This window comes from Streptomyces sp. NPDC002055, from assembly GCF_040296705.1.
In the GTDB taxonomy this organism is placed as follows: domain Bacteria; phylum Actinomycetota; class Actinomycetes; order Streptomycetales; family Streptomycetaceae; genus Streptomyces.
In genome coordinates, this window is the sequence record NZ_JBEOXS010000042.1 from 1 (window position 1) to 57,301 (window position 57,301).

Sequence of the window (57,301 nt, forward strand, 5' to 3'; positions counted from 1 at the left end):
ATTTACGGCCCTGGGGGCCACAAATACACGGAAGCTTCCGGAACCCCCACCCCTCCGGCCCCGGCCCCCTCACGTCTCGTCGGCGGCTCTCTCTCTCCCCCCCCCGGAGGCGGGTTGGTGGTGGCCGGAATCCCGGCAGAGCACCGCGCCGACCGCCCCCGGACAGCCCGCGGCGCCTGCCTACGGTCGGGGAGACAGGCGCCGCGGATTGTTCCGTACGACGTTGTACGGGACACCTCGGGACGGAACCGGGCTCGTGCGGTGAGCGCCGGCTCCGTGGCCGGAGGCGGTCGGACGGACGGGGCTCAGACGGTGAGCGACCGGTCCGTCGGTCGGATGGGGGCGGGCAGGGCGCTGTGGCCCGTCAGGAAGCGGTCGACGCCCTTGGCCGCCGAGCGGCCCTCGGCGATCGCCCACACGATGAGCGACTGACCGCGGCCCGCGTCACCGGCGACGTAGACGCCGGGCACGTTGGTCGCGAAGTCGGCGTCGCGCGCGACGTTGCCCCGGGCGTCCAGCTCCAGGCCGAACTGCTGGACGAGGCCGTTCTCCTGGTCGGTGCCGGTGAAGCCCATGGCCAGCGTGACGAGCTGGGCCGGGATCTTCCGCTCGGTGCCCGGCTTCGGCTCCGGCTTGCCGTCCTTGAACTCGACCTCGACCAGGTGCAGGAACTGCACGTTCCCGTCCTCGTCGCCCTCGAAGTGGGTGGTGGAGACGGAGTAGACCCGCTCGCCGCCCTCCTCGTGCGCGGAGGTGACCTTGTAGAGCATCGGGAAGGTCGGCCACGGCTGGTTGGCGTTCCGCTCCGTGCCCGGCTTGGCCATGATCTCCAGCTGGGTGACGGAGGCCGCGCCCTGGCGGTGGGCGGTGCCGACGCAGTCGGCGCCGGTGTCACCGCCGCCGATGACGACGACGTGCTTGCCCTCGGCGGTGATCGGCGGGGCGACGAAGTCGCCCTCCTGCACCTTGTTGGAGAGCGGCAGGTACTCCATCGCCTGGTGGATGCCGTTCAGCTCGCGCCCGGGCACCGGCAGGTCGCGCGCCGTGGTGGAGCCGGCCGCGATGACCACCGCGTCGTACCGCTTGCGGAGCTTCGCCGCGTCGATGTCGCGGCCGATCTCCACCTCGGTGCGGAACTTGGTGCCCTCCGCGCGCATCTGCTCGATGCGGCGGTTGATGTGGCGCTTCTCCATCTTGAACTCGGGGATGCCGTAGCGCAGCAGACCGCCGATGCGGTCGGCGCGCTCGTACACCGCGACCGTGTGGCCGGCCCGGGTCAGCTGCTGGGCGGCGGCCAGACCCGCCGGGCCCGAGCCGATGACCGCGACGGTCTTGCCCGACAGCCGCTCGGGCGGCTGCGGGGTGACGTCACCGGAGTCCCACGCCTTGTCGATGATGGTGACCTCGACGTTCTTGATGGTCACCGGGGGCTGGTTGATGCCCAGCACGCACGCCGACTCGCACGGAGCCGGGCACAGCCGCCCGGTGAACTCCGGGAAGTTGTTGGTCGCGTGCAGCCGCTCGCTCGCCTCGGCCCAGTCCTCGCGGTAGGCGTAGTCGTTCCACTCGGGGATGAGGTTCCCCAGCGGACAGCCGTTGTGGCAGAACGGGATGCCGCAGTCCATGCAGCGGCTGGCCTGCTTGCTGATGATGGGCAGCAGCGAGCCCGGCTTGTAGACCTCGTTCCAGTCCTTGACGCGCTCCTCGACGGGACGCGTCTCGGCGACCTCGCGGCCGGTGGTGAGAAAGCCCTTCGGGTCAGCCATGGGTCGCCGCCTCCATCATCTTCTCGTGGGTCTCGGACTCGGAGAGTCCGGCACGCTCGGCGGCGTCCTTGGCGGCGAGCACGGCCTTGTAGGTGGCCGGGGTGACCTTGCTGAACCGGGTGACCGCGGACTCCCAGTCGGCGAGCAGCTTCTCGGCGACCGTGGAACCGGTCTCCTCCTGGTGGCGCTGCACGGCACCGTGCAGCCACTGCTGGTCGTCGGCGTTCAGCGGGCCGACGGCCGAGGCGAGTTCCTTGTTGACGTTGGCCGGGTCGAGGTCGATCACGTAGGCGAAGCCGCCCGACATGCCGGCCGCGAAGTTCCGTCCGGTGTCCCCGAGCACGACGGCGTTGCCGCCGGTCATGTACTCGCAGCCGTGGTCGCCCACGCCCTCGGACACCACGGTGGCGCCGGAGTTGCGGACGCAGAAGCGCTCGCCGACCCGGCCGCGGAGGTAGATCTCGCCGCCGGTCGCACCGTAGGCGATGGTGTTGCCCGCGATGGTCGAGTACTCGGCGAGGTGGTCGGCGCCGCGGTCCGGGCGGACCACCAGCCGGCCGCCGGAGAGGCCCTTGCCGACGTAGTCGTTGGCGTCGCCCTCCAGCCGCAGGGTGACACCGCGCGGCACGAAGGCGCCGAACGACTGGCCCGCGGAGCCGGTGAAGGTGATGTCGATGGTGTCGTCCGGCAGGCCCGCGCCGCCGAACTTCTTCGTCACCTCGTGGCCCAGCATGGTGCCGACGGTCCGGTTGATGTTACGGACGGCGAGCTGGGCGCGGACGGGCTGGGCCGACTCGGCCGAGTCCGCGGTCAGCGCGTCGGCCGACAGCTTGATCAGCTGGTTGTCGAGCGCCTTCTCCAGCCCGTGGTCCTGCTCGATGACCTGGTGGCGGACGGCTCCGGCGGGGAGGTCCGGCACGTGGAGCAGCGGCTCCAGGTCCAGGCCCTGGGCCTTCCAGTGGTTCACCGCCCGCTGGGTGTCCAGGAGTTCGGCGTGACCGACGGCCTCCTCCAGGGTGCGGAAGCCCAGCTCGGCGAGGAGCTCACGGACCTCCTCGGCGATGAACTGGAAGAAGTTCACCACGAACTCGGCCTTGCCGTTGAAGCGCTCGCGCAGCACCGGGTTCTGGGTGGCGATGCCGACCGGGCAGGTGTCCAGGTGGCAGACGCGCATCATGACGCAGCCGGAGACCACCAGCGGGGCGGTCGCGAAGCCGAACTCCTCGGCGCCGAGCAGCGCGGCGATGACCACGTCGCGGCCGGTCTTCAGCTGGCCGTCGGTCTGCACCACGATGCGGTCGCGCAGGCCGTTGAGCAGCAGCGTCTGCTGGGTCTCGGCGAGGCCGAGCTCCCAGGGGCCGCCCGCGTGCTTCAGCGAGGTGAGCGGCGAGGCGCCGGTGCCGCCGTCGTGGCCGGAGATGAGGACGACGTCCGCGTGCGCCTTGGACACACCCGCGGCGACGGTGCCGACACCGACCTCGGAGACCAGCTTGACGTGAATGCGCGCCTGGGGGTTGGCGTTCTTCAGGTCGTGGATCAGCTGGGCCAGGTCCTCGATGGAGTAGATGTCGTGGTGCGGCGGCGGGGAGATGAGCCCCACGCCCGGCGTCGAGTGCCGGGTCTTCGCGACCCACGGGTACACCTTGTGGCCGGGCAGCTGGCCGCCCTCGCCGGGCTTGGCGCCCTGCGCCATCTTGATCTGGATGTCGTCGGAGTTGACCAGGTATTCGCTGGTCACGCCGAAGCGGCCGGAGGCGACCTGCTTGATGGAGGAGCGGCGCGCCGGGTCGTACAGGCGCTCCGGGTCCTCGCCGCCCTCACCGGTGTTGGACTTGCCGCCCAGCTGGTTCATGGCGATGGCGAGCGTCTCGTGCGCCTCCTGCGAGATGGAGCCGTACGACATGGCGCCGGTGGAGAAGCGCTTGACGATCTCGCTGACGGGCTCGACCTCGTCGACGGGGATCGGCTCGCGGTCGCTCTTGAAGCCGAACAGGCCGCGGAGCGTCATCAGGCGCTCGGCCTGCTCGTCGATCCGCTGCGTGTACTGCTTGAAGATGTCGTAGCGGCGGGCGCGGGTGGCGTGCTGGAGCCGGAAGACGGTGTCCGGGTCGAACAGGTGCGGCTCGCCCTCGCGGCGCCACTGGTACTCGCCGCCGATGTCCAGCGTGCGGTGCGCCGGGGCGATGCCGGAGGCCGGGTAGGCCTTGGCGTGCCGCTCGGCGACCTCGCGGGCGACGACCTCCAGGCCCGCGCCACCGATCTTGGTGGTGGTGCCGTGGAAGTAGGTGTCGACGAACGCCTCGTCCAGGCCGACGGCCTCGAAGACCTGCGCGCCGCGGTAGGAGGCGACGGTGGAGATGCCCATCTTGGACATCACCTTGAGCACACCCTTGCCGAGCGCCTTGATGAGGTTGCGGATGGCGGCCTCGGGGTCGGCGTCCGGGAGGAACGTCCCGGCGCGGACCAGGTCCTCGACCGACTCCATCGCGAGGTACGGGTTGACGGCGGCGGCGCCGTACCCGATGAGCAGCGCGATGTGGTGCACCTCGCGGACGTCGCCGGCCTCGACGAGCAGCCCCACCCGGGTGCGCTGCTTGGTGCGGATGAGGTGGTGGTGCACCGCCGAGGTGAGCAGCAGCGACGGGATCGGCGCGTGCTCGGCGTCGGAGTGCCGGTCGGAGAGCACGATGAGGTGGGCGCCGCCGGCGATCGCGGAGTCGGCCTCGGCGCAGATCTCCTCGATCCGGGCGGCCAGCGACTCGCCGCCGCCGCTGACCCGGTAGAGACCGGAGAGCGTGGTGGCCTTGAAGCCGGGCAGGTCGCCGTCGGCGTTGATGTGGATGAGCTTGGCCAGCTCATCGTTGTCGATCACCGGGAACGGCAGGGTCACGCTGCGACAGGACGCGGCGGTCGGGTCCAGCAGGTTGCCCTGCGGGCCGAGCGAGGAGATCAGCGAGGTGACGAGCTCCTCGCGGATGGCGTCCAGCGGCGGGTTGGTGACCTGCGCGAACAGCTGGGTGAAGTAGTCGAACAGCAGCCGCGGCCGCTCGGAGAGGGCGGCGATCGGCGAGTCGGTGCCCATGGAGCCGATCGGCTCGGCGCCGGTGCGGGCCATGGGCGCGAGCAGGACGCGCAGCTCCTCCTCGGTGTAGCCGAAGGTCTGCTGGCGGCGGGTGACCGAGGCGTGGGTGTGCACGATGTGCTCGCGCTCGGGCAGGTCCTCGAGGTCGATCAGACCGCTCTCCAGCCATTCGCCGTACGGCTGCTCGGCGGCGAGCTGGGCCTTGATCTCGTCGTCCTCGATGATGCGGCCCTCGGCGGTGTCCACGAGGAACATCCGGCCCGGCTGGAGGCGGCCCTTGCGGACGACCTTGGCCGGGTCGATGTCCAGGACGCCGACCTCGGAGGAGAGCACGACCAGGCCGTCGTCGGTGACCCAGTAGCGGCCGGGGCGCAGCCCGTTGCGGTCGAGGACCGCGCCGACCTGGACGCCGTCGGTGAAGGTGACGCAGGCCGGGCCGTCCCAGGGCTCCATCATCGTGGAGTGGTACTGGTAGAAGGCGCGGCGGGCCGGGTCCATGGTGGGGCTGTTCTCCCACGCCTCGGGGACCATCATCAGCACCGAGTGCGGCAGCGACCGGCCGCCGAGGTGGAGCAGCTCCAGGACCTCGTCGAAGGAGGCGGAGTCGGAGGCGTCGGGGGTGCAGACCGGGAAGGTCTCCGCCAGGCCGCCGAACAGGTCGCTGTCGAGCTGGGACTCGCGGGCCCGCATCCAGTTGCGGTTGCCCTGGACGGTGTTGATCTCACCGTTGTGGGCGACGAACCGGTACGGGTGGGCGAGCGGCCAGCTCGGGAAGGTGTTGGTGGAGAACCGCGAGTGGACCAGCGCGACGGCGGTCGCGAAGCGGCGGTCGGACAGGTCCGGGAAGAACGGCTCCAGCTGCCCGGTGGTGAGCATGCCCTTGTAGACCAGGGTCCGGGCGGAGAGCGACGGGAAGTACACGCCGGCCTCGCGCTCGGCGCGCTTGCGCAGCAGGAACGCCTTGCGGTCCAGCGCGATGCCGGTGGCCGCGCCGTCCCGGTCCGCGACGAACAGCTGGGAGAAGGCGGGCATGGTGGCGCGGGCGCCGCTGCCGAGGAGCTCGGGGGCGACGGGGACCTCGCGCCAGCCGAGGACGGTCAGGCCCTGCTCACCGGCGATGGTCTCGATCCGGGCCGCCGCGGCGGCGCCCTCGGCCTCGTCGGCGGGCAGGAAGGCGATGCCGACGGCGTAGGCGCCGGCGTCGGGGAGCTCGAAGGAGACGTTCTCGCGCAGAAACGCGTCCGGGACCTGGAGCAGGATGCCCGCGCCGTCGCCGGAGTCCGGCTCGGAGCCGGTGGCGCCGCGGTGCTCCAGGTTGCGCAGCACGGTGAGCGCCTGCTCCACGAGCTCGTGGCCGGCCTCACCGGTGAGGTTCGCCACGAAACCGACGCCGCAGGCGTCGTGCTCATTGCGAGGGTCGTAAAGGCCCTGCGGAGCGGGGCGCTCGTCCAGGGGCGACCAGGCAGTGGTGTCACCGGTCGCGGAGTGCGTGGACGCGGAACGCATCGGCTCTCCCGTCGTCGTCGTGGCAGTGTCAGTGCCGAGGGACGACGTTGGCCCTCTGCGCAAATTTTCGTGCAGGTTACATGATGGCCCCGCTTCCCAAGAAGCGGATACCTCATTTCACAATGCGGACACCACGGATACTGGTGGATGAGGGGCCGTGTACGGACGGGTCGCCATCCCTGGGCCCCGGGGCGCGACAGGCGACTCTGCCCGCAGCGCTTTCGGCTCTTTCCCGCTCGTTGCCGGACTGAAACCGTTCAGAAACACTCAACTGCCGAAACGACCTGGTCCTGCGCGTCCGCCGGCGCGGATCCCTATCCGACCGCGGTGCCGAACAGCGCACCGAGCCCGAAGGTGACCGCGGCAGCGGTTCCGCCCAGTATCAGCTGTCGGAGCCCGCTGTACCACCAGGAGCGGGCCGTGACCCTGGCCACGACGGCGCCACAGGCGAAGAGGCCCAGCAGCGCCAGCAGCACCGCGGGCCACAGGGCGACGGCGCCGAGCAGGTAGGGCAGGACCGGCAGCAGCGCGCCCAGCGCGAACGATCCGAAGGACGAGACGGCGGCGACCGCGGGCGAGGGCAGGTCTCCCGGGTCGATGCCCAGCTCCTCCCGCGCGTGGATCTCCAGGGCCTGCTCGGGGTCGGTGGACAGCTGCCGGGCGACCTCGGCGGCGAGGCCCGGCTCGACCCCGCGCGAGACGTAGAGCTCGGCCAGCTCCTGCTGCTCGTCCTTGGGGTGCTTGCGCAGCTCGCGCCGCTCCACCTCCAGCTCGGCCAGGACCAGCTCGCGCTGGGAGGCGACCGAGGTGTACTCGCCCGCCGCCATCGAGAACGCCCCGGCGGCCAGACCGGCCAGACCGGTGATGACCAGCGTCTTCGACGCGACGTCGCCACCCGCCACGCCGGTGATCAGGGCGAGGTTGGAGACCAGTCCGTCCATCGCGCCGAAGACCGCGGGCCGCAGCCAGCCACCGTTGACGTCCCGGTGGGTGTGGTTGTCGCGGTGGGACTCGTGCAGTGCGGCGGCATTGTCGATGACGGACATGAGCGGTGGGTCTCCCTTCCCCGGGAAGGGCCTGCCGCCCTCCCCCACGGCTTCGAAACTACGCAGGAGGAACCGTGATCCGCCAGCAAGGAAGGCCGAACTTACCGCTGTGACCTGCGGTTTCGTCGCGGGGCGGGGAAAAGTCGAGGGCGCGGCCCGCAAGGAGGGCCACACACGACGACCGCCGGCCCGCTGTGTGCGGACCGGCGGTCGTGAGGTGGTACGGAGCGTCGTGCGGCGGTCAGGACTTCTTGGAGGTCTCGGACTCGGACGTCGACACCGCTGACCCGGTGCCCTTGCCCTTCTCCTCGGCGGCAGCGTCCTTCTCCGCGAGGGCCCCGGACTTCGCGCCCTGCCCGCCGGCCGCGCCTTCCGAGGTCTTCGCGTCCTTCACGTCCTTCGTGGCCTTCGTAGCCGTCGCGCCCTTTGTGGCGGCCTTCGCCGCGGGCGAGCCCTCGGCATCCCCCTCGCCGGCGCCGTCCTCCGCGCGGGCCGCTTCCGCCGCGGGCTCGACCACGGCCTCGCGCCCCGGGAACTTCCGGGCGGCGACGATCATGTAGCCGACGGCGGCCAGGAACACCAGGATCGAGGTCCACACATTGAGACGGACACCCAGGATGTGGTGGGCCTCGTCGATCCGCATGTACTCGATCCAGCCGCGGCCCACGGTGTAGGCGGCGACGTAGAGCGCGAACGCCCGGCCGTGGCCGAGCTTGAAGCGGCGGTCCGCCCAGATGACCAGCAGGGCCACGCCCACGCACCACAGCGACTCGTACAGGAACGTCGGGTGGTAGGTGCCCGCGATCTTGCCCACGGCGGGGTTGGCGTCGATCTTCAGGGCCCAGGGCACGTCGGTCGGCTTGCCGTAGAGCTCCTGGTTGAACCAGTTGCCCCAGCGGCCGAGCGCCTGGGCGAGCGCGATACCGGGCGCGACCGCGTCCGCGTACGCGGGGAGCGGGATGCCCCGGCGCCGGCAGCCGATCCAGGCGCCGACCGCGCCGAGGGCGATGGCGCCCCAGATACCGAGGCCGCCCTCCCAGATCTTGAGGGCGTCGACCGGGTTCCCGTTCTTGCCGAAGTACGGCTCGTACGTGGTGATCACGTGGTAGAGGCGGCCGCCGACCAGGCCGAACGGCACCGCCCAGACGGCGATGTCGGCGACGGTCCCGGCCAGGCCGCCGCGCGCGACCCACCGGCGGTTGCCGAGCCAGACGGCGGCGAATACGCCGAGGATGATGCAGAACGCGTAGCCGCGCAGCGGGATCGGTCCGAGGTGGATCACGCCGGTCGACGGGCTGGGAATGTATGCGAGGTCCATGGCGACACCGACGCTACCGTGCCGGACGGGAAGTGCGGCAATCCGCCCGGCAACGGCTGCGTAACGTCAGCCCCTTGCGCCCCTACTGTCCCGTGGGCGACGCGGACTTCGCGGCGTCCTCGACGGCCTTCCTCAGCTTCTGCGGGGTCAGCGGATCCTGCTGGTTGCTGTAGACGTCCTTGCCATTGAGCAGCACGGTCGGGGTGCCCTGGCGGTTGGAGCTGGTGAAGGCCTCGTTGGCCTTCTGCACCCAGGCGTCGTGGGAGCCGTCCTCGACGCAGGTGCGGAAGGTGTCGGTGACCAGGCCGGGCACCTTGCCCGCCAGCTCGATCAGATAGTCCTTGTTGGCGAAGGCGTCGTTCTGCTCCGGCGGCTGATTGTCGTAGAGCACGTCGTGGTACGGCTGGAACTTGCCGGCGTCCTGGGCGCAGGCCGCCGCGTTGGCCGCGTTCAGCGAGCCCCGGCCGCCCAGATTGCCGTCGATGATGGTGACCAGGTGGTACTGGGCCCGGAGCCGGCCCGCGCGCTCCAGCTCGTGGACGGTGCTGCGGAAGCCGCGCTCGAACTGGGCACAGGCCGGGCAGCGGAAGTCCTCGTAGACCGTGAGCACCGACGGCGCGGCGGGCTTCCCCACCGGGATCGCCAGGCTGTCCTCGCCGTTCGCCCCGGTCGGCGCGACCACGGGCCCCTCGGCCTCGTCGTCGCTCCCGGTGCTGCTGACCGCGACGCCGATGGCCGCGGCGATGCCGAGCACCGCCACTCCGGCGGCGCCGACGATCAGCGCCCGCTTGCGCTTGTCCCGGGACCTCTCCCGATCGCGCTCTTCCTGCAGCCGCTCGCGGGCGCTGCGCTTTCCCTCTCGGTTCTTGTCGCTCACACCCTGAAGGAACGAACCGGGGAGGCCTTAAGCGGCCTCCCCGGTCGCAGATCCACCCTTATGGGCGAGTCAGCCGCGGCGGCGGACGCCCTCCGCCAGCTCGCCCGCGAGCGTCCGGACCCCGGTGAGACCGGTCTCCAGGTCCGGGGCGTCGAGCAGCCGCTTGACGAAGGCGGATCCGACGATCACCCCGTCCGCGAACTGAGCCACCTGAGCGGCCTGGTCCGCGTCGGACACCCCGAGCCCGACGCAGACCGGCAGCGCGGTGGTCGCCTTGGTGCGCCGCACCAGGTCCTGGGCCTGCTCCCCGACCGACTCCCGGGTGCCGGTGACGCCCATGAGCGAGGCCGCGTAGACGAAGCCGCTGCCCACCGCGGTGATCTTGGCGAGCCGTTCGTCACGGCTGCTGGGCGCGACCACGAAGACCGTCGCCAGACCGTGCTGCTCGGCGGCCTTCCGCCACACCTCGGACTCCTCGACCGGCAGGTCGGGCAGGATGCAGCCCGCTCCCCCGGCCTCGGCCAGCTCGGCGGCGAACCGCTCGGCGCCGTAGCGGTCGACGGGGTTCCAGTACGTCATGCACAGCACCGGCGCCCCGGTCGCGGCGTGCGCCTCGCGGACCGTCCGCACGACGTCGGCGATCCGCACCCCGCCCCGGAGGGCGATGTCGTCGGCGGTCTGGATGACCGGGCCGTCCAGGACCGGGTCGCTGTGCGGCAGGCCCACCTCGACGATGTCGCAGCCGCCCTCGACCATCGCGGTCACGGCCCGGACACCGGCGTCGACGGTCGGGAATCCGGCCGGCAGATATCCGACGAGCGCGGACCGGCCCTCCTCCTTCGCCCGGGCCAGCACGGAACCCAGCAGCTCCACGTTTCCCGCCATCACTCGGTCCCCTCGGTCTCGTCGGCCTCGACGGCGTCCGTCGGGTCGTACAGCCCGAAGTACCGGGCAGCGGTGTCCATGTCCTTGTCGCCGCGGCCGGAGAGATTGACGAGCACCAGCCCGTCCGGCCCCAGCTCCCGGCCCAGCTCCAGCGCCCCGTGCAGGGCGTGGGCGCTCTCGATCGCCGGGATGATGCCCTCGGTCTCCGAGAGCAGCCGCAGCGCCTGCATCGCCTGGTCGTCCGTGACCGGCCGGTACTCGGCACGGCCGGCGTCCTTCAGATACGAGTGCTCGGGGCCGATGCCCGGGTAGTCCAGACCGGCCGAGATCGAGTACGGCTCGGTGATCTGCCCCTCGTCGTCCTGGAGCACGTAGCTGCGGGAGCCGTGCAGGATGCCCGGCTCGCCGACGCTCAGGGTGGCGGCGTGCTCACCGGACTCGACGCCGTGGCCCGCGGCCTCCAGACCGACCAGCCGCACGCTCTCGTCGGGGATGAAGGCGTGGAACAGGCCGATGGCGTTCGAGCCGCCGCCGACGCACGCGGCCACGGCGTCCGGCAGGCGCCCGGTGCGCTCCAGGAGCTGCCGCCGCGCCTCGACGCCGATCACCCGGTGGAAGTCCCGCACCATGGCCGGGAACGGGTGCGGCCCCGCGACCGTCCCGAACAGGTAGTGCGTCCGGTCGACGTTGGCGACCCAGTCGCGGAACGCCTCGTTGATCGCGTCCTTCAGGGTCCGGCTGCCCGACTTCACGGCGACGACCTCCGCCCCGAGCATCCGCATCCGGGCCACGTTGAGGGCCTGCCGCTCGGTGTCGATCTCGCCCATGTAGATCACGCACTCGAGACCGAACAGCGCACAGGCCGTCGCGGTGGCGACGCCGTGCTGGCCGGCACCGGTCTCGGCGATGACCCGGGTCTTGCCCATGCGCTTGGTCAGCAGGGCCTGCCCCAGCACATTGTTGATCTTGTGGGACCCGGTGTGGTTGAGGTCCTCCCGCTTGAGGAAGATCCGCGCTCCCCCGGCGTGCTCGGCGAACCGGGTCACCTCGGTGAGGGCGCTCGGCCGGCCCGTGTAGTTGACGAGCAGGTCCTCCAGCTCGGCCGCGAAGGCCGGATCGGCCTTCGCCTTCTCGTACTCGGCGGCCACCTCGTCCACCGCGGCGACCAGCGCCTCGGGAATGAACTTGCCACCGAAGGCACCGAAGTACCCCTCGGCACTGGGAATGCGGCCCTCGGGGTCCGGAATGAAGAAGTCAGACGACATCCGACGTACTCCTCAAAAGGGGCAGTGCCCCATATATCTCGGCATAGGAACAACGCTACGCGAAGGCAACTGCGCTATCGCCCGTCCGGGCACGGCCAGGAAAGCCACGTCGCGACCCACCGGGAGCCGCGAGACGAACGCGAGGCGGGCCACCGACGGAAGCTACCTCCGGGGCCGGGGAGATCGGGCCACCGACGGGAGGTGACGGGGCCGGAGGGCTGGGGGTTCCGGGAAGCTGCCGTGTATTTGTGGGCCCCCAGGGCCCGTAAATATACGTTCCCGGAACCCCCAGCCCGGAGGCCCCGGCACCGTCACTCACGCAACGACCGGCAGCAAAGACACCTCACGCCACCAGCGACCCGCACAGCCCACCGGCCCCGCAGACGCGAGCCCGAGGACACAACCCCGTGCAGACGCGACCCCGGGAACACGACCCCGCAGGCAGAAAACCCGCAGCCCGAGCCGGACGGCTAAAGCGCAGTCGCCCGACGCCATCGCATCCCGTTGACCTGCCCCGGCTCACAGCCGATCACATACCGCACCCGACGCCCCCGCACCCGACGCGCAGGCGCGCGACAGCCCCGCGGCCTGCAGCCGCGAGCCAACCGGGCGTAGGCGTGCACGACGGTCTCAGCCCCGCCCGTGCCGCAGCGCCGGGTGCGCACCGGCGGCCACCAGGTCGGCCACGGCCGCCTTCGGGTCCCGCCCGGTGACGAGCGACTCGCCCACCAGCACGGCGTCGGCGCCCTCGTTCGCGTAGGCGATCAGGTCGTGCGGCCCGCGCACACCCGATTCCGCGATCTTCACGACGTGGTCCGGGATCTCCGGCGCGATGCGCGCGAAGTTGCCGCGGTCCACCTCGAGGGTCTTGAGGTTGCGGGCGTTGATCCCGATGATCCGCGCTCCGGCGGCCACCGCCCGCTCGGCCTCCTCCTCGTCGTGCGCCTCGACGAGCGGGGTGAGCCCGATGGACTCGGCCCGCTCGATCAGCGACACCAGGGCTTCCTGGTCGAGGGCGGCCACGATCAGCAGGGCGAGGTCCGCGCCGTACGCCCGGGCCTCCCACAGCTGGTAGGCGGTGACGATGAAGTCCTTGCGCAGCACCGGGATGTCGACCTTGGCCCGGACGGCCTCGAGGTCGGCCAGCGAGCCGCCGAACTTGCGCTGCTCGGTGAGGACGCTGATGACGGACGCGCCGCCCGCTTCGTAGTCGGCGGCGAGCCCGGCCGGGTCGGCGATCGCGGCGAGCGCGCCCTTGGACGGGCTGGAGCGCTTGACCTCGCAGATCACCTTGACGCTGTCACCGCGGAGCGCGGCGGCGCCGTCCTTGGCCTGGGGAGCCTTCGCGGCCCGCTCCTTGAGCTCGTCGAGGCTGACGCGCGCCTGCCGCTCGGCGAGGTCGGCGCGGACTCCGTCGATGATCTCGTCGAGCACACTCACGCGAGAGGCCCCCTTCCGGTCCTGAGCAATCGGTCTGCGCCCTGAAGGCGCTGCCCCATCCGGTGCTTCCTGGGGCACTGCGATGGTATCCGGCCGAAGGCGGAGGTCCCGCATCCGGTGGACCGCAGTCCCACGACCTGGACATTCCGCTGGACCAGCGGAACTTCCGCAGCGCTCGGCAGGGTCGGCCTCATGGCACCAGCCCCCTTCCGAGGGGCGTATTCCGGACAGCGGTGAAGATCAGTGCCAGCGCCGCGAGCGACCACCCGTGGACGGGGCGCGGCCGCAGCTCCAAGGGGCGCCCGGTCGCCGCCCGGACGAGCCAGACGGCGAGGAAGACGGCGAACCCGGCGTACGCCAGGACCGCCAGGGCGTTGGCGTGGAGCGCGGTGGCCAGCTCGCCGTGGGCGACGGCGTGGGCGCTGCGCAGGCCCCCGCAGCCGGGGCAGTGGATCCCGGTCCAGCGGAGCAGCGGGCAGGCGGGGTAGTGGCCGGGCTCGTTCGGATCCACCGCGGCGACCCAGCCGAAGGCCGCGACCACTCCGGCGAGGACGGCGAGCGGGGGCACCACGGCGGCTCCCCGGCCGGTGCTCCCGGTCCGCGCCGGGCCGGGAGTACCGGCCGGCGGGCCGCCCGGGGGCACTGCGGTGCGGGGGGCTGCGGTGCCGGGCCCTGCGCTGCCGGACACTGCGGTGCCGGACACTGCGCCGGCGGGCTGCTCCACGGATTCGTCGCTCACACCGCCGAGTGTCCTCGCAGACGGCGGACGGCGCAGCTCAGCACGGCCCGCGAGCGGCACGGGCCGCGGCCGGCACGGGCTCGCTCACCGGCGGAGCGGGGCCGGGTCCGTGGCCTGCCGAACGCACCACCGCGTCACACCGGTCCTACGGACCACGACCCTGGGTTCCGGCCCCGGCCCGCGCAGGGCACCCGAACCGGGCCCCTCCGCATTCGCAGGCCGGAACCCGCACCGGGCCCTGGCCCCGGGCCCGCCCTCGCCCGGAACCGCCGCGTCCCGGCCGGGGCGGCGACTCCGGCCGGGACGTGGCGGTTCAGGTCCTCGCCAGCGGTCAGCTCTGCGGCTGGGCGGCCTGCGGGCGCTGGACGGCGGTGGACTTGGGCTGCCCCATGCCCGCGGCACGCATCGCCAGGCCCACGAGACCACCGATGGCGACGACGACAAGGCCCGCCACGAAGCCGACGGGCTCGGCCGCGACCGTGTAGGCACCGGAGATGGCGAAGCCGATGAAGGCGATGGTGACGCCGGTCCAGGCGGCCGGGGTGTGTCCGTGGGCGTTGCCCGCCATGAGTACTCCTCGTTGCAGTGTCGCTCCCCGGGGCTGAAGTCCACGGGGAACGGCCCCCGGGTCGGGGTGCGGTGAAAGCTCAGGCTCATTCTCCCCGACGCATGGGGCGGGTGTGAGCGGGGGTCGGCCCAACCGGATCAGTGGTGGATCGGCCGGCGACCCGCTGCCGGCGGGCCGTGTCCCCACCGCCGGTCTGCTGTCGAGTCCCCCGGTCCCCGGGGACCGGTCGTGCGCCCTGCCGCGAAGGGGCCGGGGTGCCTGCCGGTCGGGGAACCGGCGGGCGGGCCGGCCGGGAACCACCCGAGGGGGTCAGTCCCCCGCGCGTCGGATCCGCGCCGACCGCATGCCGACCGCCCTGATCCAGGCCGGATCCAGGCCGGATCCAGGCCGGATCCAGGGCGGGCACGCAGACGGCGGTCAGCCCCCACGGGCATCCAGACGGGCATCCAGACGGCAGTCAGTCAGTCCCCGCGAGCTCCAGGCGCGCCGTCAGTCCCCGCGGGTCGGGTCCTCGCCGCGGTCGAGGGCCTTCCACAGCTCCTCGGGCCGGTCGGGGTCGGCGGCGGCCAGCGTACGGCCCCGGGCGGGGCGCTCCGCCCGCTCGTACCGGCCCGACATGGCGGGCCACCCACGGCCGTACCGGAGCGCGAGCAGCCCCGCGAGCAGCAGCAGGACCCCGCCGGCGGCGGAGAGCCAGGGCCAGGCGGTGTGGCTGACGTGTGCGACCCCGGCGTCGGCGAGTCCGGTGGCCTTCGCAGCCTCGGCGCGCAGCGCGTCGGTGTCGGTCGCCCCGAGGACGGAGGTGAGGACGATCGCGGCGCCGCAGAGCGTGAGCAGGGCGGCGACGGCGATCCGGCCGAGGCGGCGCACGGCGAGGACCGCGACGAGGGCGGCGAGGCCGACCACGGCGAGCGCGGCGGGCAGGCCGGTGACGTCGCGGCCGTCGGCGGAGACCGGGAGTGCGCCCTGCCCGGCGCCGGTCCGGCCCTCTCCCCAGGTCTGGGCCCCGGTGAGGAGCACCAGCGCGGCGCCCAGGGCGCCGATCAGCAGGGCGACGGCGAGACTGCGCCGCCCGCCGCCGGCGCGGGCTGCGGGCTCGGCGGGCGGGTTCTCGGCGGCTTCGGTGCGGGGCTGGGGTACGGCGCTCACCCCACCACTATCCCGCGTCCGCACGGCTCCCCGTCACGCGCCCCCCGGCGGGCGCCGGGCCGCCCCTACGCAGTCGTCGGCCGGGCACCGCCCGGGGAGGACCGCACGTGGTGCTTTCAGGGACCGCTACCGCGCCTCCAGGCCGCTCGCCATCGCGATGGCGCGGAGCACGGCCGCGGCCTTGTTGCGGCACTCGGTGTCCTCCGCGACGGGGTCGGAGTCCGCGACCACACCCGCTCCCGCCTGGACGTACGCCGTACCCTCGCGCAGCACTGCGGTACGGATGGCGATCGCGGTGTCGGAGTCCCCGGCGAAGTCGAGGTAGCCGACGCAGCCGCCGTACAGCCCGCGGCGGGTCGGCTCCAGCTCCTCGATGATCTGCATCGCCCGGGGCTTGGGCGCGCCGGAGAGCGTTCCGGCCGGGAAGCAGGCGGTGAGCACGTCGAAGGCGGTCCGCCCCTCTCCCACCCGGCCGACGACGGTCGACACGATGTGCATGACGTGGCTGTAGCGCTCGATGGACATGAAGTCGACGACCTCGACGCTGCCGGGCTCACAGACCCGTCCCAGGTCGTTGCGGCCGAGGTCGACGAGCATCAGGTGCTCGGCGCGCTCCTTGGGGTCGGCGAGCAGTTCCTCGGCGAGGGCGGCGTCCTCCTGCGGGGTGGCGCCGCGCGGCCGGGTGCCCGCGATGGGGTGCACCATCGCGCGGCCGTCCTCGACCTTCACCAGCGCCTCGGGGCTGGATCCGACGACGTCGAAGCCCTCGGCCCCGTCGATGCCGGGGAAGCGGAAGAGGTACATGTACGGGCTGGGGTTGGTGGCGCGCAGCACCCGGTAGACGTCGAGCGCCGACGCGGGGCACGGCGTCTCGAACCGCTGCGAGGGCACCACCTGGAACGCCTCGCCCGCCCGGATGCGCTCCTTGATCTCCTCGACCGCCTCCTGGTAGGCGGACCCGCCCCAGAGCGCGGAGAACGGGGGCAGCTGCGAGGGCGGCAGCGGCGCGGCGCTCGCCGGCGCGGGCCGCGACAGGTCGGCGGTCATCGCGTCGAGGCGGGCGACGGCGTCCGCGTAGGCCTCGTCCACGCCGGAGTCGAGGGCGTTGTGGTTGATCGCGTTGGCGATCAGCAGGACGGTGCCGTCCCAGTGGTCGAGGACGGCGAGGTCCGAGGTCAGGAGCATGGTCAGCTCGGGCAGCCCGAGGTCGTCCCGGGTGCTGTCCCCGATGCGTTCGAGGCGGCGCACGATGTCGTAGCCGAGGTAGCCGACCATGCCGCCGGTGAAGGGCGGCAGATGCCCGTCACCGCCGTCGGTCATCAGGTCCCGCGGGGTGTGCAGGGCCTCGACGGTGGCGCGCAGGGCGTCCAGCGGGTCGCCGTCGGTGGGGACGCCGACGGGCGGGCTGCCCAGCCAGTGCGCCGCTCCGTCCCGGACGGTGAGCGTGGCGGCGCTGTGGACGCCGACGAAGGAGTAGCGGGACCAGGAGCGGCCGTTCTCGGCGGATTCGAGCAGGAACGTGCCGGGGCGCTCCGCCGCGAGTTTGCGGTAGAGGCCGACCGGGGTGTCACCGTCCGCGAGCAGCCTGCGGCTGACGGGGATGACGCGGCGGTCGGCCGCCAGCTTGCGGAAGGTCTCGAGGTCCATCGTGACAGCGCCCGTGCTCATGATCCTGGATCCTAGTTGGCTGGGATCGTGGCCGACGGCCGGATCGTGGCCCGACGGCGGGATCGTGGCCAGCGGCGGGAGTGGCGGAAGCCGGAGTCGGGCGGAGGCCGGAGTTGGGCGGAGGCCCTGTCAGACGCGGGGCCCCAGGGGGAGGTCCCCGGCGTCGAAGCAGGTGCGGTCGCCGGTGTGGCAGGCGGCGCCGACCTGGTCGACCTTGACCAGCACGGTGTCGGCGTCGCAGTCCAGGGCCACGGACTTCACGTGCTGGACGTGGCCGGAGGTGTCGCCCTTGACCCAGTACTCCCCGCGGCTGCGGCTCCAGTAGGTGCAGCGGCCGGTGGTGAGCGTGCGGTGCAGCGCCTCGTCGTCCATCCAGCCGAGCATCAGCACTTCGCCGGTGTCGTACTGCTGGGCGACGGCGGGGAAGAGCCCGTCGTCGGTCCGCTTGAGGCGGGCGACGATGGCGGGGTCGAGGTCGGAGGGGCGTGCGGTGCTGGACATGCGGTCCATTGTGCCGCGTCGGACGGCCGGGGTGCGCCGCCGGCCGGTCCGCCCGGACCTCACCTCTCCCCGGCCTGTTCGGCCCGTCCGGCCCGCTCGCCCCGTCCGGACTGTTCGGCCGGTCCCGCTCCCGGAGTGCGGGGCGGGCCGGGTGCAGCTCTCACCGCGCGGGGCCCCGGACCGGCCGGTTCCGTCTGCCGGACACCTCCCGTTCACCGCCAACTCGACTGGATTCCACGACCCGATGAGCCGGATGTCAGTGCGGTGCGGCATGCTTCCGGCATGACCACTCCGCCCCCGCCGCACGACGCTCCGCAACCCGCCGCGGGCGGCTTCGGGCCGCCGCAGGGCTTCGGATCCGCCCCGGGCCACGGCCCGGCGCAGGGCACGGGCCAGGGTCCCGGATACGGCCCGGCGCAGGGGGCCGGCCAGGGCCCGGGATACGGCCCGGCACAGGGGGGCGGCTTCGGCCCGCCGCAGGCGTACGGCCCGCCCCGGAGCGGCTACGGCGCCTACCCGCCGCCCGTTCCCGGAGGCACCGGTCCGTCCGGCCCGGGCGGGCCCAACGGGCCGAAGATCGCCGCGCTCTTCATCGCGGGCGTGCTGGTGGCCGGGCTGGCCGTGGGCAGCTTTCTGCTCTTCCTGGGCTCGGACGACGGCGGCGCCAGGGCCGACGCCAAGCCGGACAGCCGCCGCACGGCGGATGCGGACCGGCGGCCGGGCGCCCCCGGCGCGGGCGGTCAGGCCTCGCCCCCGGCCGCGCCGTCCAGTGCCGCGCCGTCCGCGGGCGATCTGGTGCCGTTCGTCGCGCTCGCCCCGGGCCAGTGCTTCGACCACCCGGCGCTCGACCCGTCCGTCTCCGAGATCGAGACCCGCTCGTGCCGTACTGCGCACGACGGCGAGGTCGTCGCCAACGCCACGCTGAGCGGCGACTTCTCCTCCGAGCGCAAGCTCCAGGAGAAGTCCCTGAAGCTGTGCGAGAAGGCGGTGACGTCCCGGATGAAGTCCGTGCCGGAGGACGGCCGGCAGTACTACAGCTACGCGCTCTACCCGTCCCTGCAGACCTACCGCATACGCGACGAGAAGCGGATCTCCTGTGCGCTGACCCTGAGCGACGGGCCCGACGGGAAGAAGATGACCGGCCCGCTGGCGAGCTGAGCCGCGCCCCGCTCCGGGCGCCGGCACCGCGGCACGCCCTCCCGGAATGCCCGCGCGGCGCCGTGGCGGGGCCGGGGTGCCGGTCGTACGCTGGCGGCATGTCGACCCATGCGAAGCGTGAACGTCTGCTCCTCGCTGAACTGTTGGAGTCCGCGGGCCCGGTCGCCCCGACACTCTGCGAGGGCTGGAACACCCGCGATCTGGCCGCCCACGTGGTGGTGCGCGAGCGCCGTGGTGACGCCGCGGTGGGGATACTGCTGAAGCCCCTCGCCCCGCGACTGGAGCGGGTGCAGGCGGAGTTCGCCGCCAAGCCGTACGAGGAGCTCCTCCACCTGATCCGTACCGGGCCGCCCGCCCTCTCGCCGTACGGTCTGAAGCAGATCGACGAGGCCGCCAACACCGTGGAGTTCTTCATCCACGCCGAGGACGTACGCCGCGCGCAGCCGGACTGGAGCCCGCGGGACCTGGACCCGGTGTTCTCGGACGCCCTGTGGTCCCGCCTGGAGAAGGTGGCACGGCTGCTGGGCCGCCGGTCCCCGGTCGGCCTGGTGCTCCGCCGCCCCGACGGCCGGACCGCGGTCGCCCACCGCGGCACCCCCGTGGTGACGGTCACCGGGGAGCCTGGCGAACTGCTGCTGTTCGCCTTCGGCCGCCAGGAGGTGGCCCGCGTGGAACTGGAGGGCGACAAGGAAGCGGTGGCCCGGGCATACGAGGCGAAGCTGGGCGTGGCGCTCTAGCGAAGACGCCCGGTAGAAGCGCAGGGGCCGGCCGGCGGGAGCGCCGACCGGCCCCTGCGCGTGACCGCGGCCCTCCCACCGAGCCGGTTCACGGAACTTCCCCCTCCGGGAGGCGCCCCCCGCATGAGGCCCACACCTGCCGACCCCGACGCATGGAACGCCTATCTCGCCGAGGGCAACGCCACCCAGGCGCGCAAGCGGGTCGCGGCGGACGTGCTGCTGCGTGATGCGACGGGGCGTGTGCTGCTGGTGAATCCCACATACAAGCCGGGCTGGGATCTCCCGGGTGGTATGGCGGAGGCGAATGAGCCACCGGAGAGCGCAGCGGTGCGGGAGCTGGCCGAGGAACTGGGGCTCGACGTCGTACTGCGTGGCCTGCTGGTGGTCGACTGGGTGCCGCCGCACGGACCGTGGGACGACCAGCTCGCTTTCGTTTTCGACGGCGGTACCCTCGTCGGCCATCGGACGCAGGGCCTGGTCCCGCACGACGAAGAACTGTCCGAGGCCGCATTCGTCTCCCCCGTCAGGGCACGGGAGTTGCTCCCGGAACGGCTGAGGAATCGGCTGAACTCCACTCTACAAGCCTTGAGTGGCGGACCGATCTACCTGCACGACAGCGGCCCGGCCTGGTAGCACCGTCGAAGACGGCCCGGCGGGGCCCTCCCGCTCGCCCCGTCCGTACGTCCCAGAACACCTGACGGGATGCACCACCGCACGGGGAACACACCACCAAAGATCGTGCGGGAATTCGATGAGCGCCTTCATGGTGTCCACTTGTAGGAGGGAACGTTCCATGTACGTCGGGATCACCGGTCACCGAGGGCTGAGCAGCGACGTCGAGCAGCAGGTGCGGCTGCTCCTCGCCACGGCCGTCCGCGCATACGACGCCTCCGGTCTGACCGCGGTGTCATGCATCGCCGATGGGCCGGACTCATGGTTCGCCGAAGCGGTGCTGGAGCACGGTGGACGACTCGAAATCGTCGTTCCCGCCGAGGAGTACCGGGAAGGGTTGCCCGAGTCCCACTGGCCGCTCTACGACGCCCTGACGAACCGGGCGTCGGTTGTGCACAGCACGGGAATGACCACGTCCGACTCCGCGGCTCACATGGCCGGGAGCGAACTCATGGTCGGCCTCGCGGACGAACTCCTGGCCGTGTGGGACGGCAAGCCCGCCCGCGGCCACGGTGGTACGGCGGATGTGGTGGCACATGCCGAACGCCACAACGTGCCGGTGCGGGTGTTGTGGCCGGAGGGCGCTGCACGGGACTGATGCCCGGCGACCGCGGCCACCTCCCCGCAGGACACCGACGGGACAGCCGCCCCGGACACCGTCCGAGCCGCCGTCCCGTCGGTCGGGCTCAACGCCACCCGGGCATGCCGCGGAAGACGCCGCGGCGAAGCCCGCGTCAGCGCACCGGGTGCCCCGCCGCCCGCAGGGTGTTCTTGACCTCGCCGATGCGCAGGTCGCCGAAGTGGAAGACCGACGCGGCGAGGACCGCGTCCGCGCCGGCGGCGACCGCCGGGGCGAAGTCGTCCAGTTTGCCGGCGCCGCCGGAGGCGATGACCGGGATGGTGACGCGGGCGCGGACCGCCTCGATCATCGCGGTGTCGTAGCCGTCCTTGGTGCCGTCCGCGTCCATCGAGTTGAGCAGGATCTCACCGGCGCCGAGCTCCGCCGCGCGGTGCGCCCACTCGACGGCGTCCAGGCCGGTGCCGCGGCGGCCGCCGTGGGTGGTGACCTCGAAGCCGGAGTCGGTCACCGTGCCCTCCGGGCAGCGGCGGGCGTCCACCGACAGGACGAGGACCTGCCGGCCGAACCGCTCGGCGATCTCCTGGATCAGCTCGGGGCGGGCGATGGCCGCGGTGTTGACGCCGACCTTGTCGGCACCGGCCCGCAGCAGCTTGTCGACGTCGTCCGTGGTGCGGACGCCGCCGCCGACGGTCAGCGGGATGAACACCTGCTCGGCGGTGCGCCGCACCACGTCGTAGGTGGTCTCGCGGTCCCCCGAGGAGGCGGTGATGTCGAGGAAGGTGAGCTCGTCGGCGCCCTCGGCGTCGTACAGCTTCGCCATCTCCACGGGGTCGCCCGCGTCGCGCAGGTTCTGGAAGTTGACGCCCTTGACGACCCGGCCGCCGTCGACGTCCAGGCAGGGAATGACTCGGACCGCGAGGGTCATGAGCTGCTGGCTCCTCTGAATGCTTCTACTTCGACCTCGACCAGCACCCGCGAGTCCACGAAGCCGGAGACCACGACGAGGGTCGCGGCCGGGCGTACGGCGTCGAAGAGCTCCTGGTGGGCGCGGCCGACCGCGTCCACGTCACGGGCGTGGGTGAGGTACATGCGGGTGCGGATGACGCTCTCGGGGCCGAGGCCGAACTTCTCCAGCGCGGTCAGCGCGTTGCGGAAGGCGGCCTTCGCCTGCTCGTACGGGTCGCCCTCACCGTGCAGCACTCTGCCGGTGAACGGCATAGTGCCGGAGACGAGGACCCGGTCCCCGGCCGCGACCGCGCGGGCGAAGCCGATCGTCTCCTCCCACGGACTGTCGGACTGTACTCGCTGCACGGCATCGCTCATCCGGACACTGCCTCCAACGCCTCTTCGAGGGTGAATGCCTTGGCGTAGAGGGCCTTGCCCACGATGGCGCCTTCCACACCCTCCGGCACCAGACCGGCGATGGCCCGCAGGTCGTCGAGGGAGGAGACACCGCCGGAGGCGACCACCGGCTTGTCGGTGGCGGCGCAGACGTTCTTCAGGAGTTCCAGGTTGGGGCCCTGGAGGGTGCCGTCCTTGGCGATGTCGGTGACGACGTACCGGGCGCAGCCCTCGGAGTCGAGGCGGGCGAGCGTCTCGTAGAGGTCGCCGCCGTCGCGGGTCCAGCCGCGGCCGCGGAGCGTGGTGCCGCGGACGTCCAGGCCCACGGCGATCCGGTCGCCGTACTCGGCGATGACCTTGGCGACCCACTCGGGGGTCTCCAGGGCGGCGGTGCCGAGGTTGACCCGGGTGCAGCCGGTGGCCAGGGCGGCGGCGAGGGTGCTGTCGTCACGGATGCCGCCGGAGAGCTCCACCTTGATGTCCATGGACTGGGCGACCGCGGCGATCTGCGCCCGGTTGTCGCCGGTGCCGAACGCCGCGTCGAGGTCGACCAGGTGCAGCCACTCGGCACCCGCCCGCTGCCAGGCGAGGGCGGCCTCCAGCGGGTCGCCGTAGGACGTCTCGGAGCCGGACTCGCCGTGCACGAGGCGGACGGCCTGGCCGTCGCGGACGTCGACGGCGGGGAGGAGTTCGAGGCGGTGGGTGCTCATGGCGGGACCTTACGGTGAGGGAGGTTGCGGCCGGCGGAGGCAGCCCGCCACGGCCCGGCCGGCCCCGGCTGGTGCGCCGTGGGGGCCGGCGGATCCGCTGCGGGCGCCGGAGGTCATAGCGTGTCGAGCCAGTTGCGCAGGAGCTGCGCGCCGGCGTCGCCGGACTTCTCGGGGTGGAACTGGGTGGCGCACAGCGGGCCGTTCTCGACGGCCGCGACGAACGGTTCGCCGTGGGTGGACCAGGTGACCCGGGGGGCTCGCAGGGCGGCGTTGCCGGTCTCGAAGTCCCAGTCGCGCACGGCGTAGGAGTGCACGAAGTAGTAGCGGCTCTCGGCGTCGAGGCCGGCGAAGAGCCGGGAGCCCTCGGCGGGCTTCACGGTGTTCCAGCCCATGTGCGGGACGACGGGGGCGCGCAGCGGTTCGACGGTGCCGGGCCACTCGTCCAGCCCGTCGGTCTCGATGCCGTGCTCGATGCCGCGGGCGAAGAGGACCTGCATGCCGACGCAGATGCCCATGACGGGGCGGCCGCCGGCCAGGCGCCGGCCGACGATCCAGTCGCCGCGGGCCTCCTTGAGGCCGGCCATGCAGGCGGCGAAGGCCCCGACGCCGGGGACGAGCAGTCCGTCGGCGGCCATGGCCTTGTCGTAGTCGCGGGTGATCTCGACGTCGGCGCCGGCCCGGGCCAGGGCGCGCTCGGCGGAGCGGACGTTGCCGAAGCCGTAGTCGAAGACGACGACGCTCTTGGCGGTCCCGGTCATGCCCACACCCCCTGGAGCCGCATCACACCGGCGACCAGGCACATCGCCGAGGCGAGACCGAGCAGCACGATGACGCCCTTGGGCAGCTTCTGCTTGGCGAAGGAGTAGACGCCACCGAGCAGGAACAGACCGACGATGATGAGGACGGTCGAGAGGGTGTTCACAGAGCGCCCTTGGTCGAGGGGATGATTCCGGCGGCGCGCGGGTCCCGCTCGCAGGCGTAGCGGAGCGCGCGGGCGAGGGCCTTGAACTGGCACTCGACGATGTGGTGTGCGTTGCGCCCGTACGGCACGTGGACGTGCAGGGCGATCTGCGCCTGGGCGACGAACGACTCCAGGATGTGCCGGGTCATGGTGGTGTCGTACTCGCCGATCATCGGCGCCATCTTCTCCGGCTCGGTGTGCACCAGGTAGGGGCGGCCGGAGAGGTCGACGGTGACCTGGGCGAGGGACTCGTCCAGCGGGACGGTGCAGTTGCCGAACCGGTAGATGCCGGCCTTGTCGCCGAGGGCCTGCTTGAAGGCGGCGCCCAGGGCGAGGGCGGTGTCCTCGATGGTGTGGTGGCTGTCGATGTGCAGGTCGCCGTCGGTCTTCACGGTGAGGTCGAAGAGGCCGTGGCGGCCGAGCTGGTCGAGCATGTGGTCGTAGAAGCCGACACCGGTCGACACATCGACCTTTCCGGTGCCGTCGAGATCGACCTCGACGAGGACGGAGGTCTCCTTGGTGGCGCGCTCCACGCGGCCGACACGGCTCATCGGTTCTCCTTCGTGCTGCGTTCCTTGATCACCGCGCGTACGGCGTCGAGGAACGCGTCGTTCTCGGCGGGGGTGCCCGCGGTGACCCTCAGCCGTCCGGGGACGCCGTTGTCACGGACCAGCACACCGTGGTCGAGCAGGGCCTGCCAGGCGGCGTGCGCATTATCGAAGCGGCCGAACTGGACGAAGTTCGCGTCCGAGTCGGTGACCTCGCAGCCCATCGCCCGGAGCTCGGTGACCAGGCGGTCACGCTCGGTCTTGAGCTGCTCGACGTACCCCAGCAGCGTATCGGTGTGCTCGAGCGCCGCCAGCGCGGTGGCCTGGGTGACGGCCGACAGGTGGTACGGCAGCCGGACCAGCTGCACGGCGTCGACGACCGCCGGGTGAGCGGCGAGGTAGCCGAGCCGCAGTCCGGCGGCGCCGAAGGCCTTGGACATGGTGCGGCTGACGACGAGGTTCGGGCGGCCCTCGATCAGCGGCAGCAGCGAGTCGCCGTGGCTGAATTCGCCGTAGGCCTCGTCCACCACGACCAGCGAGGGCTTCGCGGCCTGCGCCGCCTCGTACAGGGCGAGCACGGTCCCGGCGTCGACGGCGGTGCCGGTCGGGTTGTTCGGGGAGCAGATGAAGACCACGTCGGGCCGCTGCTCGCCGATGGTCCGGACCGCGGCATCGACGTCGATGGTGAAGTCGTCGTTCCGGGGCCCGGAGATCCAGCCGGTGCCGGTGCCGCGGGAGATCAGCGCGTGCATCGAGTACGAGGGCTCGAAGCCGATCGCCGTGCGGCCGGGGCCGCCGAAGGCCTGGAGCAGCTGCTGGAGCACCTCGTTGGAGCCGTTGGCGGCCCACACGTTGGCGGCTTCCACCGCGTGCCCGGCGGTGCGGGTGAGGTAGGCGGCGAGCGCCGTGCGCAGCTCGACCGCGTCCCGGTCGGGGTAGCGGTTGAGGTGCCGGGCGGCCTCGGTGACCCGCTCGCCGATGCGCCGCACCAGCGGCTCGGGGAGCGGGTAGGGGTTCTCGTTGGTGTTCAGGCGTACGGGTACGTCGAGCTGCGGCGCTCCGTACGGGGACTTGCCGCGCAGCTCGTCCCGGATGGGCAGGTCGTCGATCCCGGTCACTTGGTCTGCGGAACCTCTCCGTCACGGGTGGTGCCGGGCTCGCCGCCGGCACCGGGCTTGTCGGTGAAACGCGCCTTGAGGGCCGCGCCGTGCGCGGGCAGGTCCTCGGCCTCGGCGAGGGTCACCACGAGCGGGGTGATCTCGGCGAGGGCGTCGCGGGTGTAGTCCACGACGTGGATGCCGCGCAGGAAGGACTGCACGGACAGGCCGGAGGAGTGGCAGGCGCAGCCGCCGGTGGGCAGCACGTGGTTGCTGCCGGCGCAGTAGTCGCCGAGCGACACCGGGGCGTAGGGGCCGACGAAGACCGCGCCGGCGTTGCGTACCCGGGCGGCGACCGCGGCGGCGTCGGCGGTCTGGATCTCCAGGTGCTCGGCGGCGTAGGCGTCGACCACCCGCAGCCCCTCGTCCACGCCGTCGACCAGCACGATCGCGGACTGCCGGCCCGCCAGGGCCTCGGCGATCCGCTCGCGGTGCTTCGTGGCGGCGACCTGGGTCCGCAGCTCGGTCTCGACGGCTTCGGCCAGCGCGACGGAGTCGGTGACCAGGACGGCCGCGGCCATCGTGTCGTGCTCGGCCTGGCTGATCAGGTCGGCGGCGACGTGCACCGGGTCGGCGGTGGCGTCGGCGAGGACGGCGATCTCGGTCGGCCCGGCCTCGGCGTCGATGCCGACACGGCCCTTGAGCAGGCGCTTCGCGGCGGCGACATAGATGTTGCCGGGGCCGGTGACCAGGTTGACCGGCCGGCACTCCGCGGTGCCGTAGGCGAACATCGCGATCGCCTGGGCGCCGCCCGCGGCGTACACCTCGTCCACGCCGAGCAGGGCGCAGGCGGCGAGGATCGTGGGGTGCGGCAGGCCGCCGAACTCCCGCTGCGGCGGGGAGGTCACCGCGATGCCCTCGACGCCGGCCTCCTGGGCCGGGACCACGTTCATCACCACGGACGACGGGTAGACGGCGAGGCCGCCCGGGACGTACAGGCCGACCCGCTCCACCGGCACCCAGCGCTCGGTGACGGTGCCGCCGGGGACGACCCGGGTGGTGTGGTCGGTGCGCCGCTGCTCGCGGTGGACCAGCCGGGCCCGCCGGATGGACTCCTCCAGGGCCGCGCGGACCTGCGGGTCCAGCTCGGCCAGGGCGCGGGTGAGCGCCTCGGCCGGAACCCGCACCCGCTCGATCGCCACGCCGTCGAACCGCTGCGCGTAGTCGATCAGCGCCGCGGTGCCGCGATGGCGCACGTCGTCGCAGATCGGGCGCACCTTCTCCAGCGCCGCCTCGACGTCGAACTCGGCGCGGGGCAGGAGATCACGCAGAGCGGCGCCGTCGGGGAGGGCGTCGCCGCGCAGATCGATTCGGGCCATGGGGAGTGATTGCAGCACGCGGTCAATTGTCTCAGACGCGGTCCGCGGCCCGGCCGCCCGTATCAGTGGCTGATACGTGGCAGGTCTTGATCATCCCTTGACGTGCTCCCTGGCCTAAAGTCCAGGGATTCCGGCCTGGGTCGGTTGACCCTTCCGGGGGCTTCCTGCTTCACCGCGCTGTGCGGGCACATGTACCCGTCTTACCCGCGCTCCACAGGCGTTTGACGTCTCCACCCGTCCGGCGGCGACGATACGGCGTCCTTCGGCCAGGACGTTGCATGCTGCGTTGTGATCTCGCTCATGCACGGCCCCACACTCACCGCAGGTCCACTCCCGGATGTGCAGGGGCTTGGGACCGTCCCGGAATCCGCACGTTGAGCAGAGCTGGGAGGACGGGAAAGCCCGGCCCACCCTGGTGAAGGTGCGGCCGTGTTTGGCGGCCTTGTATTCCAGCATGCCGACGAAGGCAGCCCATCCCGCGTCGTGCACGGACTTGGCCAGCCGGGTACGCCCGAGGCCGGACACCGCGAGGTCTTCCACATACACCGCTTGGTTGTCGCGAATGATCTGTGTGGATGCCTTGTGGTGAAAGTCCCGGCGCCGGTCCACAACCCGCGCATGCTGACGTGCGACCTTGACCCGGGCCTTGACCCGGTTCCTCGACCCCCTGGCCTTGCGGGACAGCTCCCGCTGAAGCCGCCTGAGCTTCCTCTCCGCCCGGCGCAGAAAACGCGGACTGTCGATCCTCCGGCCGTCGGACAGAACAGCGAACGCGGACAGACCGAGGTCGATACCGGTGTCGGCCTGCTCCTCGGGGAGGATGTCGGGCTCGGTGTCCACGACGAAGCTGAGGAAGTACCGCCCGGAGCTGTCCAGGGTGACGGTCAGGGAGGTGGGCGGGGCCGGAAGCCGGCGCGACCACCTGACCTTGAGGTTGCCGACCTTGGCCACGTACACCGTGCCGTTGGCCTGGAGGGAGAAGGCGTTGGTGTTCAGGCGGATCGACTGCCGGGTGTCCTTCTTCGACTTATAGCGCGGCGGCCCGACCCTGCGGCCCCGCCGCTTGCCCTTGATCGAATCGAAGAAGTTCCGGTACGCCGTGTCCAGGTCCCGCAGGGACTGTTGCAGGACGACCGCCGACACCTCCGCGAGCCAGGCACGCTCCTCAGTGCGCTTGGCCTGGGTGATGCGACGCCGGGACAGCTCCCCCGACGTCACATACGGCAGCCCCGCCGCCTGCGCTTCCCTACGGTCGCGCAGGCAGTCGTTCCACACCACCCGCGCGCACCCGAACGCCTTCGCCAAAGCGCGGCACTGGGAGGCATCCGGGTAGGCCCTGTAGTTGTAGCGGAGCTGCATGACCGCGACGCTACTACGATTTGGTCTCCTGGATCAGGTGAATGATTACAGGCGTGGCAGGCGTGTGGTTTCGGCGTTGCACGTTCACTTGGTCTTTGTGACCAAACACCGTCGCGGAGTGTTCGACGATGACATGCTGACGCGCTGCGAAGAGGTCATGCGGAAGGTGTGTGAGGACTTCGAGGCGGAGCTGACGGAGTTCAACGGCGAACGCGATCACGTCCACCTCCTGATCAACTACCCGCCCAAGGTCGCCGTGTCCAAGCTGGTCACAGCAGCCTTGAGACGCATTCATCCCCGGCGTGAACGCCGGGGCTTGTCGCAAGAGCCCCGGTAACTCCTGACCGCTAGCGTTCAGCCCGTTACGGAATGGGAATAGGGAGCTTGTACGAGCCGGACCGGCCGTGCGGCGCAGGAAGGGGTGCGGAGGTGTCCGTGCCAGACAACGGCGAGCCACCGGCGGGACTTGAGCTGACCACTGCGGAGTGGGGCATGTGGCAGGCGTTCCGCAACGGCAGTACACACGATCTTCGCACCCGCAATCCGGTCTACGACGATCCGAACGGCGGGCATCCCTGGGGGCCCGACCGCAGCGTCCGGGCCCGGGTGATCGCGCTGCTGCTGCTCTCCGGGCCGGCCGCCCAGCCCGGCCGGGTGGCCTCGCTCAAGCTGACCGGCGCGTACATCACCGGGACCCTGGATCTGTCCGGCGGCACCGTGGAGCCCTACGTCGAGCTGCAGGGCTGCCGCTTCGAGCGGCAGGTGCTGCTGCCGGAGTGCCGCTTCTCGACACTGCGCCTGGTCAGCTGTTCCATACCCCGGCTGGAGGGGGCCCGGCTGGCCACCGAGGGCGATCTCCATCTGCCGCGCTGCACCGTCCGCAACGGCATCCGGCTCACCGACGCGCACATCGGGACCGATCTGCTGCTCAACCAGCTCACGGTGCACAAGGACCGCAAAGGGCGCGCGCTGGCGGCCGACGGGCTGACCATCGCCCAGGACCTCCAGGCCGAGATGATCGAGGCCTTCGGCGAGATCAGCATGCGCGGGGCGCAGATCGGCGTGTCGCTGAGCCTGCGCGGCAGCCGGCTGCGCAATCCGTACGGGCGGTGGGCGCTGAACGCCCCGCAGCTGACGGTGGAGCGCACCCTCTACATGACGGCGGCGGGGCTGAGCAGCTCGCCGTTCACCACCGGCTCGACACCGCCGTACGGGATCACCAACACCCCGATGCGCGGGACCCGGATGCAGCGCTTCGAGTGCGAGGGCGGCGTCCGGCTGGACGACGGGCGGTTCGGGGACGCGGTCGACTTCTACCAGGCGCGGTTCGTCCTGGAGGCCGACCAGGAGGTGTCGCTGCGCCGCATCCAGACGCCGGAACTGCGGTTCCTGGGCGAGCGGCCGGCGCGCGGCCGGGTGGTGCTGTCCGGCGCCCGGATCGTCAACCTGGTCGACAAGTCGACCAGTTGGCCGGGGCCGGGCGGCCTCTCGATGGCCGGGTTCTCCTACGAGACCCTGATCCCGCGCGGCCACTTCCCGCTGGCCCGGCGGCTGGAGTGGGTGGCGGCGGCGACCCCGGAGTACGCCCCGGAGCCGTACGAGCAGCTGGCGAACGCGCTGCGGGCCTGCGGTGAGGACGCCGAGGCGCGGCAGGTGCTGCTGGCCAAGCAGCGCAGGCGCCGGGAGACTCTCCCGCCGGCCGGGAAGGCGTGGGGGTACCTCCAGGACTGGACCGTGGCCTACGGCTACAAGCCGGGGCGGGCGACGCTCTGGATGGCGGTGCTCTGGGCGTGCGGGGCGCTGCTGTTCGCGCGGCATCCGCCCGCGGAGCTCAAGCACGGCGAGTCGCCGCACTGGAACGCCGCGCTGTACGCCCTGGACCTGCTGCTGCCGGTGATCGACCTCGGGCAGGACAGCTACTGGAAGCCGGACGGGCGGTACCAGTGGGCGGCGGCGATGCTGATCGTGCTCGGCTGGATCCTGGCCACGACGGTGGCGGCGGGGGCGTCACGGCTGCTGCGGCGCAGTTGAGAGCGGGGGGCCCGGTCCGGTTCCGGATCACGGGCCCTTTCACTCCTGCCGGTGGGAGGCTTCACTCCTGCCGGTGGGAGGCGGCCACGTTCGGGTGACTTTTACCCGGCCTTGGCCATTCCGCGGGCAACCTTTCTGCTGATATCGAAGCGTCACCCAATCGCGCTGACACGGCTCCGACCTGCGGTTTCAATAAATGAGCGGCGTGAGTCCTGCCGCCTACAGCCGGAGGCTCCATGGTCTTCCTCCGCGCCCTGATCAGTACTGCGCGCATGATCCGCCACACACCGGCGCTGGCCGCCGGTCTGACGCCGGACGACGAGGTGCTGCTCGACGCGCCCGACGAACGGCTCGCCCCTGCCGTCGCCGACGCCGCCCGCGGCGACCACCGGGCGGCCGCCGCCCTGCTCGCCGCCACCCGGGAGGCCGGTGAGTGGGAGTCGCGCGACCGCTACGCGGGCCGGCTAGCGGTGTTCGCCCAGTCCCGGTCCGACTGGCTGACGGACTGGGTGGCCGCCGCGCCGCGCGACCCGGACGCGTTACTCCTGCGGGCCGAGCTGGCCGTCCGGGAGGCGTGGCGGCGGCCGTGCCGCGCGGCGGAGCTCCGGCAGGCCGCACCGCTCATCGACGCCGCCGCCGAGGCCGGTCCCCGCGACCCGGTGCCCTGGCGGATCGCGCTGGACCACGCCCGCGGCACCGACGCGGCGCGCGCGGACTTCGAGGTGCTGTGGAAGGAGGCCGTCTCGCGGTCGCCGCACCACTACGGCTGCCATGTCGCGGCGCTCCAGTGGTCCGGCTCGTCGGCGGCCGGCTTCGCGTTCGCCGAACGGGCGGCGGAGCAGGCGCTGCCGGGCTCCCTGCTGCACGCGCTGCCGCTCCGGGCGGCGTTCCCCGTGCTGGCCGGGGAGGGGGCCGCGCCGGGCGGCCGGATCGAGACCACGGCCGCCGGGGGCTGCCCGGACACCGGCGGGGACGGTGAAGCATGGCTGCGCTCGGCGTGGTTCCGGTCCGCGACCGCGGCCCGGCCGGAGCCCGGACCGACCGACGCACGGTGGACGGACCCGGCGGGCGGGGTGCCGCGGGGTTGGGGTCCGGGGAATGGAGTTCCGGGGAGCTGGAACGACGGTGACGGTGACGGCGGCGACTGGTACGGCTCGACGGACGGCGGTCCCGGCGCGGAGGGCGCAGCCGGTCCGGGTGGCGCGGAGAGTCCGGGTTGTGCGGAGGGCCCGAGCGGCGCGGAGAGCTTGGGTGACGCCGGCGGCCCGGGGGGCACGGACGGTCCGGGTGACGCGCGGTGGGACAGCGCCTCGACCGACGACTGGATCGACGCCGCCACCGACCGGGCCATCGGGCTGTCCGCCCGCTACGCGTCCGGCGATCCCTGGCCGGCCGAGGTCCGCAATCTGCTCGCCTACGCCCTCGTTGCCCGGGGCCGCTGGGCCGAGGCGCTGGAGGAATTCCGCCGGATCGGCCCGTTCGCGACCGCGTTTCCGTGGAGCCATGTCTCCAACGACCCCCTCGGCCAGTTCCTCGATCTGCGCGACGGTGTCCGGATCCAGCTGGCCACGACGCTGCCTCTGCGGCGACGGCCCCGCAGCGCCGACGGCCCCGGCCATTAGGCTTGGCCGTTGTGACCATCGCACGCCTGCCGCTCTTCCCGCTGAACTCGGTGCTGTTCCCGGGCCTCGTCCTGCCGCTGAACATCTTCGAGGAGCGGTATCGCGCCATGATGCGCGACCTGTTGAAACTCGACGAGGACGCGCCGCGCCGGTTCGCGGTGGTGGCGATCCGCGACGGCCGTGAAGTCGCCCCCAGCGCTCCGGGCATGCCGGACGCCACCGCGCTGCCGGAGCGCGGCCCGGCGGCCGGCTTCGGGGAGGACCCGATCCAGGCCTTCCACCGGATCGGCTGTGTCGCGGACGCGGCCACCATCCGGGAGAAGGAGGACGGCGGCTTCGACGTCCTGGCCACCGGCACCACCCGGTTCCGGCTGACGTCGGTGGACGCCTCGGGCCCTTACCTGGTGGGCGAGTTGGAGTCGATCCCCGAGGAACAGGGCGAGGGCGCGGGCGCGCTCGCCTCCGGCGTCCTGCGGGCCTTCCGCACGTACCAGAAGCGGCTGGCCGGGGCGAACGAGCGGTCGCTGAGCACCGAGCAGGAGCTGCCGGACGAGCCGTCGGTGCTGTCGTACCTGGTCGCCGCGGCGGCGGTGCTCGACACCCCGGCCAAGCAGGAGTTGCTGGAGGCACCCGACACCGCGGAGCGCCTGCGGAAGGAGCTGCGGATGCTGCGCGCGGAGAGCTCCATGATCCGCAACATCCCGTCGCTGCCCGCGGCGGATCTGACCCGCAAGCCGACCAGCCCCAACTGAACCGCGGCCGCACCACCGGCCCGGCCGCACGACCGGCCCCTCACTGAACGACGGCCGAGCGACCGGCCCGGCCGATCGACGGCCCGACCCGAACGACGGCCCGACCCGAACGACCGACCCCGACGACCGGCCCCGAACGACCGGCCCGACCGAACGGAGGCGCCCGCACCGTGGCGAAGAAGAAGCAGAAGCAGTCGGGCGGCACCCCCGCCACCGTCGCCCTGACCGCGGCGGGCCGGGAGTTCACGGTGCACTCCTACGAGCACGACCCCGCCGCCCCCTCGTACGGCGAGGAGGCGGCGCAGGCGATGGGCGTGGAGCCGACGCGGGTGTTCAAGACCCTGCTCGCGGAGGTCGACGGCGCGCTGACGGTGGCGATCGTGCCGGTCGCCGGGTCGCTCGATCTGAAAGCCCTGGCGTCGGCGACGGGCGGCAAGCGGGCGGTGATGGCGGACCCGGCGGCGGCCGAGCGGGCCACCGGCTACGTCCGGGGCGGCATCTCGCCGCTGGGGCAGCGGCGGAAGCTGCCGACGGTGCTGGACGCCTCCGCCGCGGAGCACGCCACGGTCTGTGTCTCGGCGGGCCGCCGGGGCCTGGAGATCGAGCTCTCCCCCGCCGACCTGGCAGCCCTCACGGAGGCCGTGACCGCGCCGATCGGCCGCGACTGACCAGGTACCGAGGTGTAGGGCGAGGCCCGGGCATCACCGGGGCCCACGTACCGAGGTGCGGACCGGGGCCCGGGCATCACCGGGCCTCGGACCCCGGGCCCGGGCATCACCGGGCCTCGGAGCCCGGGCCCCGGGCATCACCGTGGCTCGAGGCCCGGGCCGCGGGCATCAACGGGCCCCGGCAGCGACGACGGAAACGCGAACCGTGGGCGGCCGGCGACGCCCGTACCCGGCCGCCGGGCCGGGCGGGCCCGTGAGAGCGCGCCGCCCGGCGGTCCGGACGGCAGGGCCTCAGTACCCCATCGGGTGCGTGGGCTCCGGGTCGCGCGGCCCGAACAGCGCGGTCATCGCCAGGTGGACGAGCGCCCCGGCGATCGGCCACGCCAGCAGCGCGCCCTTCGCCTGCAGCTCCAGCGGGGAGTCGAAGACGGCGCCCTTGCCGAGCGCCCGGGCCTGTTCGACGGCGTCCGCCGGGCCGAGCCAGGCGCCCAGCTGCCAGGCGACGACGGAGCCGAGCAGTCCGCCGACCGCCATCCCCACCACCAGCGGGATGCCGCCGCGCCGGAAGAGCCAGAAGACCACGAGGGCGCTGAGCGCCCCGAACCCCAGGCCGAGCAGCACGAACGTGCCGTCCGCGCCGATCGCTTCCTCGCTCTCGGGGTTCTTGACGTAGACGGCCTTGCCGTCCGTGAAGAGCGGGATCCGGGGCGCCAGCCAGAGCCAGAGCAGCCCCAGCAGGACGCCGGCGACGGCGAGGCCCAGGGCGACGAGCGCGGCCCGCCGCACCTCGGTTCCCAGCGGTTCCGCGTCCGCGGAACCGTCCGGTCCGCCGACGCCGGTCTCCGGCGGGTGCCAACCGCCGGGCGGGGGTGGTTCATGCGGTGTCATCGGTGCGCTCACACCGCCATCGTGCCAGGCCGGAGGGGTGGCGGGCGCCGCAGGAGGGAGGTCCGGGCGGGTCACCGGACGGCCGCCCGGCGGTAGGCCCAGGTGGCGACGGCCAGCGAGGCCACTCCCACGGCCGCGCAGACGGCGAGATCGCCGCCGACGGCCGCCCAGTCCGGCTGCGCGTCGAAGGCCCGGGCCAGCGCCTCGACTCCGTAGGTGGAGGGCAGCAGATCCCGCGCCCACATCACCGGGCCGGGCAGGTGGGTGGCGGGCAGCACCCCGAGCAGGAGCGCCGCGGACATCCCCAACTGCCCCAGCAGCGTGGCGAGTTCCTGGCGCGGCGCGAGCAGGCCGAGAGCGGCGCCGAGACCGGCCAGGGCGGCTCCGGCGAGCGGGATCACCGCGGCCAGCACCCAGAGGTTCGTCAGGGGCAGCTGGAAGAGCGCACTGCCCACCACCGCCGTGACGACCGTCCCGGGCACGGTGAACGAGGCGTACGCGCCCGCCGCGCCGAGCACCACCGCGGCGGGCGGTACCGGGAGGGTGGCGTAGTGGTCGAGGCCGCCGCTCGCGCGGAGCTGGCCGAAGTACTGGGCAAGCAGGTTGAGCGCGACGAAGGCCACCACCAGCACGCTGGACCCGGCGACGACCGCCCGGGCCTCGGCGCCGCCGTCGACCACACCGCGCATCAGCACCATGATCCCGACGCTCTGGAAGGTGGCCACGAAGAGCAGCGGGATCCGGGCCACCCGGGCCCGGGACAGCTGGGCCCGGTAGACGGCGGCCAGCGCGGGCAGCAGCCGGGCGCGCGGCGCGAGCGGCGCGGCCCCGCTGTCCTCGGACGACGCCCTCCCCGCCCGCGCCCGGACGGACACGGCCTCCGCAGGCACGACACTCACGTTGCGCTGCTCCTGTTCCTAGCGGTCTGCCGGACGGCACGGGCGACGGTGCCGGTCATCCCTTCACCAGGCCTTCCGTGCGGCCGCCCAGCGCCAGGTAGACATCCTCCAGGCTGGGCGTGACCAGGGTGAAATCGTCGAGTGCCGCGAACGCCGAACCCCCGGTGACGGCGGCCACGGCGGCCCGCGCCTCGTCGGTGGAGAGCCGCAGCACCCAGCGGCGGCCCGCCTCCCGCGCGGACGCCCGCAGCGCGGCCACCTCGGGCACCTCCAGCGGGGCGCGGTCCCGCCAGACCAGCTCCAGCCGCACCTCGTCGGCGACGAGGGACTTGAGCCCGTTCGGCGTGTCGCAGGCGATGACCTTGCCGCGCTCCAGCACCGCGACCCGGTCGAGGACGGTCTCCGCCTCGATGACGTTGTGGGTGACGAGCAGCACGGTCGCGCCGCGCTCGGCCCGCCGGCGGTCCACGGCGGCCCAGACGGCCCGCCGGGCGACGGGGTCCATGCCGGTCGTCGGCTCGTCCAGGACGAGTACCGGGCGGTCGCCCACCAGGGCCGCGGCGAAGCACGCGAGCCGCCGCTGGCCGCCGGAGAGCTTCTTGAGCGGGCGGCCGGCGATCTCGGTGAGGCCCAGCTCGTCCAGGACGGCGTCCCGTTCGGCGCGGGCCGAGCGGCTGTCCAGGCCGCGCAGCCGCCCGGTGGTCTCGGCCGCGAGGGCGACCGTCAGCTCGTCGAGGGCGGTGGACTCCTGCCCGAGGTAGCCGACCAGCCGCGCGGCCCGGTCGGGGTGCCGGACCAGGTCGTGGCCGAGCACCCGGACGGTGCCCGCGTCGGGCCGCATCAGTCCGGTGAGCTGGCGGACGAGGGTGGACTTGCCGGCCCCGTTCGGGCCGAGCAGGCCGAAGATCTCGCCGCGGTGGATGTCGAGGGTGATGCCGTCGCTGGCGCGGACGGCGGGAGCGGCGGGCCGGCCCCGGCGGGCCCGCGCCGCGGGATAGGTCTTGATCAGGCCGCGCACCGAGCATGCGGGCGCTGCGTCCGCCGCTCCGGCCCCGATGCCGTGCCCTGCCTGTGCTGTGCCCGTCCTCACGAGCATTGAGGGTACGCGTCCGGACCGACGCTCCGGCCGTCGGGGGCGATTCGTCCGCCCCGTGCGGGTTCAGTCCGCGGGCGCACCGCGGTCCGCGGCGGTGCGCGTGTCGACCTCGCGCCAGAATCCGGCGCGGATCGCGTAGCGGTCGTGCTCGTCGATCTGGTCGTCCTTGTGGGCGAGCAGACCGAAGCGGGCGGCGTAGCGGAGCAGCTCGCCGTCGATCCGGTGCGGGATCCGCGGGTACTCCCGGGAGACCTGCTGGAGGTGGGATCCGGTGGACAGCCGCTCGGTCCAGCGCCGGGCGAAGACCTGTCCCACCTCGAAGGGGTCGCCGCTGACGGCGGTGATGTCCTCCTCGCGGTCCGCCCAGCGCTGCTCGGCGCTGGTGAGCTGGGCGAGGGTGGGGAGGGCGGCGGTCTCGGGGGATTCGGCCGGGCCGCCGCGTTCGACCCAGCCCTTGTCGGAGGACCAGCGCAGGGTGGCGCCGGGCTGCTGGGGCGGGGGCGCGGCCTGACCGGCGTGCGCGCGGCCGAGCCCGGCCAGGTCCTTGGGGGTGGGAACGCCCCGTACGCCGGCGGGCTCGGCCGCGTGCGGACCGGGGGACGGCGGCGCGGCGGAGGGCGCGCCGGCCGAGGAGCCGTTGACGGAGGGCGCCTCGGTGGCTCCGGCCCGGCTGCCGGAGGCGGCGGCCTCGGGCAGCGGGGCGGAGAGGATCGCGGCGATCTCCGGGCCGGGGGCGGGCTGCGTGGAGCAGCCGCCGAAGAGGTCCTTGGCGCGGACGGCCCGGGTGATCCACTCCCGGTCCAGGACACGGCGCTCATCGGCCTCGGCGACGAGGTCCTCGGACTGGTTGTAGTCGCCGTCGGCGGCCTGGACGGCCCACAGGTGGACGGCGACGCCGTGTTCCTTGGCGTCCATCAGCCCGGGGAGCAGATCGCCGTCGCCGGTGACCAGCACGATGTCGGAACAGGCCCGGTTGCGGGCGAGTTCGGTGAGTTCGGCGTGCATGGCGGCGTCGACGCCCTTCTGCGCCCAGCGGCCGTCGCTGCGGGTCAGGGCGCCCAGCCGGACGGTCACCCGGGGCATGACGCGCAGCCTGCGGTGGTCCGGCTGCGGCACGCGGTCGGGGGCGCCGTCGAACCAGTAGATGCGCAGCAGGGGGCGTTCGGTGTCGGCCTCGGCGCGCTCCCGCAGCCCCTGGATGAGCGCGGCGTGGTCCACCGTGATCCGGGACCGGGCGGGTTCCCCGGCGAGGAGGCTCGCGGCGGCGCCCAACAGGTAACCGGCGTCCACCAGGACGACGCAGCGGTCCACGTTGCACCCTCTTTCGTGAGTCCGTCGCCCCCGGTAACGGCAATGCTGGGTTTTCCTTCGAGTCTGCCCGACCCCGCGGGCCTTATCAGTGGGAACTCGATCATCGGCGTGGCGGATCGGGGCCCGGCAGGCCCAGCGGCCCTTTTCACTCAGGGTAATTGTCCGACATGCGTTCATTGTCGGCGCGTGCGAGCGTGGATCCGCGAAGGGGTCCTCGCGCGGTGAGCGTCCGATGAGGTCGCGTGGTCCGGTGCCGTGCATCACCAGGCGCCGGAGAGTCCTTGTAGCGGAGCGATCAGGGCTGTTCGGCAACGCGGCGAGGTGCGGTGCCGGGCCACGCGACCTGGGCGGGCACCGCGCAAGGACCCTTCAGCAGCCCCCGGCGTCCCGCCGGGCCGCAGGCCAGGTCCAGAGATCCCCCGACAGGAGGCACGATCATGGCCAGGAACAAGAACCGAGAACGCCGCCGGGAGCCCCAGCGCGGCGGTGCCGCGGAGCACGCCGAGCAGCAGGCGGGCGGCCCCGCCGACGCCCAGGACCGGCAGCCGCAGCCGACGCCGGCGGACATGCCCAGCCGGAAGAGCCGGAAGCGCTTCGGCCACAACTGACCTCCGGCACCGGACGCGAGGACGCACAAGGGGGCGCGCCCCGGAACGGGCGCGCCCCCTTCGTTGTGCCATGGGCCCCTGCCGGCGCACCGACCGGGCCGAGCGCGGCCCTCAGCCGGCCAGGCAGGCCGGGCCGAGCAGCACCTTGAGATCGCCGAAGAGCGCCGGATCGGCGGTGACCCGGTGCCGGTCGAGCCGGAGCACGGTGGTCTTGCGGGCTCCCTGGAGGCGGATCCGCACCTCGGTGGAGCCCCGGTGGTGGGTGAGGACCTCACCGAGCTTCTCCACCAGCGGCGGGGTGACCTTGACCGTCGGAATGGTGATCGTCACCGGCGCGTTGGCGGATGCCTCCGACAGGTCGGGGACCATCAGCTCCATCGCGACGAGCCGGGGGACGTCCTCCCGCTTGTCCAGGCGCCCCTTGACGAAGACGACCGTGTCCTCGACGAGCTGGGTGGACACCAGCTGGTAGGTGGCGGGGAAGAACATGCAGTCGATCGAGCCCGCCAGGTCCTCGACGGTGGCGATGGCCCAGGCGTTGCCCTGCTTGGTCATCTTCCGCTGCAGACCGGAGATGATGCCGCCGATGGTCACGATCGCGCCGTCGGAGTGCTCACCGCCGGTGAGCTGGGAGATCGCCGCGTCGGCCTTGTCGTTCAGCACGTGCTCGATGCCGAACAGCGGGTGGTCGGAGACGTAGAGGCCGAGCATCTCGCGCTCCTGCGCCAGCAGATACGCCTTGTCCCACTCGATGTCGGAGAACTCGACGTCGAGCCCGAAGCCGGGGCCGTCGTCGGCCGAGTCGTCGCCCATCCCGCCGAACAGGTCGAACTGGCCCTCGGCCTCCTTGCGCTTGACCTGGACCACGTTGTCGATCATCGGCTCGTAGTGCGCGGTGAGCCCCTTGCGGGTGTGGCCCATCTCGTCGAAGGCGCCCGCCTTGATCAGCGATTCGACGGTCCGCTTGTTGCAGACGACCGCCTCGACCTTGTCCAGGAAGTCGGGGAACGAGGTGTACTTCCCCTTCGCCTTGCGGCAGCGAATGATCGAGTCGACCACGTTCTGACCGACGTTCCGCACCGCGGTCAGACCGAACAGGATGACGTCGTCACCCTGGGCGGCGAAGTTCGCCTGGGACTCGTTGACGTTCGGCGGGAGCACCTTGATGCCCATGCGGCGGCACTCGTTGAGGTAGATCGCCGACTTGTCCTTGTCGTCGCGCACCGAGGTGAGCAGCGCCGACATGTACTCGGCCGGGTAGTTGGCCTTGAGGTAGGCGGTCCAGTAGGTGACCAGCCCGTACGCCGAGGAGTGCGCCTTGTTGAACGCGTATCCGGCGAACGGGACCAGCACGTCCCACACGGCCTGGATGGCCTCGTCCGAGAAGCCCTTGTCCCGCGCGCCCTTCTGGAAGTTGACGAACTCGGCGTCGAGGACTTCCTTCTTCTTCTTGCCCATCGCCCGGCGCAGCAGGTCGGCCTGGCCGAGCGAGTAGCCCGCGAGCACCTGGGCGGCCTTCTGCACCTGCTCCTGGTACACGATGAGGCCGTGGGTGATGTCGAGGACCTCCTTCAGGGGCTCCTCGAGCTCGGGGTGGATCGGGGTGATCTCCTGCTGGCCGTTCTTCCGCAGGGCGTAGTTGATGTGCGAGTTCATGCCCATCGGGCCCGGCCGGTACAGGGCCGAGACCGCGGAAATGTCCTCGAAGTTGTCGGGCTTCATCATGCGCAGCAGGGAGCGCATGGGGCCGCCGTCGAACTGGAAGACGCCGAGGGTGTCACCGCGGCAGAGCAGTTCGTAGGTCGTGGGGTCGTCCAGCGGGAGGTCGAGCAGCTTGAGGTCGATGCCCTTGTTGGCGCGGACCATCTTGACCGCGTCGTCCATGATGGTGAGGTTCCGCAGGCCCAGGAAGTCCATCTTGAGCAGGCCGAGCGACTCACAGGTGGGGTAGTCCCACTGAGTGATGGTGACGCCGTCGGAGTGCCGCACCCAGACCGGGATGTGGTCGGTGAGCGTCTCGCTGGACATGATCACGCCCGCGGCGTGCACACCCATCTGCCGGACCAGGCCCTCCACACCGCGCGCGGTGTCGATGACCTTCTTGACGTCCGGCTCGTTCTCGTACATGCCCCGGATCTCGCCCGCCTCGCTGTAGCGCGGGTGGGAGGAGTCGGTGATGCCGGAGAGCGAGATGCCCTTGCCGAGGACGTCCGCGGGCATGGCCTTGGTGAGCCGGTCGCCCATCGCGTACGGGTACCCCAGCACCCGCGCGGAGTCCTTGATCGCGTTCTTGGCCTTGATGGTGCCGTAGGTGCCGATCATGCAGACCTTGTCGGCGCCGTACTTCTCGGTGACGTACCGGATCACCTCGGAGCGCCGGCGCTCGTCGAAGTCGATGTCGACATCGGGCATGGAGACGCGCTCGGGGTTGAGGAACCGCTCGAAGATCAGCCCGTGCTCGATCGGGTCGAGGTCGGTGATGCCCATGGCGTACGAGACGATCGAGCCGGCCGCGGAGCCACGGCCCGGGCCCACCGCGATCCCGTTGTTCTTCGCCCACATGATGAAGTCGGCGACGACGAGGAAGTACCCGGGGAACCCCATCTGGATGATGATGTCCATCTCGTACTCGACCAGCGACTGCCGGTCCTCGGGCACCCCGCCGGGGAAACGGCGGGCCATGCCCCGCTTGACCTCCTCGCGGAACCAGGTGACCTCGGTGTAGCCCTCGGGGACGTCGAAGCGCGGCATCAGGTCACGCTTGTCGAACCAGCCGTCGGTGTCGATCTGCTGCGCCACCAGCAGGGTGTTGGCGCAGCCCTCCTGCCAGGCGTCGGAGGAGTCGACGGCGTACATCTCGTCGGTCGACTTGAGGTAGTAACCGGTGCCGTCGAACCGGAAGCGGTCCGGGTCGGAGAGGTTCTTGCCGGTCTGGATGCACAGCAGCGCGTCGTGGGCGCTCGACTCGTGCGAGTAGGTGTAGTGCGAGTCATTGGTGACCAGCGGCGGGATGCCGAGCTTCTTGCCGATCTCCAGCAGGCCGTCCCGGACCCTGCGCTCGATCTCGATGCCGTGGTCCATCAGCTCCAGGAAGTACCGCTCCTTGCCGAAGATCTCCTGGTACTCGGCGGCGGCCTTCAGGGCCTCCTCGTCCTGGCCGAGGCGGAGCCTGGTCTGCACCTCGCCGGACGGGCAGCCGGTGGACGCGATCAGGCCCTCGGCGTGCTCGGCGATGACCTCTTTGTCCATCCGGGGCCACTTCGTCAGCCAGCCCTCCTTGTAGGCGTCGGACGAGAGCCGGAAGAGGTTGTGCAGACCGGTCCTGTTCGCCGCCCAGATGGTCTTGTGCGTGTATCCACCGGAACCGGACACATCGTCCCGCTTCTGGTACGGCTGGCCCCACTGGATACGCCGCTTGTTCCGCCGGGACTCGGGGGCGACGTACGCCTCGATCCCGATGATCGGCGTGACGCCGGCCGCGGTCGCCTGCTGGAAGAAGTCGTACGCTCCGTGCAGGTTGCCGTGGTCGGTCATCGCGATATGGGACATGCCCATCTCATTGCACGCCTTGAACATGTCCTTGAGCCGCGCGGCACCGTCCAGCAGCGAGTACTGGGTGTGGACGTGCAGGTGCGTGAAGGGCGGCTTGGCCACGGCGGAGGACCTCCAGCGAGGGGCTTGAGAACAGGACGGGCGACGGCTAGGAAGTCTACGACTCCGCACCGACAGCCAAGGGGACACAGCCCCGGTCTCACCCCCGGGGCGGGCACTCGGCGGTAGCCTCGCCCGTTGCACCTGTTGATGGTCCGTGTGCCGTGCCGCAGCGCCGGCGGCGGACCATCCGTCCCACCCGCCACGCACCAGGAGGCGTACCGCGATGTCGTCCCAGCAGGCCCCGGCCGCCCAGGCCGAGCAGCGCGGCGAGGAGATCCTCGCCGTCTTCGACACCGCCTTCGGGCAGCTGCTCGCCGCCGACCCGGCCGCCTTCCGGGTCAAGTTCCGGAAGATGGCGGCCTCGGCCTTCGCGTTCTACCGCGGCACGGCCTGCCTGTTCTACAACGATCTGAAGGACGGCGAGGGCGGTCCGTTCCTCGACGACCGGACCTCCCGGGTCTGGATCCACGGTGATCTCCACGCCGAGAACTTCGGCACCTACATGGACGCCAACGGCCGGCTGGTCTTCAACGTCAACGATTTCGACGAGGCGTACGTCGGCCCCTTCACCTGGGACCTGAAGCGCTTCGCCGCCTCCGTCGCCCTGATCGGCTACACCAAGGCCCTCAGCGACGAGATGATCACCGATCTCGTCCGCACCTACGCCACCGCCTACCGCGAGCGGATCCACGCCCTGGCCACCGGCGCCAAGGACGACGAGGTACCGCCCTTCACACTCGACACCGCCGAGGGCCCGCTGCTCGACGCCCTGCGGGTGGCGCGCTCCGTCACCCGTTTCGGGCTGCTGGACTCGATGACCGAGATCCGGGACTTCGAGCGCCGCTTCACCCCCGGCGGGGGCACGATCGAGCTTGACGCGGCCACCCGCTACAAGGTGCTCGCCGCCTTCGACGGCTATCTGGAGACCCTCCCGGAGTCCAGCCTGACCCGCCCGGACTCCTACCGGGTCAAGGACGTCGTCGGCCGCCGCGGCATCGGGATCGGCAGCGCGGGCCTGCCCTCGTACAACATCCTCCTGGAGGGCAACAGCGACGCCCTGGAGAACGACGTCGTGATCTACATGAAGCAGGCGCAGACCCCGGCGGTGTCCCGGCACATCACCGACGAGGCGGTCCGCTCCTACTTCCGGCACGAGGGGCACCGCACGGTCATCTCGCAGCGCGCCCTGCAGGACCACGCCGACCCGTGGCTGGGCTGGACCGAGCTGGACGGGGCGGGTCAGCTGGTCGCCGAGGTCTCGCCGTACGCCGTCGACCTGGACTGGTCCGACATCGACGATCCGGCCGAGATCTCCGAGGTCGTGGCCGACCTGGGGCGGGCCACCGCCACGATGCACGCGGCGGCGGACGACGAGAGCGGCCACTCGCTGGTCCCGTTCTCCACGGAGCGCGCCATCGACGCGGCGATCGCGGCCGACGAGGAGGGCTTCGTCCGGCTCCTGACGGACTTCGCGCACTCCTACGGCGCGCAGGCCCGGACCGACCACCAGATCTTCGTCGACCTGTTCCGCAACGGCCGGATTCCGGGGGTGTGAGGCAATTCGGTCCCGGGGCGCCGGGACCGGACACGCGGCAACCCGGCAGGGGCAGGCAAGGGAGATTCGTCAACAGTCGTTCTCCCACGGGCCGGAATTCCGTCCAGGCATGACACAAGGGCCGGCGACCACAAAGGTCGCCGGCCCTCCTTGCGTCCACCCCCACACCAACACAAAGCACCCACACGTAACGCGTCCTCGAGTTGCCCCTCAACCCACTAACGCTTGACATCGCGCATTTAGGTGGGGAAAGATCACAGGCCACTGCGAGGAAGCTCTTGACTTCCTCGGACATATGACCAACTGACATAAAAACTGGGGGAAGCATGAAGCTGAGCACCAAAGGCCTGGCGGCGTCGTTCGGCGCAGCCGCCGCAGCAGTCCTGCTGGTCAGCAGCCCCGCTTCGGCCGGCACCAACGCCTTCGTCAAGACGACCGACCCGTTCAACGGGGGAGCCGCCGGCTACCACGCGAGCAACGACACTTTCACCGTCTGCGACAACAGGGCGGACGGCCTGACCGCCAGCGGCCACATCGGCTGGAGCAGCCGGGCCGGGTCCTACTGGATTCCGGTCACGGACAAGAGCTCCGGCAATGCGTGCGTGCGCAAGAAGCTGAACATCCCCAACGGCCTGCGGGTGTCCATCAAGATCTGCCTCCAGGGTGACCGCTACTGCGCCACCAAGTACGGCAAGTCGTAACCGGCCGCAACCGATCGGCCGCCCCGGCCGATCGGTCATCGGTGATCGATACCGGGTGGGCGCCCTTCGTGGTGCGCCCACCCGAGTCCCGTCCGGCCTGCCGGCAGGGCTCCTCCACCTCGGGGCGGGCGGGGACCTCGAGTGCGACAGACCGCAAGATCTGCCGCAAACGGACGACACCGCCCCGTGCTCGGAGGCCGGTGGGAGCCGGAGCACCGGACGAAGTGCGATCCTTTAGGCACCGCTTAGCCGCGCTCATGGCACACTCTCCGGCGATGGACATATCAGGGGCACGGCTCAGGGCACTGCGCGCGGCGCTGTTCACAGCGCTCTGCGTGACCCTGTCCGCTGCCTCGCACGTCCTGCTGTCCGGCGTCCCGCTGCCGGTGACGACCGTCGCCGCGCTCACCGCCGGGGTGTACGCGATCGCGTACGCCCTGGCCGGCCGGGAGCGCGGCTTCGCACGGATCGCCGCACTGCTGATCCCCCTGGAGCTCGCCGCGGACACCGTGTTCACCACCGGCCAGCACGCCTGTTACGGCCGGGCCGGCGGCCCGGTGGCCGGGCCGCTGCGTTCGGTCGGGGTGGATCTGCTGTGCAGCGGAGGCGACTTCGGCACCCCGCTGGCCCGGATGACGGGCCGCGACGCCGGTGCGGGGATCCCGCACGTCACCGTCGACCCGGCGCTGCCCTGGCTGCTGCTGGCCGTCCACGTCGCGGTGGGTCTCGTCGCGGCGGCCTGGCTCCGGCGCGGCGAGGCCGCTCTCGCCCGGCTGCTGCGGGCCGTCGCCACGCTCACCTTCCGTCCGCTGCTGATCGCGGTCGCCTCGGTGCTGGCGGGCGACGCACCGGCCCGTACCCGGCTCCGGCCGGTCCCGCCGCTGCCCACGGCCCGTACGCACCCGATGCTCGCCCACTCCGTCGGACGGCGCGGACCGCCGTGCCCGGTGGCTCCCTGAAGCCTCACCCGGCACAGCAGTCCCTCTTTTCAATCCGACGACGGAGCAGGAACACCACGATGAGCAACCGCAACAGCCAGGCCAACAAGCAGGCGGCCCGCGAGCGCATGCGCGCGGAGCGCGAGCGCCAGGCGAAGAAGGACAAGATCCGCCGACAGCTGATCGTCGGCACCTCGATCGTCGCCGTGCTGGGCATAGCCGCCGGGATCGGCGTGGCCGTCACCAAGATGAACAGCAGCAACGGCAGCGACAGCGCGAGCGCCGACGGCTGGCAGTCGGGCCCCAAGAAGAAGAAGTTCGTCGCCCCCGCCAACACCTCGGGCAAGAACGGCACCGACATCATCATCGGCAAGAAGGACGCCAAGAAGACGGTGGAGGTGTTCGAGGACCCGCGGTGCCCCGTCTGCGCGACCTTCGAGCAGAGCACGGGTGAGAAGGTCCGCAAGGAGATGGAGGACGGCAAGTACAAGCTGTCGTTCACCATCGGCACCTTCATCGACGACGGCATCCCCGGCTCGGGCTCGAAGAACGCGCTCAGCGCGCTGGGAGCGGCGGTCAACGTCAGCCCGGAAGCCTTCCTGGACTACAAGAAGGCGCTCTTCTCCCCGGACAACCACCCGTCGGAGCAGGACGACGCCTTCGGCAAGGACAGCCGTCTGATCGAGATCGCCCAGGAGGTGCCGGCGCTGAAGGACAACGCGTCCTTCAAGAAGGCCCTCAAGAACGGGACCTACGACCCGTGGGCATTGAAGATGTCGGCCAAGTTCCAGGGCGTGAAGGACATCTCCGGCACCCCGAGCTTCAAGCTCAACGGGACGAAGATGCTGGCGCCGGGCGGCGACCCGAGGAGCCCCATCACGACGCCGGAGGCATTCGACTACGCCTACAAGAAGGCGGACAAGAAGTAGCGGAGCGGCATCCGGCGGGCGCCGGCCGACGGGGCGTCCCCCGGCGGCCACCGCGCCCACAAGATGCCGTACCTGCCTCGCCGGCCCCGTCCGGCGGTTGCCCGGGATGCTCCGGCAACCGCCGGGCGGGGCCGCGGCTTTGGCGGCCCCGCCCGGCGCAGGGGCTCCGCTCGTCCGCAGGTGCAGCGGCGTTCCCGTCCCCCCGAAATCTCCCGCTGCCGGGCCCTCGCAAAGGCCTGCCGTCCGAGGCACGGAAGGGCGGTCCGTCCCCACCGCCCGGCCACCGTCCGACCGTTCGGTGACAGGTGGGCAAACTTATGATTTCTACCCACCTGTTTGCAGTACTAGCCAGTAATGTGATCGGCCGTGACCGATCTTCTTCCTGACACCACCTCACGCCGCACGGTCGTCAAAGCCGCGGCCGTCTCCGCCGCCCTCATACCGCTGGCCACCGCCCCCCAGGCGACGGCAGCCGGGGCGGCCCCCGCCTTCCTGCACGGTGTCGCCTCCGGTGACCCGCTGCCCGACGGCGTCCTCCTGTGGACCCGGGTGACCCCCACCCCCGACGCCGTGCCCGGCTCCGGCAAGGGCCCGGATGTCGCGGTGCGCTGGCAGGTCGCCGAGGACAAGGCGTTCAGCAAGGTCGTGGCGAACGGCACCACGACCGCGAAGGCCGCCTCCGACCACACCGTCAAGGCCGATGTGCGCGGGCTGCGCCCCGCCACCTCGTACTGGTTCCGCTTCACCGTCGACGGGGTGCACTCCGCCGTGGGCCGGACCCGCACCACCCCCGCGCACGACGACGCCTCGCACGCCCCGCGGTTCGGCGTGGTCTCCTGTGCCAACTGGGAGTCCGGCTACTTCTCCGCGTACCGCCACCTCGCCGCGCGCACCGACCTCGACGCGGTGCTCCACCTCGGCGACTACATCTACGAGTACGCCACCGGGATCTACCCGGAGCCCAAGTACGTGGTGCGCCCGCACTCCCCCACCCACGAGATCACCACGCTGGCCGACTACCGCGTCCGGCACGGCGCGTACAAGACCGACCCCGACCTCCAGCAGCTCCAGGCCGCCCACCCGGTCGTGGCGATCTGGGACGACCACGAGTTCGCCAACGACGCCTGGTCCGGCGGCGCGGAGAACCACACCCCGGGCGCCGAGGGCGACTGGGCCCAGCGCGTGGCCGCCGCCAAGCAGGCCTACTTCGAGTGGATGCCGGTGCGGACCTCGACCTCCGGCACCACCTACCGGCGGCTGCGCTTCGGCAAGCTCGCCGATCTGCACCTGCTCGACCTGCGCTCCTTCCGCTCGGAGCCGTCGAAGATCGGCAACGGCGGGGTGGACGACCCCAACCGGACGATCACCGGCCGCGCCCAGCTCGACTGGCTGAAGGCGGGCCTGGCCTCCTCCGACGCCCCCTGGAAGCTCGTCGGCACCTCGGTGATGATCTCCCCGGTGGCCTTCGGCTCCCTCCCGGCGCATCTGCTCGGTCCGCTCGCCGAGCTGATGGGGCTGCCCAAGGAGGGGCTGGCGATCAACGTCGACCAGTGGGACGGCTACACCGACGACCGGCGTGAACTGCTCGCCCATCTGCGCGACCGGTCGATCAGCAATACGGTCTTCCTCACCGGTGACATCCACATGGCCTGGGCCACCGATGTGCCGGTCAAGGCCGCGACGTACCCGGTGTCCGCCTCCGCCGCGACCGAGTTCGTGGTGACGTCGGTGTCCTCCGACAACCTCGACGAGATCCTCCATGTCGCCCCGCACACCCTGTCGCTGGCCGCCGCGACGGCCATCCGGGCCGCGAACCGCCATGTGAAGTGGGTGGACATGGACTCGCACGGCTACGGCGTCCTCGACGTCACCGCCGAGCGGACCCAGATGGACTACTACGTGATCTCCGACAAGTCCGACCGGAACGCCACGTCGGAGTGGACGCGCTCCTACCGCACCCTCTCCGGCACCCAGAAAGTGGAGCGCGTACACGAACCCGTTCGCTGAACGCCGTTTTCCGGCCAGTCCCGTTCCGTATACCGGACCGTGACTCCGTCGCTGGGAGTGGTGTGTTCCGCGGAACGATTGGGGACACACCACTCTCTCCCGCCACCTCGGGCGTTACGGACGTGTCTCACAGTGCCCAGAGTGTCGGTAGATCTCTCCCCAACGCCCCAATTGCCCCAGACGTTTGATTGGGCCAGTTAGGACCTGCTGAAGCGCTCACACCGCCTCGTAATCTCCCGGCACGGCAGGAGGAAATCCCACCTGACACCGTGTCCGCGAGGAGCCCAGATGCGCGCAACGGCCCGAATATCCCCGCGTCTTCGCCAACGTCTCATCGGCACCGCCCTGCTGGCGGGTGCCCTGGCCTTCACCCCGCTGACCCCCACAGCCGGCGCCGTGAACGCCAAGGCCCCCTCCGGAACCAAGGCCGAGAAGTGCCCCGACGGCAGCGCCCCGAGCGCGACGGCGCGGAAGGCGGACCCGGCGAGCGGCCTGGGCAGCGCCACCGCACACGAGCCGAACGACGTCTCCGCCTCCGAGGCCGAGGCCATGGACAGAGACCTGCAGCGAAGAGTCGGCCAGCTCCGCAAGTCGCCCCAGGGCAAGCTGCTGGCGGCCAAGGCGGCCGCGTCGACCACGATCCCGGTGTACTTCCACGTGGTGCACGACGGTGACAAGGGCAAGCTCGGCGCCGCGGACGTCGAGGGCCAGATGAAGGTCCTCAACGAGGCCTTCGCCGGCAAGGGCGACGGCAACACCACCAGCCAGTTCAAGTTCAAGCTGGTCAAGACCGACTACACCGAGAGCGCCGAGTGGTACAACGGCATGGAGCCGGACGGCTCCGCCGAGCGTGACATGAAGACCAAGCTCCGCAAGGGCGGCTCCAGCGCGCTCAACATCTACTCCGCGGGCCTCGGCGGCGGTCTGCTCGGCTGGGCGACCTTCCCCGAGTGGTACCCGGACGACCCGAAGATGGACGGCGTCGTCGTCCTGGACGAGTCGCTGCCCGGCGGCTCGGCCGCGGACTACAACGAGGGCGACACCGCCACCCACGAGGTCGGTCACTGGATGGGCCTGTACCACACCTTCCAGGACGGCTGCTCGGAGCCGAACGACTACGTCGCCGACACCGCCCCCGAGGCGAGCCCCGCGTTCGCGTGCCCGGTCGGCCGTGACACCTGCGCCGCCGAGGGCCTGGACCCGATCCGCAACTTCATGGACTACACGTACGACTCGTGCATGACCCTCTTCACCCCGGGTCAGGTCGAGCGGATGACCCAGTCCTGGTACGCCTACCGCGCCAGCTGATCCACCGCCCGCGCGGCACGCAGCCCGGAACGCCCCGTCGCACCCCCAGTGCGGCGGGGCGTTCCGCGTGCCTGCCGGGGGCTGCCCGGACCGCCCGGGGCTCCGGGTCAGAGCTCCGCGAGGAAGGCCAGCGCCACCGGCCAGAGCGACTCCGCCGCCTCGGCGTCGTAGTCCGGCAGCTCGGGGTCGGTGAAGATGTGCCCGGCACCCGGGTAGCGGTAGACCTCCACGTCCGCCCCGGCCCGCCGCATCCGCAGGTACCAGGCGTTCAGCCAGTCCTGCGGCTCGAACGGGTCGGGGTCGGCGACGTGCAGCTGGACCGGCAGCTCGTCGGTCGAGGCGTCGTCGGCGAGGTCGGAGGTGCCGTGCAGGAGCAGCAGGCCGCGGGCCTTCTCGTCGGCCAGGGCGAGATTCTGGGCGATGGAGCCGCCGAGCGAGAAGCCCGCGTAGACCAGCCCGCGGTCGGAGAGCGGCGCCACGGCGGTGACGGCGCGCCGCAGCAGCTCGTCCTGGCCGATCTCGTCCTTGATCGCCATGCCTTCCTCGACGGTGTCGGCCGTGCGCCCGTCGTAGAGGTCCGGCACATGGACCTCGTGCCCGGCGGCGCGGAGCCGGTCGGCAGCCGCCCCGACGGCCGGACGCAGGCCGTGGGCCGAGTGGAACAGAACAATCGTCGAGGAGGACGGCACCTGGTTTCCCTTAGCTCTCGGTGTATCGCACTTCTCACATCGTGCCAGCTACGGTCGTGGGTACGCGGACTGCCGTAAGCGTTGAAAGGAGCTGAGGTGTCCATGGAGGACGTGCTGCGTCCGCTGCTCGTGATCGGCGGCTCGATCGCGATCACCCTGGTGATCGGCTGGCTCGTCGACCAAGGCCTGCGCCGGAGCGACGCCCGCCACCCGGAGACCCCGCTGTGGGGTCTGCTGCGGCGCTGCCGCATTCCCTTCCAGTTCGTGCTCTGCGCGGCGCTGCTGCGCGGTTCGTACAACCAGGCCCACCTGGCCCGCAGCCACACCGCCGCGATCGGTCAGCTGCTCACCCTGGTGCTGATCGGAGCGACGGCCTGGCTGGTGATGCGGATCGCCACCGCGATCGTGGAGTCCACGTACTCCCGCTACGCCACGGCGACCCGTGACCCCGCCCGGGTGCGCCGGGTGCGCACCCAGGTCACGCTGATCCAGCGGGTGGTCACCGCGATCGTCGGGGTGGTGGCGGCGGCCGCGATGCTGCTGACCTTCCCCGAGATGCGCGCGGTCGGGACCTCGATGCTGGCGTCGGCCGGTCTGCTGGGCATCGTCGCCGGTATCGCCGCGCAGTCCACGCTGGGCAACCTCTTCGCCGGGCTGCAGATCGCCTTCGGCGACATGGTGCGGATCGGCGACACGGTCGTGGTGGACGACGAGTGGGGGACGGTCGAGGAGATCACGCTGACCTTCCTGACCGTGAAGACCTGGGACGAGCGCCGGATCACGATGCCGGTGTCGTACTTCACCAGCAAGCCGTTCGAGAACTGGTCGCGCGGCGGGCCGCAGATGACCGGCACGGTCTTCTTCCAGCTCGACCACACCGCTCCGGTGGAGGCCATGCGGGAGAAGGCGCACGAGATCGTGCAGGACTGCCCGGCCTGGGACGGGCGGGACTGGACGCTCGTGGTCACCGACACCGGCCCGACCACCATGGAGGTCCGGGCGCTGGTCACCGCGCGGGACGCGGATTCCCTGTGGACGGTGCGCTGCGACCTCCGGGAGCGGATGATCGCCTGGCTGCGGGACGAGCACCCGTACGCGCTGCCCCGGGTCTCGACCGCCCCGGCGGTGCTGCCGCCCCAGGACCCCCCTCGGGGCGCGGCGCCGCAGGACTCCGCACCCCAGGACGACGTGCTGTTCGAGTCCCCCGGCCCTAACGGCCGCGCTCGGCGCCACCGTTGACCTGAATCACCTGGGCGGTGATGTGGCCGGCCGCCGCCGAGGCGAGCCAGTGCAGCGTCTCCGCCACGTCCCCGGGGGTTCCGGCCCGCCCGGTGAGCGTCTCGGCGACCAGCGCGTCGTGACGCTCGTCGGGCAGGGCCCCGCCGAAGAAGCCGGTCTCCTCGACATAGCCGGGGGCGACCAGGTTCACCGTGACGCCGTGCGGCCCCAGCGACCGGGCGAGGGCCTGGGCGTACGGGTGCAGGGCCGCCTTGGCGGAGGCGTAGGGGTGGGAGCCCGAACCGCGGAGTGCGGCGATGGAGCTCAGGAACAGCAGCCGCCCGCCGGGCGAGGCCAGGTGGTCGCGGAGCGCCTCGGTCAGCAGCACCGCGGTGTGCACGTTCAGCCGGAAGTTGACGGTCCAGTCGTGGGCGACGGCGGCCAGCGGATCGGCGGTGTCCGGCGGCGGCTCCAGGCCGCCGTTCCCGCCCGCGTTGTTGACCAGGACGTCCACGGCGCCGAAGCGCTCGCAGATGAACCGCGCCGCCTCCTGCGTCTGCCCCGGGTCGGTCAGGTCCACGGCCCGGGCGACCGCGCCGGGCACCGCGGCCGCGGCCTGCTCGAGGACCTCGGCCCGCCGCCCGAGCAGCACCACCCGGTCGCCGTCCCGGGCGAACGCTCTCGCCGTGGCCAGCCCGATGCCCGTACCGCCCCCGCTGATCACCACCGTGCGCGCCATGCGACCGGCCCCTCCTTCGGAAGATCGACTCGCAGTCTACGGCGGGGTCCCCCGGAGACTGCGGACATCGAGCTCGTGCAGCACCCGGTCCACCACCTCGGGGTCCGCGCCCGGCTCGCTGCGCGCCGCCAGCACCTCGTGGCGGGCCGCGGACAGCATCTCCGCCTGGATCCGCTGCACCCGCCGGATACGCGCGATCCGCTTCTCCTGGGTCTCCCGCCGCTCGTCGTCGATGATGTCCGGGGAGATGCGCACCCCGATCTCGTAGGCCCGGCGCAGCAGCAGCTCGGACAGCTCCTCCGGCAGCTCCTCCACCTGCTCGATCTCCCGGAGCCGGCGTTTGGCGGCCTTGGCGACGCGCAGCGCGAGGACGCGCTCGTGCTCGCGTTCGGCGTCGGTGTCGGCCCGCACGCCGAGCCGTCTGACCAGCCACGGCAGGGTCAGCCCCTGGAGCACCAGGGTGGCCATGACCACGGCGAACGCGATGAAGAGGATCTCCTCGCGGGCGGGGAACGGGCCGCCGCCGTCGACGGTCAGCGGGATCGCGAGCGCCAGGGCGACCGAGGCGACACCCCGCATCCCGGCCCACCACATGACCACCGTCTCCCGCCAGGTCAGCGGGATGTCCTCGGCGATGTCCCGGCGGCGGTGCATCCGGCGGGCCAGCCAGGCGGCGGGCAGCAGCCAGAGCAGCCGGACGCCCACCACGACGCCGACGACGACGGCGCTGGCACCCAGCAGCTGGCCCCAGCGGCCGGAGGCGGTACCGAACAGGTTGTGCAGCTCCAGGCCGATGAGCCCGAACGCGACACCGGTGACCAGGGTGTCGACGACGCTCCAGAAGGTGTTGCCGGCCACCCTCCCCAGGACGTCGTCGGCGTCGGCCGTGCGCTCGGCGAGGAACAGCGCGGTGGTGAGCACGGCCAGCACCCCGGACCCGTGGAGCTCCTCGGCCAGGACGTAGGAGACGAACGGCACCAGCAGGCTGAGCCCGATCTGCAGGGTCGCGTCGCCGAGCAGCCCGATCAGGTGGTTGGCGACCCAGCCCAGCGCGAGACCGACGGCCACCGCGACGACCGCGGAGAGCACCAGCGAGCCGGCGGCGCGCGGCGCCGAGAAGCTGCCGCCGACGGCCGCCGCCAGCGCCGCGTGGTAGATCACGATCGCGGTGACGTCGTTGAACAGCCCCTCGCCCTCCAGGATCGACACCATGCGCCGGGGCAGCCCGAGCGAACCGGCGACGGCGGTGGCCGCGATCGGGTCGGGCGGGGCGACCAGCGCGCCCAGCACGACGGCGGCGGCCAGCGGCAGCCCGGGGACGACGGCCTGCGCGACCGCGGCGACCGCCGCGGTGGTGACGAACACCAGGGCCACCGCGAGCAGGAAGATCGCCCGCTTGTTGGCCGTGAACTGCCGCCAGGAGGTGCGCTGCACGGAGGCGTAGAGCAGCGGCGGAAGGACGAGCGGCAGGATGAACTCGGGCGGAATATCGACGTTCGGCACGAACGGCAGCAGGGCGAGGACGATCCCGCCCAGCGTCATCAGCACCGGCGACGGCAGCCCCAGCCGGTCGCCGAGCGGCACCGTGACCACGGCCCCGAGCAGCAGGGCGAACAGCAGGGCCAGCTGGTCCACGGTGGTGTCGCTCCAGTCGTTCGGGCGGCCGGGCAGAGCCTCCAGCCTGCCACGACCTGCACCATCGGGCCGTCAGAGCAGCTTGTGCATCGCCTGGTGGGGTATGCCGCTGCCCTCGTCGAACACCGGCCCGTGGGCGGTGTAGCCGAGCTTCTCGTAGAAGGCCAGCGCGGAGGTCTGTGCCTCCAGGTGGACGCCGCCGAGCCCGAGCAGCCGGGCCTGCTCCTCCACGGCCCGGACCAGCGCCGCGCCCAGTCCCGTGCCCCGGGCGGCGCCGCGCACGGCGAGCCGGCCGAGGGCGGCGGTGGTCGACCCGTCGACACCCGAGGCGCCGTACTTCCGGTCCACCGCCGGGCCGTGCAGCACGCGCGCGGTGCCCAGCGGCCCGCCGGGGCCCTCGGCGAGGAGATGGAGGGCGTCCGCGTCGTACGCGTCCAGCTCCACCTCCTCGGGGACCCCCTGCTCGCGGACGAAGACCTCCCGGCGCACGGCGAAGCAGCGCTCCCGGTCGGCCTCGCCCGCGACGCGGATCACATAGGCGCGCGGCGAGGTCATCCGCTCTCCGCGCGCACGGTCTCCAGGGCGTTGCGCAGGTCCTCGGGGTAGTCGCTCTCGAACTCGACCCAGCGCCCGTCGGCGGGGTGCTCGAAGCCGAGCCGGACGGCGTGCAGCCACTGGCGGGTGAGCTTCAGCCGCTTGGCGAGGGTGGGGTCCGCGCCGTAGGTGAGGTCGCCGACGCAGGGGTGCCGGTGGGCGGCCATGTGCACCCGGATCTGGTGGGTGCGGCCGGTCTCCAGCTTGATGTCGAGCAGGCTGGCGGCGCGGAACGCCTCGATGAGGTCGTAGTGGGTGACACTCGGCTTGCCGTCGGCGGTGACGGCCCACTTGTAGTCGTGGTTCGGGTGCCGGCCGATGGGGGCGTCGATGGTGCCGCTCAGCGGGTCGGGGTGGCCCTGGACGAGGGCCTGGTAGCGCTTGTCGACCGTGCGCTCGCGGAACTGCTGCTTGAGCAGGCTGTAGGCGCGCTCGGACTTGGCGACGACCATCAGCCCGGAGGTGCCCACGTCGAGGCGGTGCACGATGCCCTGGCGCTCGGCTGCGCCGGAGGTGGAGATCCGGTAGCCGGCGGCGGCCAGTCCGCCGATGACGGTGGTGCCGGTCCAGCCGGGGCTGGGGTGGGCGGCGACGCCGACCGGCTTCATGATCACGACGATGTCGTCGTCGTCGTGGACGATCTCCATGCCCTCGACGGGCTCGGCCACGATCTGCACCGGTGGGGCGGCCTGCGGCAGCTCCACCTCCAGCCAGGCGCCACCGCTCACCCGGTCGGACTTGCCGGCCGGGCTGCCGTCGATCTGGACCTTCCCGGAGGCGGCGAGCTCGGCGGCCTTGGTCCGGGAGAAGCCGAACATCCGGGCGATCGCGGCATCGACGCGCTCGCCCTCCAGGCCGTCGGGTACGGGCAGCGTGCGGATCTCGGGAAGGGTACTCACCCGGACGAGTATGCCGGACCGGCGGAGACGGTTCGTACGCCCGTCCTCCTGGCCGGTCCTCGTGGACCGTTGGTCAGTCCTTGTGGACCGTGCCGTCCGGGTCCAGGCCGCGGAACGAGAGGATCACGATCAGGGCCCCGCCGCAGACGATCGCGGAGTCGGCGAGGTTGAAGACCGCGAAGTGCGCGGGGGCGATGAAGTCCACCACGGCGCCCTGGAGGAAGCCCGGGGAACGGAAGACCCGGTCCGTGAGGTTCCCGAGGGCGCCGCCGAGCAGCAGGCCGAGCGCGATGGCCCAGGGGGCGCTGTACAGCTTGCGGGCGATCCGGGCGATCACCACGATCACCGTCGCCGCGATGAGGGTGAAGACGATGGTCAGGGCCTGGCCGATGCCGAAGGCGGCGCCCGGGTTGCGGATCGCCACGAGCCGCAGCAGATCGCCCGCGATCTCCACCGGCGCGTGGTGCTCCAGCTTCGCGACCACCAGCATCTTGCTGAACAGATCCAGGGCATAGGCGGTCGCGGCGACCGCCAGCAGCACCGCGATCCGCCGCTTCCCCCTGGGTGCGGACTCCTCGGTCTGCTCCGGCGCCGGCTCCTGGGAACCTGGAGTACCGATGATCCGCTCCGCCTCTGCCACGTATGTCCCTCAGTATCTGTCCGTGTGGGGGTACGTCCCCCGCCCGAGTAGAGCTGAGGACGAGAGTACGGCACACCCCCGCGGACGGTTCAGTGGCGCTCCTGCTTCTGCTTGCACTCGACACAGAGCGTGGCGCGGGGGAACGCCTGCATCCGCGCCTTGCCGATGGGATTCCCGCAGGACTCGCAGAGTCCGTAGGTCCCCGCGTCGAGGCGTTCCAGGGCGCGCTCGGTCTGCTCCAGCATCTCCCGGGCGTTGGCGGCGAGGGCCAGCTCGTGTTCCCGGGTGATGTTCTTCGTGCCGGTGTCGGCCTGGTCGTCACCGGCGCCGTCGCCGGAGTCGCGCATCAGGCCGGTGATCGCCTCCTCGGAAGCGATGATCTCGGCACCGAGCCGGAGGGCTTCGCCGCGGAGCTCGGCGCGGGCCTCCGCGACCTCCTCCTCGGACCAGGGCTCCTCCTCCGGCCGGACCGGCAGCTCGCCGGGCCCGGCGGCTCCGGCGCCGGCCGGGTGCACGGCGGTCGCCGCGGCCGCCGCGGCGGCCGGGACCTTCTTGGCGGACTTGGCGGACGAAGCCCCGCCCCGTGCCTTCTTCGCAACCACCGTCCTGGCTCCCGTCGTGTCAGCGGGTTTCCGGGCGGCGGTCGCCGCCTTTCCGGCCTTCTTCGCCGGTACGGTCTTCGTGGCCCGGCTCGTGCGGGCCGCGGGCGCCTTCTCCGCGGCGGCCGCCGACTTCTTCGCCGCCGGTTTCCTGGCCTTTTCCGCGGCGGCCTTTTCCGTGGCCGCCTTTTTCGCCGACGCCTTCCGGGCCGCGGGCCTGCTCGCCGCAGCCTTGCCGGCCGCCGTCTTGCTCGCCGCCGTCTTGCTCGCCGGTGCCGTGCCGGACGCGGCCTTCCCGGCAGCCGTCTTCCGGGCCGCGGTCTTACGAGCCGGGGCCTTCTCGTCCGGTGCCGGTTTCACCGAGCCGGCCGTGCGCTTCTTCGCCGCGGCCGGTTTCCCGTCCTGCGGCGCCGCTACGGTCTTCTGAACGGTGGACTTCTTCACGGTGCTCTTCTTCGGCGGTGAATTTCGGGACGCACCGCCGGCGGATCTGGCGGACGCCGTCTTCTTCACGGCGGTCTTCTTCGCCACCATGGCCGCGGCCCCTTCACATTCTGTGATTTCGCACGCGAATCGTGCTGGGACGATAAATCGACTCCGGACCCGCGGCAACGGGGCACGCCGCCGGTCGGGGGCCCTCGGGAGGCCCGGCACCTGCCGAACCGCGCGGACAGGGCGGACCTGCAACCGTTGTGCCCCGCTCCCGGCCCGGTAACCACCCACCGCCCCGCGCGCCCGCTCCGCCCCGGCAGGCACCGGCGTCCCCGCTGGGCCGTCCGGGTCACACCGCGCCCGCCCCGGCCAGGCCCGCGCGGGCCGGAAAACGGGGCGGCCCCGGTCGGCGACTCCCCGTACACTGGGCGCAGCGAAAGGCGTGGAAGGGGACGAGTAGCGCCGTACGCAGCCATGAGCGACCCGGGGACGGTGCGAGCCCGGGGGCCTGCGCGACGTGAAGATCACCCCCGAGCC

The 57,301-nt window shown here is 72.1% G+C and carries 52 protein-coding genes and 1 pseudogene; 18 read left to right on the plus strand and 35 right to left on the minus strand.

Translation table 11 applies throughout. The features are described 5' to 3' along the window. Positions 1-305 precede the first annotated feature (305 nt). The 14 genes from ABT112_RS24010 to hisI all read right to left on the minus strand — a co-directional run bounded on the left by ABT112_RS24010 (position 306) and on the right by hisI (position 17,810). A complete protein-coding gene (locus tag ABT112_RS24010) occupies positions 306-1,766 on the minus strand; it encodes a glutamate synthase subunit beta (protein WP_351512780.1) in 1,461 nt (486 codons plus the stop codon). Beyond that, complete coding sequence (gene gltB / locus ABT112_RS24015; protein WP_351512782.1) at positions 1,759-6,354, minus strand: glutamate synthase large subunit; 4,596 nt, start codon at positions 6,352-6,354, stop codon at positions 1,759-1,761. The genes ABT112_RS24010 and gltB overlap by 8 nt, the downstream gene beginning before the upstream one ends. Before the next feature lie 314 nt (positions 6,355-6,668). Next, positions 6,669-7,400 (minus strand): VIT1/CCC1 transporter family protein, encoded by a 732-nt coding sequence (locus tag ABT112_RS24020; RefSeq protein WP_351512784.1) that lies wholly within the window; start codon positions 7,398-7,400, stop codon positions 6,669-6,671. A gap of 241 nt (positions 7,401-7,641) precedes the next feature. Next, on the minus strand, positions 7,642-8,718 hold the full coding sequence (lgt, locus tag ABT112_RS24025) for a prolipoprotein diacylglyceryl transferase (protein ID WP_351512786.1): 1,077 nt from the start codon (positions 8,716-8,718) through the stop codon (positions 7,642-7,644). 82 nt (positions 8,719-8,800) lie between these two features. Beyond that, positions 8,801-9,595: a thioredoxin domain-containing protein gene (locus ABT112_RS24030; RefSeq protein ID WP_351512788.1), complete on the minus strand. Its 795-nt coding sequence runs from the start codon at positions 9,593-9,595 to the stop codon at positions 8,801-8,803. 69 nt (positions 9,596-9,664) lie between these two features. Continuing rightward, positions 9,665-10,480, minus strand: a complete 816-nt coding sequence (gene trpA, locus ABT112_RS24035) for a tryptophan synthase subunit alpha (protein WP_351512790.1) — start codon at positions 10,478-10,480, stop codon at positions 9,665-9,667. After that, on the minus strand, positions 10,480-11,745 hold the full coding sequence (gene trpB, locus ABT112_RS24040; protein ID WP_351512792.1) for a tryptophan synthase subunit beta: 1,266 nt from the start codon (positions 11,743-11,745) through the stop codon (positions 10,480-10,482). Before trpB ends, trpA begins: the two co-directional genes overlap by 1 nt. 470 nt (positions 11,746-12,215) lie before the next feature. After that, on the minus strand, positions 12,216-12,410 hold the full coding sequence (trpM, locus tag ABT112_RS24045) for a tryptophan biosynthesis modulator TrpM (RefSeq protein ID WP_351512794.1): 195 nt from the start codon (positions 12,408-12,410) through the stop codon (positions 12,216-12,218). After that, positions 12,376-13,185: an indole-3-glycerol phosphate synthase TrpC gene (trpC, locus tag ABT112_RS24050; RefSeq protein ID WP_351512796.1), complete on the minus strand. Its 810-nt coding sequence runs from the start codon at positions 13,183-13,185 to the stop codon at positions 12,376-12,378. Before trpC ends, trpM begins: the two co-directional genes overlap by 35 nt. A 190-nt stretch (positions 13,186-13,375) precedes the next feature. Further along, entirely contained in the window at positions 13,376-13,924 is a 549-nt protein-coding gene (locus ABT112_RS24055; RefSeq protein ID WP_502975427.1) for a DUF2752 domain-containing protein, read from the minus strand. A 331-nt stretch (positions 13,925-14,255) separates the two neighbouring features. Then, complete coding sequence (locus ABT112_RS24060; RefSeq protein WP_351512798.1) at positions 14,256-14,492, minus strand: HGxxPAAW family protein; 237 nt, start codon at positions 14,490-14,492, stop codon at positions 14,256-14,258. Between the two features lie 489 nt (positions 14,493-14,981). Next, entirely contained in the window at positions 14,982-15,641 is a 660-nt protein-coding gene (locus tag ABT112_RS24065) for a TIGR02234 family membrane protein (RefSeq protein ID WP_351512800.1), read from the minus strand. A 126-nt stretch (positions 15,642-15,767) separates the two neighbouring features. Further along, on the minus strand, positions 15,768-17,309 hold the full coding sequence (locus tag ABT112_RS24070; RefSeq protein ID WP_351512802.1) for an anthranilate synthase component I: 1,542 nt from the start codon (positions 17,307-17,309) through the stop codon (positions 15,768-15,770). A gap of 129 nt (positions 17,310-17,438) precedes the next feature. Continuing rightward, positions 17,439-17,810 (minus strand): phosphoribosyl-AMP cyclohydrolase, encoded by a 372-nt coding sequence (gene hisI / locus ABT112_RS24075; protein WP_351512804.1) that lies wholly within the window; start codon positions 17,808-17,810, stop codon positions 17,439-17,441. A 282-nt stretch (positions 17,811-18,092) separates the two neighbouring features. Here hisI and ABT112_RS24080 point away from each other — a divergent pair, with 282 nt between their 5' ends. The 4 genes from ABT112_RS24080 to ABT112_RS24095 all read left to right on the plus strand — a co-directional run bounded on the left by ABT112_RS24080 (position 18,093) and on the right by ABT112_RS24095 (position 20,975). Next, positions 18,093-18,968: a hypothetical protein gene (locus tag ABT112_RS24080; protein ID WP_351512806.1), complete on the plus strand. Its 876-nt coding sequence runs from the start codon at positions 18,093-18,095 to the stop codon at positions 18,966-18,968. 98 nt (positions 18,969-19,066) lie between these two features. Beyond that, entirely contained in the window at positions 19,067-19,705 is a 639-nt protein-coding gene (locus tag ABT112_RS24085) for a TIGR03085 family metal-binding protein (protein ID WP_351512807.1), read from the plus strand. Positions 19,706-19,828: 123 nt separating this feature from the next. Continuing rightward, a complete protein-coding gene (locus tag ABT112_RS24090; protein ID WP_351512809.1) occupies positions 19,829-20,338 on the plus strand; it encodes an NUDIX domain-containing protein in 510 nt (169 codons plus the stop codon). A 160-nt stretch (positions 20,339-20,498) separates the two neighbouring features. Continuing rightward, entirely contained in the window at positions 20,499-20,975 is a 477-nt protein-coding gene (locus ABT112_RS24095) for a hypothetical protein (protein WP_351512811.1), read from the plus strand. A gap of 136 nt (positions 20,976-21,111) precedes the next feature. Here the strand turns inward: ABT112_RS24095 and hisF are convergent, their stop codons facing one another. The 9 genes from hisF to ABT112_RS24140 form a co-directional block, all read right to left on the minus strand. Next, a complete protein-coding gene (gene hisF, locus ABT112_RS24100) occupies positions 21,112-21,882 on the minus strand; it encodes an imidazole glycerol phosphate synthase subunit HisF (RefSeq protein WP_351512813.1) in 771 nt (256 codons plus the stop codon). After that, positions 21,879-22,280: a RidA family protein gene (locus ABT112_RS24105; protein ID WP_351512815.1), complete on the minus strand. Its 402-nt coding sequence runs from the start codon at positions 22,278-22,280 to the stop codon at positions 21,879-21,881. Before ABT112_RS24105 ends, hisF begins: the two co-directional genes overlap by 4 nt. Continuing rightward, the gene (gene priA, locus ABT112_RS24110; protein WP_351512817.1) at positions 22,277-23,008 is read right to left on the minus strand and encodes a bifunctional 1-(5-phosphoribosyl)-5-((5-phosphoribosylamino)methylideneamino)imidazole-4-carboxamide isomerase/phosphoribosylanthranilate isomerase PriA; all 732 of its coding nucleotides are present in this window, start codon (positions 23,006-23,008) and stop codon (positions 22,277-22,279) included. Before priA ends, ABT112_RS24105 begins: the two co-directional genes overlap by 4 nt. A 113-nt stretch (positions 23,009-23,121) precedes the next feature. Then, entirely contained in the window at positions 23,122-23,766 is a 645-nt protein-coding gene (gene hisH, locus ABT112_RS24115; RefSeq protein WP_351512819.1) for an imidazole glycerol phosphate synthase subunit HisH, read from the minus strand. After that, a complete protein-coding gene (locus tag ABT112_RS24120) occupies positions 23,763-23,930 on the minus strand; it encodes a CG2302 family histidine operon protein (protein WP_351512821.1) in 168 nt (55 codons plus the stop codon). The genes hisH and ABT112_RS24120 overlap by 4 nt, the downstream gene beginning before the upstream one ends. Continuing rightward, a complete protein-coding gene (gene hisB, locus ABT112_RS24125; protein ID WP_351512823.1) occupies positions 23,927-24,520 on the minus strand; it encodes an imidazoleglycerol-phosphate dehydratase HisB in 594 nt (197 codons plus the stop codon). The genes ABT112_RS24120 and hisB overlap by 4 nt, the downstream gene beginning before the upstream one ends. Next, on the minus strand, positions 24,517-25,635 hold the full coding sequence (locus ABT112_RS24130; protein WP_351512825.1) for a histidinol-phosphate transaminase: 1,119 nt from the start codon (positions 25,633-25,635) through the stop codon (positions 24,517-24,519). The genes hisB and ABT112_RS24130 overlap by 4 nt, the downstream gene beginning before the upstream one ends. Continuing rightward, positions 25,632-26,993 carry a histidinol dehydrogenase gene (gene hisD, locus ABT112_RS24135; RefSeq protein WP_351512873.1) on the minus strand — a complete coding sequence of 454 codons (1,362 nt, stop codon included), beginning with the start codon at positions 26,991-26,993 and terminating at the stop codon, positions 25,632-25,634. Before hisD ends, ABT112_RS24130 begins: the two co-directional genes overlap by 4 nt. 114 nt (positions 26,994-27,107) lie before the next feature. Next, positions 27,108-28,352, minus strand: a complete 1,245-nt coding sequence (locus ABT112_RS24140) for an RNA-guided endonuclease InsQ/TnpB family protein (RefSeq protein WP_351512827.1) — start codon at positions 28,350-28,352, stop codon at positions 27,108-27,110. A 28-nt stretch (positions 28,353-28,380) separates the two neighbouring features. On the opposite strand from ABT112_RS24140, the pseudogene tnpA reads away from it, so the two are divergent. From tnpA to ybaK, 5 genes and pseudogenes are all read left to right on the plus strand, one after another. Next, positions 28,381-28,662 (plus strand): annotated as a pseudogene (tnpA, locus tag ABT112_RS24145) (IS200/IS605 family transposase); the annotation flags it as partial. 119 nt (positions 28,663-28,781) lie between these two features. Then, a complete protein-coding gene (locus tag ABT112_RS24150; protein WP_351512829.1) occupies positions 28,782-30,383 on the plus strand; it encodes an oxidoreductase in 1,602 nt (533 codons plus the stop codon). Between the two features lie 272 nt (positions 30,384-30,655). Next, positions 30,656-32,005, plus strand: coding sequence for a hypothetical protein (locus ABT112_RS24155; protein WP_351512831.1), 1,350 nt, complete (start codon positions 30,656-30,658; stop codon positions 32,003-32,005). A gap of 11 nt (positions 32,006-32,016) precedes the next feature. Then, a complete protein-coding gene (locus ABT112_RS24160) occupies positions 32,017-32,757 on the plus strand; it encodes an LON peptidase substrate-binding domain-containing protein (protein WP_351512833.1) in 741 nt (246 codons plus the stop codon). Positions 32,758-32,927: 170 nt separating this feature from the next. Further along, positions 32,928-33,425 (plus strand): Cys-tRNA(Pro) deacylase, encoded by a 498-nt coding sequence (gene ybaK, locus ABT112_RS24165; protein WP_351512835.1) that lies wholly within the window; start codon positions 32,928-32,930, stop codon positions 33,423-33,425. 291 nt (positions 33,426-33,716) lie between these two features. Here ybaK and ABT112_RS24170 read toward each other — a convergent pair whose 3' ends face one another. The 4 genes from ABT112_RS24170 to ABT112_RS24185 form a co-directional block, all read right to left on the minus strand. Then, positions 33,717-34,325 (minus strand): hypothetical protein, encoded by a 609-nt coding sequence (locus tag ABT112_RS24170; protein ID WP_432096657.1) that lies wholly within the window; start codon positions 34,323-34,325, stop codon positions 33,717-33,719. Between the two features lie 59 nt (positions 34,326-34,384). Further along, entirely contained in the window at positions 34,385-35,212 is an 828-nt protein-coding gene (locus ABT112_RS24175) for an ABC transporter permease (protein ID WP_351512837.1), read from the minus strand. Between the two features lie 55 nt (positions 35,213-35,267). Then, entirely contained in the window at positions 35,268-36,269 is a 1,002-nt protein-coding gene (locus ABT112_RS24180) for an ABC transporter ATP-binding protein (RefSeq protein ID WP_502975428.1), read from the minus strand. A 102-nt stretch (positions 36,270-36,371) separates the two neighbouring features. Further along, positions 36,372-37,619: an NYN domain-containing protein gene (locus ABT112_RS24185; RefSeq protein WP_351512839.1), complete on the minus strand. Its 1,248-nt coding sequence runs from the start codon at positions 37,617-37,619 to the stop codon at positions 36,372-36,374. A 437-nt stretch (positions 37,620-38,056) separates the two neighbouring features. Between ABT112_RS24185 and ABT112_RS24190 the strand changes: the two genes are divergently transcribed. Next, the gene (locus ABT112_RS24190; RefSeq protein ID WP_351512841.1) at positions 38,057-38,227 is read left to right on the plus strand and encodes a hypothetical protein; all 171 of its coding nucleotides are present in this window, start codon (positions 38,057-38,059) and stop codon (positions 38,225-38,227) included. A 111-nt stretch (positions 38,228-38,338) separates the two neighbouring features. Here the strand turns inward: ABT112_RS24190 and dnaE are convergent, their stop codons facing one another. Next, on the minus strand, positions 38,339-41,881 hold the full coding sequence (gene dnaE, locus ABT112_RS24195) for a DNA polymerase III subunit alpha (protein ID WP_351512842.1): 3,543 nt from the start codon (positions 41,879-41,881) through the stop codon (positions 38,339-38,341). 223 nt (positions 41,882-42,104) lie between these two features. Here dnaE and ABT112_RS24200 point away from each other — a divergent pair, with 223 nt between their 5' ends. The 6 genes from ABT112_RS24200 (at position 42,105) to ABT112_RS24225 (ending at position 49,319) form a co-directional block, all read left to right on the plus strand. Further along, positions 42,105-43,436, plus strand: coding sequence for a DUF2252 domain-containing protein (locus ABT112_RS24200; protein WP_351512844.1), 1,332 nt, complete (start codon positions 42,105-42,107; stop codon positions 43,434-43,436). 326 nt (positions 43,437-43,762) lie between these two features. Next, positions 43,763-44,137 (plus strand): hypothetical protein, encoded by a 375-nt coding sequence (locus ABT112_RS24205; protein WP_351512846.1) that lies wholly within the window; start codon positions 43,763-43,765, stop codon positions 44,135-44,137. Between the two features lie 275 nt (positions 44,138-44,412). Next, positions 44,413-45,096 (plus strand): hypothetical protein, encoded by a 684-nt coding sequence (locus ABT112_RS24210; RefSeq protein WP_351512848.1) that lies wholly within the window; start codon positions 44,413-44,415, stop codon positions 45,094-45,096. A gap of 59 nt (positions 45,097-45,155) precedes the next feature. Further along, positions 45,156-46,004: a DsbA family protein gene (locus ABT112_RS24215; RefSeq protein ID WP_351512850.1), complete on the plus strand. Its 849-nt coding sequence runs from the start codon at positions 45,156-45,158 to the stop codon at positions 46,002-46,004. 366 nt (positions 46,005-46,370) lie between these two features. Then, complete coding sequence (locus ABT112_RS24220; protein WP_351512852.1) at positions 46,371-48,011, plus strand: alkaline phosphatase D family protein; 1,641 nt, start codon at positions 46,371-46,373, stop codon at positions 48,009-48,011. 288 nt (positions 48,012-48,299) lie between these two features. Then, positions 48,300-49,319, plus strand: coding sequence for a zinc metalloprotease (locus ABT112_RS24225; protein ID WP_351512853.1), 1,020 nt, complete (start codon positions 48,300-48,302; stop codon positions 49,317-49,319). A 107-nt stretch (positions 49,320-49,426) separates the two neighbouring features. Here ABT112_RS24225 and ABT112_RS24230 read toward each other — a convergent pair whose 3' ends face one another. After that, on the minus strand, positions 49,427-50,008 hold the full coding sequence (locus tag ABT112_RS24230) for a dienelactone hydrolase family protein (protein ID WP_351512855.1): 582 nt from the start codon (positions 50,006-50,008) through the stop codon (positions 49,427-49,429). Positions 50,009-50,110: 102 nt separating this feature from the next. On the opposite strand from ABT112_RS24230, the gene ABT112_RS24235 reads away from it, so the two are divergent. Beyond that, the gene (locus ABT112_RS24235) at positions 50,111-51,247 is read left to right on the plus strand and encodes a mechanosensitive ion channel family protein (RefSeq protein WP_351512879.1); all 1,137 of its coding nucleotides are present in this window, start codon (positions 50,111-50,113) and stop codon (positions 51,245-51,247) included. Here ABT112_RS24235 and ABT112_RS24240 read toward each other — a convergent pair. From ABT112_RS24240 to ABT112_RS24265, 6 genes are all read right to left on the minus strand, one after another. After that, entirely contained in the window at positions 51,219-51,965 is a 747-nt protein-coding gene (locus tag ABT112_RS24240) for an SDR family NAD(P)-dependent oxidoreductase (RefSeq protein ID WP_351512856.1), read from the minus strand. The genes ABT112_RS24235 and ABT112_RS24240 overlap by 29 nt on opposite strands. A gap of 36 nt (positions 51,966-52,001) precedes the next feature. Beyond that, positions 52,002-53,600, minus strand: coding sequence for a Na+/H+ antiporter (locus ABT112_RS24245; protein WP_351512858.1), 1,599 nt, complete (start codon positions 53,598-53,600; stop codon positions 52,002-52,004). Positions 53,601-53,672: 72 nt separating this feature from the next. Beyond that, positions 53,673-54,155, minus strand: coding sequence for a GNAT family N-acetyltransferase (locus ABT112_RS24250; RefSeq protein WP_351512860.1), 483 nt, complete (start codon positions 54,153-54,155; stop codon positions 53,673-53,675). After that, entirely contained in the window at positions 54,152-55,093 is a 942-nt protein-coding gene (locus tag ABT112_RS24255; protein WP_351512862.1) for an RluA family pseudouridine synthase, read from the minus strand. The genes ABT112_RS24250 and ABT112_RS24255 overlap by 4 nt, the downstream gene beginning before the upstream one ends. Positions 55,094-55,166: 73 nt before the next feature. Continuing rightward, positions 55,167-55,733, minus strand: coding sequence for a signal peptidase II (lspA, locus tag ABT112_RS24260; RefSeq protein WP_351512864.1), 567 nt, complete (start codon positions 55,731-55,733; stop codon positions 55,167-55,169). Between the two features lie 89 nt (positions 55,734-55,822). Beyond that, positions 55,823-56,335 (minus strand): TraR/DksA family transcriptional regulator, encoded by a 513-nt coding sequence (locus tag ABT112_RS24265; RefSeq protein WP_351512866.1) that lies wholly within the window; start codon positions 56,333-56,335, stop codon positions 55,823-55,825. Between the two features lie 16 nt (positions 56,336-56,351). Here ABT112_RS24265 and ABT112_RS24270 point away from each other — a divergent pair, with 16 nt between their 5' ends. Beyond that, the gene (locus ABT112_RS24270; RefSeq protein ID WP_351512867.1) at positions 56,352-56,759 is read left to right on the plus strand and encodes a hypothetical protein; all 408 of its coding nucleotides are present in this window, start codon (positions 56,352-56,354) and stop codon (positions 56,757-56,759) included. Positions 56,760-57,301: the final 542 nt, after the last annotated feature.

What these genes read in the sequence shown, in the direction of transcription:
- ABT112_RS24010 (WP_351512780.1), bottom strand. Translation starts at nt 1,766, where the DNA reads ATGGCTGACCCGAAGGGCTTTCTCACCACCGGCCGCGAGGTCGCCGAG.
- gltB (WP_351512782.1), bottom strand. Translation starts at nt 6,354, where the DNA reads ATGCGTTCCGCGTCCACGCACTCCGCGACCGGTGACACCACTGCCTGG.
- ABT112_RS24020 (WP_351512784.1), bottom strand. Translation starts at nt 7,400, where the DNA reads ATGTCCGTCATCGACAATGCCGCCGCACTGCACGAGTCCCACCGCGAC.
- lgt (WP_351512786.1), bottom strand. Translation starts at nt 8,718, where the DNA reads ATGGACCTCGCATACATTCCCAGCCCGTCGACCGGCGTGATCCACCTC.
- trpA (WP_351512790.1), bottom strand. Translation starts at nt 10,480, where the DNA reads ATGGCGGGAAACGTGGAGCTGCTGGGTTCCGTGCTGGCCCGGGCGAAG.
- trpB (WP_351512792.1), bottom strand. Translation starts at nt 11,745, where the DNA reads ATGTCGTCTGACTTCTTCATTCCGGACCCCGAGGGCCGCATTCCCAGT.
- ABT112_RS24060 (WP_351512798.1), bottom strand. Translation starts at nt 14,492, where the DNA reads ATGGCGGGCAACGCCCACGGACACACCCCGGCCGCCTGGACCGGCGTC.
- ABT112_RS24070 (WP_351512802.1), bottom strand. Translation starts at nt 17,309, where the DNA reads ATGAGCACGGGCGCTGTCACGATGGACCTCGAGACCTTCCGCAAGCTG.
- hisI (WP_351512804.1), bottom strand. Translation starts at nt 17,810, where the DNA reads ATGTCCAGCACCGCACGCCCCTCCGACCTCGACCCCGCCATCGTCGCC.
- ABT112_RS24080 (WP_351512806.1), top strand. Translation starts at nt 18,093, where the DNA reads ATGACCACTCCGCCCCCGCCGCACGACGCTCCGCAACCCGCCGCGGGC.
- ABT112_RS24085 (WP_351512807.1), top strand. Translation starts at nt 19,067, where the DNA reads ATGTCGACCCATGCGAAGCGTGAACGTCTGCTCCTCGCTGAACTGTTG.
- ABT112_RS24090 (WP_351512809.1), top strand. Translation starts at nt 19,829, where the DNA reads ATGAGGCCCACACCTGCCGACCCCGACGCATGGAACGCCTATCTCGCC.
- ABT112_RS24095 (WP_351512811.1), top strand. Translation starts at nt 20,499, where the DNA reads ATGTACGTCGGGATCACCGGTCACCGAGGGCTGAGCAGCGACGTCGAG.
- hisF (WP_351512813.1), bottom strand. Translation starts at nt 21,882, where the DNA reads ATGACCCTCGCGGTCCGAGTCATTCCCTGCCTGGACGTCGACGGCGGC.
- ABT112_RS24105 (WP_351512815.1), bottom strand. Translation starts at nt 22,280, where the DNA reads ATGAGCGATGCCGTGCAGCGAGTACAGTCCGACAGTCCGTGGGAGGAG.
- priA (WP_351512817.1), bottom strand. Translation starts at nt 23,008, where the DNA reads ATGAGCACCCACCGCCTCGAACTCCTCCCCGCCGTCGACGTCCGCGAC.
- hisH (WP_351512819.1), bottom strand. Translation starts at nt 23,766, where the DNA reads ATGACCGGGACCGCCAAGAGCGTCGTCGTCTTCGACTACGGCTTCGGC.
- hisB (WP_351512823.1), bottom strand. Translation starts at nt 24,520, where the DNA reads ATGAGCCGTGTCGGCCGCGTGGAGCGCGCCACCAAGGAGACCTCCGTC.
- hisD (WP_351512873.1), bottom strand. Translation starts at nt 26,993, where the DNA reads ATGGCCCGAATCGATCTGCGCGGCGACGCCCTCCCCGACGGCGCCGCT.
- ABT112_RS24140 (WP_351512827.1), bottom strand. Translation starts at nt 28,352, where the DNA reads ATGCAGCTCCGCTACAACTACAGGGCCTACCCGGATGCCTCCCAGTGC.
- ABT112_RS24155 (WP_351512831.1), top strand. Translation starts at nt 30,656, where the DNA reads ATGATCCGCCACACACCGGCGCTGGCCGCCGGTCTGACGCCGGACGAC.
- ABT112_RS24190 (WP_351512841.1), top strand. Translation starts at nt 38,057, where the DNA reads ATGGCCAGGAACAAGAACCGAGAACGCCGCCGGGAGCCCCAGCGCGGC.
- ABT112_RS24200 (WP_351512844.1), top strand. Translation starts at nt 42,105, where the DNA reads ATGTCGTCCCAGCAGGCCCCGGCCGCCCAGGCCGAGCAGCGCGGCGAG.
- ABT112_RS24205 (WP_351512846.1), top strand. Translation starts at nt 43,763, where the DNA reads ATGAAGCTGAGCACCAAAGGCCTGGCGGCGTCGTTCGGCGCAGCCGCC.
- ABT112_RS24210 (WP_351512848.1), top strand. Translation starts at nt 44,413, where the DNA reads ATGGACATATCAGGGGCACGGCTCAGGGCACTGCGCGCGGCGCTGTTC.
- ABT112_RS24215 (WP_351512850.1), top strand. Translation starts at nt 45,156, where the DNA reads ATGAGCAACCGCAACAGCCAGGCCAACAAGCAGGCGGCCCGCGAGCGC.
- ABT112_RS24225 (WP_351512853.1), top strand. Translation starts at nt 48,300, where the DNA reads ATGCGCGCAACGGCCCGAATATCCCCGCGTCTTCGCCAACGTCTCATC.
- ABT112_RS24235 (WP_351512879.1), top strand. Translation starts at nt 50,111, where the DNA reads ATGGAGGACGTGCTGCGTCCGCTGCTCGTGATCGGCGGCTCGATCGCG.
- ABT112_RS24240 (WP_351512856.1), bottom strand. Translation starts at nt 51,965, where the DNA reads ATGGCGCGCACGGTGGTGATCAGCGGGGGCGGTACGGGCATCGGGCTG.
- ABT112_RS24250 (WP_351512860.1), bottom strand. Translation starts at nt 54,155, where the DNA reads ATGACCTCGCCGCGCGCCTATGTGATCCGCGTCGCGGGCGAGGCCGAC.